Annotated in this window: 40 protein-coding genes (1 of these 40 cut by a window edge); 11 read left to right on the forward strand and 29 right to left on the reverse strand. The window is 54.8% G+C overall.

Annotated elements, in window-relative coordinates; translation table 11 throughout:
- Both ACTJJA_RS09705 and ACTJJA_RS09710 read right to left on the reverse strand, forming a co-directional pair.
- A protein-coding gene (locus ACTJJA_RS09705; protein WP_440667739.1) for a DNA cytosine methyltransferase crosses the window boundary here: on the reverse strand, positions 1-434 show its 5' portion. The gene continues 982 nt to the left of window position 1, outside the view; 434 of the gene's 1,416 nt are visible here — the first part of the coding sequence; its start codon is at positions 432-434; its stop codon lies off the left edge, out of view.
- 61 nt (positions 435-495) lie between these two features.
- A complete protein-coding gene (locus ACTJJA_RS09710; protein ID WP_440667626.1) occupies positions 496-1,197 on the reverse strand; it encodes a phosphohydrolase in 702 nt (233 codons plus the stop codon).
- A gap of 285 nt (positions 1,198-1,482) precedes the next feature.
- Here ACTJJA_RS09710 and ompC point away from each other — a divergent pair, with 285 nt between their 5' ends.
- On the forward strand, positions 1,483-2,589 hold the full coding sequence (gene ompC, locus ACTJJA_RS09715; RefSeq protein WP_440667628.1) for a porin OmpC: 1,107 nt from the start codon (positions 1,483-1,485) through the stop codon (positions 2,587-2,589).
- A gap of 57 nt (positions 2,590-2,646) precedes the next feature.
- Here the strand turns inward: ompC and ACTJJA_RS09720 are convergent, their stop codons facing one another.
- A complete protein-coding gene (locus ACTJJA_RS09720) occupies positions 2,647-3,510 on the reverse strand; it encodes an N-acetylmuramic acid 6-phosphate etherase (RefSeq protein WP_440667630.1) in 864 nt (287 codons plus the stop codon).
- A 163-nt stretch (positions 3,511-3,673) separates the two neighbouring features.
- Here ACTJJA_RS09720 and ACTJJA_RS09725 point away from each other — a divergent pair, with 163 nt between their 5' ends.
- Both ACTJJA_RS09725 and dcuR read left to right on the forward strand, forming a co-directional pair.
- Positions 3,674-5,290, forward strand: a complete 1,617-nt coding sequence (locus ACTJJA_RS09725) for a sensor histidine kinase (protein WP_010432306.1) — start codon at positions 3,674-3,676, stop codon at positions 5,288-5,290.
- Positions 5,287-6,006, forward strand: coding sequence for a two-component system response regulator DcuR (gene dcuR, locus ACTJJA_RS09730; protein ID WP_010432304.1), 720 nt, complete (start codon positions 5,287-5,289; stop codon positions 6,004-6,006). Before ACTJJA_RS09725 ends, dcuR begins: the two co-directional genes overlap by 4 nt.
- Here the strand turns inward: dcuR and ACTJJA_RS09735 are convergent.
- Together ACTJJA_RS09735 and ACTJJA_RS09740 are read right to left on the reverse strand one after the other, a co-directional pair.
- Positions 5,987-6,949, reverse strand: coding sequence for an FAD:protein FMN transferase (locus tag ACTJJA_RS09735; protein WP_440667633.1), 963 nt, complete (start codon positions 6,947-6,949; stop codon positions 5,987-5,989). The genes dcuR and ACTJJA_RS09735 overlap by 20 nt on opposite strands.
- A 94-nt stretch (positions 6,950-7,043) precedes the next feature.
- Positions 7,044-9,824, reverse strand: coding sequence for a flavocytochrome c (locus tag ACTJJA_RS09740; protein ID WP_440667635.1), 2,781 nt, complete (start codon positions 9,822-9,824; stop codon positions 7,044-7,046).
- 609 nt (positions 9,825-10,433) lie between these two features.
- On the opposite strand from ACTJJA_RS09740, the gene ACTJJA_RS09745 reads away from it, so the two are divergent.
- From ACTJJA_RS09745 to ACTJJA_RS09760, 4 genes are all read left to right on the forward strand, one after another.
- On the forward strand, positions 10,434-11,942 hold the full coding sequence (locus ACTJJA_RS09745; RefSeq protein WP_108417534.1) for an anion permease: 1,509 nt from the start codon (positions 10,434-10,436) through the stop codon (positions 11,940-11,942).
- Between the two features lie 55 nt (positions 11,943-11,997).
- Positions 11,998-13,647 (forward strand): class I fumarate hydratase FumA, encoded by a 1,650-nt coding sequence (fumA, locus tag ACTJJA_RS09750; RefSeq protein ID WP_440667637.1) that lies wholly within the window; start codon positions 11,998-12,000, stop codon positions 13,645-13,647.
- Positions 13,648-14,262: 615 nt separating this feature from the next.
- Positions 14,263-15,561 (forward strand): MFS transporter, encoded by a 1,299-nt coding sequence (locus tag ACTJJA_RS09755; RefSeq protein WP_440667639.1) that lies wholly within the window; start codon positions 14,263-14,265, stop codon positions 15,559-15,561.
- A 1-nt stretch (position 15,562) separates the two neighbouring features.
- The gene (locus ACTJJA_RS09760) at positions 15,563-16,354 is read left to right on the forward strand and encodes a substrate-binding domain-containing protein (RefSeq protein WP_440667641.1); all 792 of its coding nucleotides are present in this window, start codon (positions 15,563-15,565) and stop codon (positions 16,352-16,354) included.
- On the opposite strand, the gene ACTJJA_RS09765 is transcribed toward ACTJJA_RS09760, so the two are convergent.
- The 20 genes from ACTJJA_RS09765 to flgB all read right to left on the reverse strand — a co-directional run bounded on the left by ACTJJA_RS09765 (position 16,329) and on the right by flgB (position 35,271).
- A complete protein-coding gene (locus ACTJJA_RS09765; protein WP_440667643.1) occupies positions 16,329-17,228 on the reverse strand; it encodes a LysR family transcriptional regulator in 900 nt (299 codons plus the stop codon). The genes ACTJJA_RS09760 and ACTJJA_RS09765 overlap by 26 nt on opposite strands.
- 97 nt (positions 17,229-17,325) lie before the next feature.
- The gene (locus ACTJJA_RS09770; RefSeq protein ID WP_440667645.1) at positions 17,326-17,838 is read right to left on the reverse strand and encodes a chemotaxis protein CheW; all 513 of its coding nucleotides are present in this window, start codon (positions 17,836-17,838) and stop codon (positions 17,326-17,328) included.
- The gene (gene cheA / locus ACTJJA_RS09775; protein ID WP_440667647.1) at positions 17,835-19,772 is read right to left on the reverse strand and encodes a chemotaxis protein CheA; all 1,938 of its coding nucleotides are present in this window, start codon (positions 19,770-19,772) and stop codon (positions 17,835-17,837) included. The genes ACTJJA_RS09770 and cheA overlap by 4 nt, the downstream gene beginning before the upstream one ends.
- Positions 19,759-20,664: a flagellar motor protein MotB gene (motB, locus tag ACTJJA_RS09780; protein ID WP_440667649.1), complete on the reverse strand. Its 906-nt coding sequence runs from the start codon at positions 20,662-20,664 to the stop codon at positions 19,759-19,761. Before motB ends, cheA begins: the two co-directional genes overlap by 14 nt.
- Positions 20,661-21,557 (reverse strand): flagellar motor stator protein MotA, encoded by an 897-nt coding sequence (motA, locus tag ACTJJA_RS09785; protein WP_440667651.1) that lies wholly within the window; start codon positions 21,555-21,557, stop codon positions 20,661-20,663. The genes motB and motA overlap by 4 nt, the downstream gene beginning before the upstream one ends.
- An 83-nt stretch (positions 21,558-21,640) precedes the next feature.
- Positions 21,641-22,216 (reverse strand): flagellar transcriptional regulator FlhC, encoded by a 576-nt coding sequence (flhC, locus tag ACTJJA_RS09790; protein WP_440667653.1) that lies wholly within the window; start codon positions 22,214-22,216, stop codon positions 21,641-21,643.
- Positions 22,217-22,218: 2 nt separating this feature from the next.
- Positions 22,219-22,569 carry a flagellar transcriptional regulator FlhD gene (flhD, locus tag ACTJJA_RS09795; RefSeq protein ID WP_440667655.1) on the reverse strand — a complete coding sequence of 117 codons (351 nt, stop codon included), beginning with the start codon at positions 22,567-22,569 and terminating at the stop codon, positions 22,219-22,221.
- Positions 22,570-22,929: 360 nt separating this feature from the next.
- Positions 22,930-23,655, reverse strand: a complete 726-nt coding sequence (gene fliA, locus ACTJJA_RS09800) for an RNA polymerase sigma factor FliA (protein ID WP_440667657.1) — start codon at positions 23,653-23,655, stop codon at positions 22,930-22,932.
- A gap of 158 nt (positions 23,656-23,813) precedes the next feature.
- The gene (locus tag ACTJJA_RS09805; RefSeq protein WP_440667659.1) at positions 23,814-25,439 is read right to left on the reverse strand and encodes a methyl-accepting chemotaxis protein; all 1,626 of its coding nucleotides are present in this window, start codon (positions 25,437-25,439) and stop codon (positions 23,814-23,816) included.
- Positions 25,440-25,515: 76 nt separating this feature from the next.
- Positions 25,516-26,409: a flagellar hook-associated protein FlgL gene (flgL, locus tag ACTJJA_RS09810; protein WP_440667661.1), complete on the reverse strand. Its 894-nt coding sequence runs from the start codon at positions 26,407-26,409 to the stop codon at positions 25,516-25,518.
- A 10-nt stretch (positions 26,410-26,419) separates the two neighbouring features.
- Positions 26,420-28,060 (reverse strand): flagellar hook-associated protein FlgK, encoded by a 1,641-nt coding sequence (gene flgK, locus ACTJJA_RS09815; RefSeq protein WP_440667663.1) that lies wholly within the window; start codon positions 28,058-28,060, stop codon positions 26,420-26,422.
- A 105-nt stretch (positions 28,061-28,165) separates the two neighbouring features.
- Positions 28,166-29,092 (reverse strand): flagellar assembly peptidoglycan hydrolase FlgJ, encoded by a 927-nt coding sequence (gene flgJ, locus ACTJJA_RS09820; protein ID WP_440667665.1) that lies wholly within the window; start codon positions 29,090-29,092, stop codon positions 28,166-28,168.
- The gene (locus ACTJJA_RS09825) at positions 29,092-30,219 is read right to left on the reverse strand and encodes a flagellar basal body P-ring protein FlgI (protein WP_440667667.1); all 1,128 of its coding nucleotides are present in this window, start codon (positions 30,217-30,219) and stop codon (positions 29,092-29,094) included. Before ACTJJA_RS09825 ends, flgJ begins: the two co-directional genes overlap by 1 nt.
- A gap of 1 nt (position 30,220) precedes the next feature.
- The gene (locus ACTJJA_RS09830; RefSeq protein ID WP_440667741.1) at positions 30,221-30,907 is read right to left on the reverse strand and encodes a flagellar basal body L-ring protein FlgH; all 687 of its coding nucleotides are present in this window, start codon (positions 30,905-30,907) and stop codon (positions 30,221-30,223) included.
- Positions 30,908-30,967: 60 nt separating this feature from the next.
- Positions 30,968-31,750 carry a flagellar basal-body rod protein FlgG gene (gene flgG, locus ACTJJA_RS09835; protein ID WP_440667669.1) on the reverse strand — a complete coding sequence of 261 codons (783 nt, stop codon included), beginning with the start codon at positions 31,748-31,750 and terminating at the stop codon, positions 30,968-30,970.
- Between the two features lie 19 nt (positions 31,751-31,769).
- Positions 31,770-32,507 carry a flagellar basal body rod protein FlgF gene (locus ACTJJA_RS09840; RefSeq protein WP_440667671.1) on the reverse strand — a complete coding sequence of 246 codons (738 nt, stop codon included), beginning with the start codon at positions 32,505-32,507 and terminating at the stop codon, positions 31,770-31,772.
- A gap of 9 nt (positions 32,508-32,516) precedes the next feature.
- Positions 32,517-33,710: a flagellar hook protein FlgE gene (flgE, locus tag ACTJJA_RS09845; protein ID WP_440667673.1), complete on the reverse strand. Its 1,194-nt coding sequence runs from the start codon at positions 33,708-33,710 to the stop codon at positions 32,517-32,519.
- A 26-nt stretch (positions 33,711-33,736) separates the two neighbouring features.
- Complete coding sequence (locus ACTJJA_RS09850; RefSeq protein WP_440667675.1) at positions 33,737-34,441, reverse strand: flagellar hook assembly protein FlgD; 705 nt, start codon at positions 34,439-34,441, stop codon at positions 33,737-33,739.
- Between the two features lie 8 nt (positions 34,442-34,449).
- Entirely contained in the window at positions 34,450-34,854 is a 405-nt protein-coding gene (gene flgC, locus ACTJJA_RS09855; protein ID WP_440667677.1) for a flagellar basal body rod protein FlgC, read from the reverse strand.
- Positions 34,855-34,860: 6 nt separating this feature from the next.
- On the reverse strand, positions 34,861-35,271 hold the full coding sequence (flgB, locus tag ACTJJA_RS09860) for a flagellar basal body rod protein FlgB (protein WP_440667679.1): 411 nt from the start codon (positions 35,269-35,271) through the stop codon (positions 34,861-34,863).
- 236 nt (positions 35,272-35,507) lie between these two features.
- Between flgB and flgA the strand changes: the two genes are divergently transcribed.
- From flgA to ACTJJA_RS09875, 3 genes are all read left to right on the forward strand, one after another.
- On the forward strand, positions 35,508-36,206 hold the full coding sequence (flgA, locus tag ACTJJA_RS09865) for a flagellar basal body P-ring formation chaperone FlgA (protein WP_440667681.1): 699 nt from the start codon (positions 35,508-35,510) through the stop codon (positions 36,204-36,206).
- Between the two features lie 69 nt (positions 36,207-36,275).
- Positions 36,276-36,569, forward strand: a complete 294-nt coding sequence (flgM, locus tag ACTJJA_RS09870) for a flagellar biosynthesis anti-sigma factor FlgM (protein WP_440667683.1) — start codon at positions 36,276-36,278, stop codon at positions 36,567-36,569.
- Positions 36,570-36,586: 17 nt separating this feature from the next.
- Positions 36,587-37,030 (forward strand): flagella synthesis protein FlgN, encoded by a 444-nt coding sequence (locus ACTJJA_RS09875; protein WP_440667685.1) that lies wholly within the window; start codon positions 36,587-36,589, stop codon positions 37,028-37,030.
- 257 nt (positions 37,031-37,287) lie between these two features.
- Here the strand turns inward: ACTJJA_RS09875 and ACTJJA_RS09880 are convergent, their stop codons facing one another.
- The 3 genes from ACTJJA_RS09880 to fliD are packed head-to-tail and all read right to left on the reverse strand — an operon-like array spanning position 37,288 to position 39,545.
- Entirely contained in the window at positions 37,288-37,608 is a 321-nt protein-coding gene (locus ACTJJA_RS09880; protein WP_440667686.1) for a flagellar protein FliT, read from the reverse strand.
- The gene (fliS, locus tag ACTJJA_RS09885) at positions 37,601-38,008 is read right to left on the reverse strand and encodes a flagellar export chaperone FliS (protein WP_440667688.1); all 408 of its coding nucleotides are present in this window, start codon (positions 38,006-38,008) and stop codon (positions 37,601-37,603) included. Before fliS ends, ACTJJA_RS09880 begins: the two co-directional genes overlap by 8 nt.
- 52 nt (positions 38,009-38,060) lie before the next feature.
- Complete coding sequence (gene fliD, locus ACTJJA_RS09890; protein WP_440667690.1) at positions 38,061-39,545, reverse strand: flagellar filament capping protein FliD; 1,485 nt, start codon at positions 39,543-39,545, stop codon at positions 38,061-38,063.
- Positions 39,546-39,845: 300 nt separating this feature from the next.
- Between fliD and ACTJJA_RS09895 the strand changes: the two genes are divergently transcribed.
- Positions 39,846-41,321, forward strand: coding sequence for a flagellin N-terminal helical domain-containing protein (locus tag ACTJJA_RS09895; protein WP_440667692.1), 1,476 nt, complete (start codon positions 39,846-39,848; stop codon positions 41,319-41,321).
- A gap of 184 nt (positions 41,322-41,505) precedes the next feature.
- On the opposite strand, the gene ACTJJA_RS09900 is transcribed toward ACTJJA_RS09895, so the two are convergent.
- Positions 41,506-41,955, reverse strand: a complete 450-nt coding sequence (locus ACTJJA_RS09900) for a hypothetical protein (protein WP_440667694.1) — start codon at positions 41,953-41,955, stop codon at positions 41,506-41,508.
- Between the last annotated feature and the right edge of the window lie 589 nt (positions 41,956-42,544).

The raw sequence follows: 42,544 nt of genomic DNA on the forward strand, positions 1-42,544 counted from the left end.
AGGGTCACATCGCGGATGTCAGCGTTGAAATGGTGTTCATCAGGATCGCAATACCAGTTAGCCTTATAGGTACGCACCGCGTGTTTATTCCACTCGCTGGTAAAAACACACTGCCCGCCAATGGCTTCAAAACCGTGGCGGATGCCGCCAATACCGGCGAAAAGATCGATAAAGCGGAACGCATAGTCTGGATGCGCGGCGGGAGGACGCGGCAGCAGAGTTTGCAGATAACGGAACTCGCCGTCGCTCATGCGGTGCCCTGCCCTGTCGCTTATCAGCAGTCTTTTGAGTATTGCCGGGCTCCAGTGACTCTCGCCATGGGTCGCCAGCTGGTTGGCAAGGGTCTTAACATCATAGATATCCAGCAGCTGCCGCAGTAATGCCTGCACGGCTGCCGTTGATTTCTCAGCCTGCGCTGGCGCGGGCTCAATCACTGATCGTATTTCCTGCATTCTCTTAACCGGGCAATAAAGACTGGAGACAGATTACCACAGTTTACCGGCTCACACTCCGACGGAAGCGGCTCAATACCTTACCGTCCAGCCCCAGGCAGTCGCCCTGCAGTTCAGCGCTCAGTTTCGCCATAAACTGGATCAGAAAATCGGCGTTATGTCGGGCAAGCTCACGCCCCACTTCGGTTTGCATCGTCTCAGGCAGGCGCAGCAGCTTCGTCTGGAAGTGATCGAGGGCGAAGGCCTTGTCGTCTACATCACGGGAATCCGCAAACGGATCGCGCGCATCAAACAGTGCAACACCCAGCGCACCGGATACGGCAAAAACGCGCGCCAGACCAATAGCGCCTAAGGCTTCCAGCCGGTCGGCATCCTGGACTATTTTTGCCTCGGGACTTTGTGGCGCAATCCCGGCGCTGAAGCTGTGCGCTTCAATGGCGTGTTCAACCGCGGCATACCTCTCTGGCGGAAAATCCGGGAAATCGCGCTGCAAAATATCACGCGTTTTACGCGCCGCCAGCCGTGAGGAGTGGCTGCGTTCGGGATGATTTTTCGGCAGGCTGACAATGTCGTGAAAGTAACAGGCCGTCATGACCACCAGCGGGTCAGCGTGGTGATGAGGCATGATTTTCTGCGCCGTCATCCAGACGCGACGAAAGTGTGAAATATCGTGCGCAGCGTCGTCGGTAGCGTGATGTTGATCAAGCCAGGATTCGAAGCGCTGTTGCCACTGAGTGAGTTCCATCTTTCTTTCCTGTTACCAAAATTGAGAGTGAATTATAACATAGACAAATTTAATCAATTAAAAAATAGACACACGAAATACTTAATAATAATTACCCACTATATTTTCAATTAATTAATTCACATGAAAAATAAAGAGATTAATGGAAATATTTTGCAATGTTTTTACTAATTTAATTACATTTATTTTTGAACCAAATTATCTAACCATAGAATAGTATCAAGCACGTAATTACGGAGGGTGATTACATATATTCATATAAATTATCTTTAAAGGGAATATATAATGAAAAGAAAAGTTCTGGCAATTCTTGTACCCGCATTATTAATGGCTGGCGCAGCAAATGCAGCTGAGATGTACAACAAAGACGGCAACAAAGTCGACCTGTACGGTAAAGTCGATGGCCTGCACTATTTCTCTGACGACACGGGTTCTGATGGTGACATGAGCTACGTTCGTCTGGGCTTTAAAGGCGAAACGCAAATCAACGACCAACTCACTGGCTACGGTCAATGGGAATATAACATTCAGGCTAACAATACAGAGAAATCAAGCAATCAGTCCTGGACTCGTCTTGGTTTCGCTGGCCTGAAACTTGGTGAATACGGCTCATTCGACTACGGTCGTAACTACGGCGTGGTTTATGACGTTGAAAGCTGGACCGATATGCTGCCAGAGTTCGGCGGCGATACCTACACCAACACCGACAACTTTATGACTGGTCGTGCAAACGGTGTTGCTACCTACCGCAACAACGGTTTCTTCGGTATGGCAGATGGCCTGAATTTTGCTCTGCAATACCAGGGTAATAATGAAAGCGCGTCTAACGATCAGGAAGGTACCAACAACGGACGTGATATTCGCAAAGAAAACGGCGACGGCTGGGGCATTTCTACATCTTACGATTTCGGCATGGGCTTCAGCGCCGGAGCAGCGTACGCATCTTCTGACCGTACCAACGATCAGGTCACCAAAACAACTGCCGGTGGCGACAAGGCTGACGTCTGGACCGTGGGTCTGAAATATGATGCCAACAATATCTATCTGGCGACCATGTATGCTGAAACCCGCAATATGACGCCTTACGGTGACTTTGCTGTAGCAAACAAAACCCAGAACTTCGAAGTAACCGCGCAATATCAGTTTGATTTTGGCCTGCGCCCAGCGGTCTCTTTCCTGATGTCTAAAGGTAAGGACCTGCATTCCTTCTACGGAAACGATAAAGACCTGGTGAAATATGCGGACGTTGGTGCGACCTATTATTTCAACAAAAACATGTCCACCTATGTTGACTACAAAATCAACCTGCTGGATGAAGATGATAACTTCTACAAAGCAAATGGCATCAGCACCGATGACATCGTAGCGGTAGGTCTTGTTTACCAGTTCTAATCATCAAAAATATCAAAGGCCGCTATCGCGGCCTTTTTTATTTATTCAATTACGATACTACGGCGCTTCCTGCAGCGCCACGCGAATAAACCCGTTATTCTGCGCCAGCAGTTCATGCGCCTTCCAGGCATCCAGCCCCGTCAGCACCATCAGTACCGCCGTTTTACAATGGTGATTACAGCTTTCCAGCGCGGCTTTTGCCTCCGCCCGGGTGCATCCCCCCGCCTCCATCACTATCGCGATTTGTCGTTCAGACCATTTGGTGCTGGTTGCCTCCAGATCCACGCGCAGGTTGCTGTAGACGCGCCCGGACCTCACCGCCAGCCCTGTGGTCACCATATTGAGGATCATTTTTTGCGCGATCCCCGCTTTGGCATTGGCGTATCCCGCCACAACATCAGGCCCCAGTTCAGGCGCAATCACCATACTTGCTAACTGTGCCGCCTCGCTTTGCGCATCACCTGTCATCACCGCGACCGGTGAACCCAGCGACCATGCATGTCGCATGGCCCCCCATACCCACGGCGTTTTTCCGCTGACGGTCACCGCCAGCATCATGTCGTGCTCGCCAAACTTAAGCGCCTGCAGGTCGGCGACGCCGCGCTCGTAGCTTGCCGCTTCACCGTCCGTCGTAATGGCGATAACGGGATGTTTACCCGGCGCATACTCATCAGCCGCCTGCCTTGCTATACGTCCTGAAGGCCCCGCGCCGACAAGCACCAGACGCCCGCCATGACTGAGCGTCGCCGCAGCGTTATCCACCACGCGCGCAATCGTTGTTAAGAATGGGGTAATAGCAGAAGAGATTTGTGCATCATCCTGGTGAATGACGTTCAGCATATCCAGCGTGGACAATCTGTCGATATTCATCGTGCTGGCGTGCCGTCTTTCCTTGACCGAACCGGTAAGCATAATGCTCATAAACAGCCTCCTTATTATGAGTACCCCCACACTATAAAGTGTTTTATATGGGTCACATGAGAGGAGGGTCACGAAAAGAGGACCAAACACATGCTTTTACATGGCTTTAAGAAAAGCGCGTCATCAGCGATAATTACCTCTTTATAATCATCGCGGAGTGTTGATGAGCGATTTGCAGCCCTTCCCCCTGACGCGCAAGCGCCCTATGAAACTGAACACCCTCGTCACGTTGATGGTGTGCGCGATTATCGGTTCCGTGCTGCTGCTGGTCTTTGCGCTCTATTCTGTGCAAATCACCCGTGCGACCCGCGATGATGTCAAAGACACCGCGCTCGGCATTGCCCGCACCCTTGCGGACAGCCCTGAAGTCAAACGCGGCCTGATGCAGGCGCCCCAGGCGGATATTATTCAGCCTCTCGCCCAGGCGGTGACAAAGCGTAACGATCTGCTGTTTACGGTGGTCACTGACATGCGCGGGATCCGCTACTCTCACCCGAACGAAGCGCTGCTGGGGCTGCATTTTATCGGCGACGATTTAACACCCGCGCTGGAAGGTAAAGAGAATGTCTCCGTCAACCGGGGCGCGCTCGCCGAAGCGCTGCGCGTTTTTACGCCCGTCTATGACGCGCAGCAAGAGCAGATCGGCGTGGTGGTGGTAGGCATCTCCCTCAAAAAAGTTGAAGAGCAAATCACCCGCGGGCGGCTTAACGCCCTCTGGACCGTGTTATTCAGCATCTTAATGAGCTCTCTGGCGATCTGGGGCCTGGTCCGCGTGCTCAAACGCATCCTGTTTGGGCTGGAGCCGTACGAGATCTCCGCGCTGTTTGAACAACGTCAGGCGATGCTGCAGTCGCTCCGGGAAGGGGTTCTGGCGGTCGACATTCACGGCCGCGTGACGATGATTAACCACGCTGCCAGAGAGATTTTGCTTCTGCCGTCGGGCAAACAGACCGAAAACGCCAGCGAACCGCTGCTGGCAAGCCTGCGCGACGTGTCGAAAACCGGGGTGGCGCGTCAGGATCAGGAGATCAGCTGCAACGGACGGTTGCTGCTCTGTAATATGGTGCCCGTTAAAAGTCAGAATCGGGTGATCGGGGCGATCAGCACCTTCCGCGATAAAACGGAAATCAGCCAGCTGATGCAGCGCATCGATGGGATGGTCAACTATGTTGATGCCCTGCGCGCCCACACCCATGAATTTATGAATAAACTGCACGTGATCCTTGGCCTGCTGAATATTAAGCGCTATGACAAACTGGAGGAGTACATCCTCCAGACGGCGCATAATTACCAGACAGACATTGGCACCATCCAGAGCAAAGTCAAATCACCGGTTATCGCAGGCTTTTTGCTGGGTAAAATTCACCGTGCCAAAGAAGCGGGCATCACGCTCACTCTGGCAGATGAGTGCCAGATACCGGATACCGCCAATGAAGAGCAGGTTGCGGTGCTGGTCACCGTGCTCGGTAACTTAATTGAAAACGCACTGGACGCAATGGAAGGACAGCCGGAAGGCGAAATCACTCTGCTGTTACACTATCAAAATGGCTGGCTCAGCTGTGAAGTCAGCGACGATGGCCCCGGTATCGATCCGGTTCAGCTGGAGGCTATTTTTACGAAGGGCTTCTCAACAAAAGGTGAAAACCGGGGCGTTGGGCTGTTCCTTGCGCGTCAGCAAATCCAGAATCTGGGCGGCGATATCACCGTCGAATCTGAGCCTGGCGTATTTACCCAATTTTTTGTTCACATCCCCTGGGATAGCGAGAGGAATATCGCGTGATAAATGTATTAATTGTCGATGATGACGCCATGGTAGCCGACCTCAACCGTCTGTACGTTAACCGTGTTGAAGGCTTTAGCTGCTGCGGCGTCGCCTCCACGCTCAACCAGGCCGAGGCCATTATCAATAACCCGAACCAGCCCGTCGATCTGGTGCTGCTGGATGTCTACATGCAGCAGGATAACGGGCTCGATCTCCTGCCGATCATCCGTGCGTCAGGCCGTCCGATTGATGTGATTATGATCTCGTCAGCGTCCGATGCGACCACTATCCAGACCTCCATGCATTACGGGGTTGTGGATTACCTGATCAAACCGTTCCAGTTCCCGCGTTTTGAAGAGGCGCTGAACGGCTGGAAGGCAAAGCACAGCCTGATGGGATCCCACCAGTATTATGAGCAGGCAGACGTGGACAGACTGATCCACGGCGGGGCGCCGGAACTCGCCGACAGCAAGAAATTGCCGAAAGGGTTAACGCCGCAAACGCTGCGCACGATTTGCCAGTGGATCGACGCACACCCGGAGATGGAGTTTTCCACCGATGACCTGGCGAACGCGGTTAATATCTCGCGGGTGTCTTGCCGTAAGTATTTAATCTGGCTGGCGCAAATCAACATTCTGTTCACCAGCATTCACTACGGCGCGACCGGGCGTCCGGTGTATCGCTATCGGCTGCAGCCGGAGCAAACGGGGTTACTCAAACAGTATTGTCAGTAACGCGATAGCCGTTATCCAGCAGCGTGAAGCGGAAGTGGTGCATCGAGGAGATCACCACTTCTTTTGTTTTGGTCACAAAAATCGCTTCAATATCAGGACGAGCGCGCAGCGCAGCGCAGCCCTTTTCAACGCCCATGCCGTACATCAGCGTGGTCCAGATATCGCCGTCGATGGAATCTTTCGACACGATGGTGACGCTGTCCAGTTCGTTGTCCAGCGGATACCCGGTACGCGGGTCAAGAATATGGTGATAGCGCCTGCCGTTTTGTTCGAAGTAGCGCTCGTACGTTCCCGAGGTCACGACGGATCGGTTCTCTACCGCCATCGCGCCAATCAGCGCATCACCGGCGAACGGTTTTTTCAACCCGACGCTCCAGCCCCCTTCCGGTGAGCCTAACGTCTGGATGTTTCCGCCGAGGTTGATCAGCCCCAGCCCGGCGCCCTCTTTGTGCAGATAATCCCGCACCCTGTCGGCAATATAGCCTTTCGCAATGGCCCCCAGGTCGATCTCCATTCCCGCTTTCACCAGAAAGACGCTGCTGTTCGGTTCATTCAGCACCACATCCGCAGGATCGGTTATGCCCAGCAGTGCCGTAATTTCATCGGCAGGCGGAACGCTATCGCCCTGAAAGCCAATTTTCCAGCGTTTCACCAGCGGGCCGATGGCCAGGTTAAACGCGCTGTCTTTAAGCACGCTTGCCGCTTTCGCGCAGCGAATCAGCTCAAACACCGGACGGCTGACGGCAACCGGATGCTGACCGGCCGCATGGTTGATATCCATCACCTGCGAATGCGCACGGTTAACGGTAAGCAGGTCTTCGTACTGTTTGATCAGGCGAAATACGCGGGACGCGAGGGCTTCGTCATGGGAGAAGAGTTTGAGGAGGATGGGCGATCCCATCAGGACGGCGGAATAACTGTAAACGCGATGGTCATCAGGCATAGCATGAGTCCTCAGATGTAGCCCCGGCAAGCACCGCGCCGCCGGGGAAAATGCCGGATAACGCTGCGCGTATCCGGCATACAACACAGGGGTCTTACTGCTTTTTCGAACGCATAGCCGCCTGATGTCCTGCAAGCGTACCAAAAATAATGATATCTGCCACTGCGTTACCGCCGATACGGTTACTGCCGTGGATCCCGCCGACCACTTCACCGGCCGCAAACGCCCCTGGCAGCACGTTGTGGTTGCTGTCCAGCACGCAGGTTTCGGTGTTGATGGTCACGCCGCCCATGGTGTGGTGTACGCCCGGCGCAATCTGAATGGCATAGAACGGCCCTTCATTGATTGGCGCACGCAGCGCGGTGGTACGGCCAAAATCATCATCGTGCTGTTTTTCAACGAAACCGTTGTAACGTTCCAGGGTCGCCAGGAAAGCGTGGTGATCCATGCCCAGCGCTTCAGCCAGGGCTTTTGGCGAGCTGGCACTGGTCACGAAACCTTTCGCGATGTACTCATCCGCCGCTTTATTTTTCGTGCGGACATGCTCATCAAAGACAATGTAGGCATATTTCTCCGGCAGGGCGATGATTGACGCCGAGACTTTATCGCGGGTCGACATTTCGTTGTAGAAGCGCTCCCCTTTCTGGTTCACCAGAATCGCCCCACCGCCGCGGATAGATTCGGAAATCAGGTACGACGTTTTCTGCTCAACGGTTGGGTGGATCTGAATTTCGCCCATATCCACGGTGCCTGCACCGATACGTTCCAGCAACGCGATGCCGCCACCCGTTGCCCCTTTATGGTTGGTGGTGACGAACCCTTCCAGGTCCGGACGGTATTTGACCACCATCTGGCTGTTAGCGCTGAAGCCGCCCGTCGCCACAATCACGCTTTTGGTGGCTACGGTGAGCGTTTCGTTCTCTTCGGTCGTCAGGCGCACGCCGGTCACTTCACCGTTCTCGAAGATAATGTCGCTGACGGAGGTATCCAGCATCACCTCGATGTTGCGTTTGTTGACGTTACGCACCAGGCCGCTGATCAGGTAACCCCCGACCGCAGAGCCGTCTTTTGGACGGTGAGTACGGTCAATGCTCATCCCGCCGGTGGTGGTGATGTCGTTAAGCATAATGCCTCGCGTTGCTAGCCACTCAATGGCTTCTGGCGCATTTTCCACAAAGCGACGCAGCAGTTCCGGATTGTTCTTGTTACCGCCGCCTTTCAGGCTTTCCTGGTAGAACAGCTCTTTGCTGTCCTGAATGCCTTTCACGCGCTGGAAGCGGGTTTCGGCGGCGTTCATCCCGGCAGAGGCTTTGATGGTGTTCCCGCCGATGGTTGGCATTTTCTCGACGATCAGCACGCTTGCGCCTTCGTCGTGAGCCTGAATCGCTGCCGCCAGACCTGCGCCGCCGCTACCGATCACCACCACGTCCACACATTTGCTTTCGTTCGGGTCAACGCCCTCTTCTGCCGCCAGCGCTTTGCTGGATTTCAGCATCGCTTTGGATACGGCTTTCTTCACCGCTTCGCTCTGGCTGGTTGCGCCGGTGATGGCATCCACGTGCGGGGTGTTAGCGTCCAGAATGCGGGTACGGATCTCTTCAAAGCTGGTCACAAACTCAACGTCTTCACTCGGGCCAGACGCGAGCTCGATGTCTGCAATGCGGTCGGTTTCGAGGCTGACGTTAATCACCAGCTCGTTGGCGTCGTCCTGCACTTTCTCAGTGAAGGTGCCTGGTTTGAATTTAGATTCACCCATGCTCATGTCACGGATCATCGCCTCCACCAGCGAGAAGCGCCACAGCGGTTCAGGAATGCTCAGCTCTTCGCGTTTGGTGCTGTCCATAAACAGCTCAAGGCTTTCGCCCGCTGCGATGCGGTCGGTCCAGTCAGGATACGCAATGGTCGCACGACCAACGGCAATCAGATCGTAACCATGGTCCAGCGCTTCATTGACGTCAGCGGCATTCACCACGCCGCCCACGCCCATGACCGGAACCTGCGCCAGCGTGTCAGAACGCATCGCGCAGTATTTTTCGATAAGCGGCGTTGGGTCCTGGGTGTCGACAATGGAAGGACGCAGGGTCGCGCCGACGGAGAAGTGCAGATAGTCCACACCGCGCGCCGCCAGTTTTTCCAGCAGGTACATGGTGTCGTCAAAGCGAATGCCGGGGACTTCCATCTCTTCTGGCGAGAAACGATAGCCAATGATGAACGCATCATCGGCATACTGGCGCACCATTTTGTGGGTGATATCCAGAACCGCCAGCGGGAATTTCGCGCGGTTATCGCGGCTGCCGCCCCATTCGTCGTCACGCTGGTTTGAATTCGGTGAGTAGAACTGCTGAATCAGATAGGTGTTTGCCCCGTGGATCTCCACACCGTCGAAACCGGCCTGAATGGCGCGGCGCACGGCTTCACCAAACTTACCGATCATGCCTTCCACTTCTGCAGCGGTCAGGGCAACCGGCGTCGCGGCACCTTCACGCGGCGCGGCAACGGCGCTTGGGCCAACCGGCGTGCGGCCACCGATCAGTTTTGGGTCGACCATACGGCCGCCGTGGTAGATCTGCAGCAGGGCTTTAGAGCCTTTAGATTTAATCGCTTCCGCGATTTTCGCCAGCCCGGCGATTTTTTCGTCGTTATCGATGCCGATTGCGCCCGGGAAGGCAAGGCCGAGATCGTCAACAAAACAGCACTCGACAATAATGGTCCCGATGCTGCCAGAACGCGCCCGATAGTACTCCACCAGCTCGCTGGTGACCGTGCCATCATAGTAGCCCGTGCAGGTTGTCATGGGTGCCATTAACAAACGGTTTTTCAGTTCAGTGCCATTCGGTAATGTGAAGGGGCTTAGAATACGTTCGTTAGTGCTCATAATAAAAACTCCAAACTTTAAAAATTAAGAATTCGTTATCGGGCTCAGTTTTATTTCGCGTTTTTATGCCGATGTCATGATAGTAATATAATGATTTTTTTAGTTTCTAAAGTTATTACGTTAGTTAAAAAACTATTTAATCCCTTCAATAACATTAATAACACATTGGTGTTAGCAACAATAATTCACCCGTTCACAATAATTTAAAATTCGTTAAATTAATAATGGTCTTACCATGGAGCCAGTAACAACATAAAGCGAACAATATCAATAACTTAATTTAAAAAACACTTTTACCATGTTATCAGATTGATAAATTTAATCTTAAAAAAGCATAATACCCACATACGCCTGAGTGGTTATTAAAAAAAGAATAAAAATAAGACGGCAATTCTGTTTTTTTGATCGCGATCAATAGTTATGGCATCCAAAGGCGCAATATATAAACATCATATTTTTTAATTTAACGCACACCAATATGCGTTAAACCATTATTCCAGAAACGACAAAAACGCATCTTAAATAACTAAATAAAGCAAAAGAAACTAAAGAAAGCGAATTTGTTATTTCAGTATAAAAAGCATTCTTAACAACTTAAGACGTGAAACTATGAATACAAAAACTGCTGTAACGCCTCCTGTGGCGAATCAGGCATCAAATGGACAAGCAAAACGACTGCTTATGATGGCGCTGCCCATTGTTGTCGCCGTACTGCTGCTGTTTGTTCCCGTTCCTGAAGGGTTGCCGCCTTACGCATGGCACTACTTCGCCATCTTTGTCGGCGTGATCGTCGGCTTGATCTTCGAACCGCTGCCGGGTGCGGTGATCGGTCTGACCGGTGTGGTCGCCATTGCCCTCTGCAGCCAGTGGGTACTCTTCAGCCCGGAACAGCTGGCTGACCCGAAATTCAAGCTGGCAGGTGCCTCCTTTAAGTGGGCGGTGAGCGGTTTTGGTAACTCAACCGTCTGGCTGATCTTCGGTGCCTTCATGTTTGCCGCAGGCTATGACAAAACCCGCTTCGGCCGCCGTCTGGCGCTGATTCTGGTGAAGTACCTGGGCCGTCGCAGCCTGACGCTCGGTTACGCTATCACCTTCGCGGACCTGCTGCTGGCACCGTTTACCCCGTCCAACACCGCGCGCAGCGGCGGGACTATCTACCCAATCATCGCTAACCTGCCGCCGCTGTACGGTTCAAAACCTAATGACCCAAGCGCGCGTAAGATTGGTTCGTACCTGATGTGGGTGGCGATCACCGCGGCCTGTATCACCAGTTCGATGTTCCTTTCTGCTCTGGCTCCTAACCTGCTGGCGCTGGCGCTGGTGAAAAGCACTGTCGGGATCAACATCTCCTGGGGCACCTGGTTCATCGCCTTCCTGCCGCTGGGCGTGCTGCTGATTCTGACCATGCCGCTGCTGGCTTACTGGTTCTATCCACCTGAAGTAAAAGTGAACGACGAAGTACCGCTGTGGGCGACCCGTGAACTCGAAAAACTGGGCAAATTGTCCCGCAACGAAATCCTGCTGCTGGTGTTCGTATGCTGTGCGCTGCTGATGTGGATCTTCGCTGCCGCATGGATTGAACCGGCAATGGCTGCCCTGCTTATCGTAGGTCTGATGCTGTGGACCGGCGTACTGGAGTGGAACGATATCACCGGTAACAAAGCCGCATGGAACACCTTCGTCTGGTTCGCCACGCTGGTAGCGCTGGCAGATGGCCTCTCCTCCACCGGCTTTATTAGCTGGCTGGGTAAAGAAGGCGGTCTGTTAATGAGCGGTATCTCGCCGGGTGTAGCCACCATCGTCCTGCTGCTGGCGTTCTACCTGCTGCACTACCTGTTTGCCAGCACCACCGCGCACACTACCGCGCTGCTGCCAGCGATGCTGACCATCGCCTCCACCATCCCGGGCATGAATATGGAAGTGTTCGTTCTGCTGATGGTGACCTCGCTGGGCGTGATGGGGATCATCACCCCGTACGGTACTGGCCCAAGCCCGATTTACTACGGTAGCGGCTACCTGCCAACCAAAGACTACTGGCGCCTCGGCACCATCTTCGGTGCCATCTTCCTGGCGGCCCTGCTGCTGATTGGTTATCCGTGGATGTCCATGATGTTCTGATTCCTGACCGCCGGACTTCTCCTCCGGCGGTTTTATTTTTGTGGAGCAATACGCTATGTCAAACAAACCGTTTATCTACCAGAACCCCTTCCCTCTCGCGCACGATGACACCGAATACTATCTGCTGACCAAAGAGCACGTCTCCGTTGCCGAATTCGACGGTCAGGAAGTGCTGAAAGTGGAGCCAGAAGCCCTGACCCTGCTGGCGCAGCAGGCCTTCCACGATGCCGCGTTTATGCTGCGTCCTTCCCACCAGAAGCAGGTTGCCGCCATTCTCAACGACCCGGAAGCCAGCCAGAACGATAAATACGTTGCCCTGCAGTTCCTGCGTAACTCTGAAATTGCCGCAAAAGGCGTGCTGCCAACCTGTCAGGATACCGGCACCGCGATCATCATGGGCAAAAAAGGCCAGCGCGTCTGGACCGGCGGCGGTGACGAATCCGCGCTGAGCCAGGGCGTGTACAACACCTACATTGAAGACAACCTGCGCTACTCCCAGAATGCGGCGCTGGATATGTATAAAGAGGTGAACACCGGCACCAACCTGCCCGCGCAGATTGACCTCTACAGCGTCGACGGCGATGAGTACAAGTTCCTCTGCATGGCGAAAGGCGGCGGTTCTGCCAACAAAACCTATCTCTACCAGGAAACCAAAGCGCTGATCACCCCGGCGAAGCTAAAAAACTACCTGGTTGAGAAGATGCGCACCCTGGGCACTGCAGCCTGCCCGCCGTACCACATTGCCTTTGTTATCGGCGGAACCTCGGCGGAAGCTACGCTGAAAACAGTGAAGCTGGCTTCCACCCGCTACTACGATGCGCTGCCAACCGAAGGCAACGAACACGGTCAGGCGTTCCGCGATGTTCAGCTCGAACAGGAACTGCTCCAAGAAGCGCAGAACCTTGGTCTGGGCGCGCAGTTTGGCGGCAAATACTTTGCCCACGACATCCGCGTAATCCGCCTGCCGCGCCACGGTGCCTCCTGCCCAATCGGCATGGGCGTCTCCTGCTCCGCTGACCGTAATATCAAAGCGAAAATCAACCGCGACGGGATCTGGATTGAGAAGCTGGAACACAATCCGGGCCAGTATATTCCTGAGTCCCTGCGTCAACAGGGTGAAGGCGATGTGGTAAGCATCAACCTCGACAAGCCGATGAATGAGATCCTCGCCCAGCTTTCCGCGCACCCGGTCTCCACCCGCCTGTCGCTGAACGGCACCATCATCGTGGCGCGCGATATCGCCCACGCGAAGCTGAAAGAGCTGCTCGACAACGGGGAAGAACTGCCGCAGTACGTTAAAGATCACCCGATTTACTACGCAGGTCCGGCCAAAACGCCGGAAGGTTACGCGTCTGGCTCACTCGGCCCGACCACCGCGGGACGCATGGACTCCTATGTGGACTTACTGCAATCCCACGGCGCGAGCATGATCATGCTGGCGAAAGGCAACCGCAGCCAGCAAGTGACGGACGCCTGCCATAAACACGGCGGCTTCTACCTCGGCAGCATCGGCGGCCCGGCAGCGGTACTGGCGCAAAACAGCATCAAGAGCCTGGAGTGCATCGCGTATCCGGAGCTGGGTATGGAAGCCATCTGGAAAATTGAAGTAGAGAACTTCCCGGCGTTTATCCTCGTGGATGACAAAGGCAACGATTTCTTCCAGCAGATCCAGAACAAGCAGTGTAAAGGCTGTTCACAGCGCTGAGTGATAGTCACCATCGTCTGACTAGTCCCCTAGCTGCCCACTTCCGTGTGCAGCCTTTTTACAAGTAGGTCGGGTAAGCGTAGCGCCACCCGACAAAAAAGACGGCTAAGTTGTTGATAAACTGCACTCTGCGAGTTTCGCCCGGCGGCGCTACGCTTGCACGGGCCTACGGGTTTTGTAGGTCGGGTAAGCGCAGCGCCACCCGACAAGAAGGCGGCTAAGTTGTTGATAATATGCACTCTGCGCGTTTCGCCCGGCGGCGCTGCGCTTGCACGGGCCTACGGGTTTTGCAGGTCGGGTAAGCATAGCGCCACCCGACAAGAAAGACGGCTAAGGTGTTGATAACGGGTTCGCCATCCTTCTCAGCCAGGCCTGCCTGGCTTCCCTTCTGCGCGATGTCACAAAACAGCGATATCAGCCCCTTAGTGGAATATGGTGAATGAAAAATCAATGAATTGTTAAGTTATTGTTGGAACTGTAAATCCTGGTCAACGCCCTGTCATTGATGCACAGCACGCATCAGTTCATGCGCGATTTGCGCTTATTAAATTCCCTTTATTGAGCCAGTTTTCAGAAACAGACGAGCATAACGTCACGATAAAACTGGAGACAATCATGATTTCCTCGACCCCACCTGCAACCGTTCGTGCAAGAGCGGGCGCGATACTTCGCGTCACCTCGGGCAATTTCCTTGAGCAATTCGACTTCTTCCTGTTCGGGTTCTATGCCACCTACATCGCGCATACCTTCTTCCCGGCGAGCAGTGAATTTGCGTCGCTGATGATGACCTTCGCCGTCTTCGGCGCAGGCTTCTTAATGCGCCCCATTGGCGCGATTGTCCTTGGGGCTTACATCGACAAGGTCGGTCGTCGCAAAGGGTTGATCACCACCCTGTCGATTATGGCGGCCGGCACCTTCCTGATTGTGCTTATCCCCTCTTATGAAAGCATCGGCCTGTGGGCGCCGCTGCTGGTGCTAATGGGGCGATTGCTGCAGGGATTCTCCGCCGGTGCAGAACTGGGCGGCGTCTCCGTCTATCTGGCAGAAATTGCCACGCCGGGCCGCAAAGGCTTTTACACCAGCTGGCAGTCCGGCAGCCAGCAGGTGGCGATTATGGTGGCCGCTGCAATGGGCTTTGCCCTGAACGCGATGCTGGAAGAGAGCGCCATTCGTGAATGGGGCTGGCGGATCCCGTTCCTGTTCGGCTGTCTGATTGTGCCGTTTATCTTCTTCCTGCGCCGCAAGCTGGAAGAGACCGAAGAGTTTCGCGCGCGCCGCCACACGCTGGCGATGCGTCAGGTCTTTACTACCCTGCTGGCGAACTGGCCGGTTGTGGTTGCAGGCATGCTGATGGTGGCGATGACCACCACTGCGTTCTATCTGATCACCGTCTACGCACCGACCTTCGGCAAAAAGGTGTTGATGCTGAGCGCCTCCGACAGCCTGCTGGTCACGCTGCTGGTGGCGATCTCTAACTTTATCTGGCTGCCGGTAGGCGGTGCCCTGTCGGACCGCTTCGGTCGTAAACCGGTGCTGATTGCCATGACGCTGCTGGCGGTCGCCACCAGCTATCCGGCACTGACGCTGCTGGCGCAGGCCCCCAGCTTCTCGATGATGCTGAGCGTGCTGCTGTGGCTCTCTTTACTCTACGGCCTGTACAACGGCGCGATGATCCCGGCACTGACGGAGATCATGCCGGTTGAGGTGCGTGTGGCCGGTTTCTCACTGGCGTACAGCCTGGCTACCGCCGTCTTCGGCGGGTTTACGCCGGTCATTTCAACGGCCCTGATTGAGTACACCGGCGATAAAGCCTCTCCTGGCTACTGGATGAGCTTCGCGGCGATTTGCGCACTGCTGGCAACGCTTTATCTCTATCGCCGCAGCGCGATGAATCTGCAAGTACAGAGAGGATAACATGCACACATTTTTACGCTCAGGACTGGCCGGGCTGGTATTGATGGCGACCAGCGCAGGCGCGCTGGCCGAGAAGGTGACGGTCATGATTTCAGGCGGCTTCAAGGCCGCGCTGGAGAAGCTCGCCCCTCAGTATGAAGCCCAGACGGGCGATCGCATCGTGCTGATCCCGGGGCCGTCGATGGGAAAGACGCCGCAGGCGATCCCCAACCGACTGGCGCGCGGTGAAAAAGCGGACGTGGTGATTATGGTCGGCGATGCGCTGGCGCACCTGGAGAAGGACCAGATGGTCAAAGCGGGCTCGCGCGTTGAACTGGCGGACTCCCCCATCGGCGTGGTGGTGAAAGCCGGCTCGCCGGTACCGGATATCGCCACCGATAGCGCGCTAAAACAGACCCTGCTTCAGGCCAGCGCTATCGCCTACTCCGACAGCGCCAGCGGCCGGTATGTGCAAACAGAGCTGTTCAAAAAGTTGGGGATCGACGCGCAGGTAGAGGGAAAAGCGCATAAGGTGGAGCGGATCCCGGTCGCCTCTGAGGTGGCGAAAGGGAAATACGCCGTGGGTTTCCAGCAGGTCAGCGAGCTGTTGCCCGTGCCCGGCGTGACCTTTGTCGGCAAACTGCCGGATAATCTGCAGTACATCACCCGTTTTGCCGGGGCAGTGACCGCCCACGCGGCGCACCCTTCCGAGGGGAAAGCGCTGCTTGATTACCTCGCGTCAGCGAAAGCACGGGAAACCATCACCGCCACCGGGATGATCCCCGTCGCTACGCCGCGCGATAACGTGCAGTAATGAGGGTTTCCAGCTCAGCGGCAATCCACGACTGAATACGCCCGCTGCGCCGGATCAGCCCGACAGTGCGTTTCACTTCGGGTTCGGTCAGCGGGATATGCGTCAGAATGGAATGCTCAGCCCGCGGCATTGACATGGCGGGGACGGCAGCAATACCTATTCCCGCCTCGACCATTCCCAGCATCGTGGTGACGTGGCGCGTCTCGCAAATCCCGGGACGCTCCGGCTTAATGTGACCGAGCATCTGATCGAGCAAATTCCGGTTCCCCGACGTAATATCCAGGCTGATGTAATCCTGCTGATAAAACGCCTCCCAGGTCAGACTTTTGCGCCCCGCCAGCGGACTATCGCGACGACACGCGGCGACATACACATCCTCCACCAGCGGAATAAAGGTGATATCCGGCTGCAGGCTTCTCGCAAAACAGATGCCAAAATCCGCCTGCCCGCTGGCCACCGCCTCAATGACGTTGCCCGCGCTGCTGTCGATAAGCTTGATGCGCACGCGCGGATAGCGGCTGTGAAACTGGCGGATCACCTCCGGCATAAAATGACAGGCCGCCGAAGGCACGGTGGCGACGGTGATAAGCCCGGTGCGCTCCTCGCTTACCTTGTCGATATCCGCCAGCATCGACTCCACGTTTTCCAGAAGCTGCCCGCAGCGGTCAGCAAAAGTTTGCCCAAAAAGCGTCAGGGTGACGCGCCGGGTGGTTCTGTCGAACAGTTTCGCGCCGACTGCGGTTTCCAGCTTTTCAATGCGGCGGCTTAAGGCGGACTGGGAGATGCAGATAGATTCCGCGGCGATACGGAAGTTACCGTACTCTACCAGAGCTCTGAAGGCGTAAAGATCGTTGAGGTCGAAATTGACGGGCATATTTTCTGGCAATCCTTAGCGCTTTCTGGAAACTCGGACATTCATAATAGCGACTTATGAATCAGCGGCAACCTCTGCCGCTGATGTATGCCCTGCCTCAGTGGGAATCGCTATATGTCTCCGTCACCGCGTCCACCAGCGCCATCTCCTCGCGGCTCAGCAGCATCTCAATATTCACCAGAATAATCATTCGACTGTCGAGCACCCCCAGGCCAAGCAGGTAACGGCCAGAAAGTACCGAGGCCACGTCCGGGGTCGGCTTGATGTTATCCACGTCAATCGACAGCACGTCCGCCACGCCGTCAACCACAATACCCACCACGCGGTCGTTCAGATTGAGCACAATCACCACCGTTTTGTCGTCCTGCGACGGGTCGGGCAGGTCAAAGCGCACGCGCAGATCGACAATCGGCACAATCACGCCGCGCAGGTTGGTCACGCCGGTAATAAAATTCGGCGCGTTCGGAATACGCGTCAGGCGATCGCAGCCGCGGATCTCCTGCACTTTAAGAATATCGATGCCGTACTCTTCGTCGCCCAGGCGGAATACCAGGTACTCCTGCGCGATGGCGTCGGTTGCGGCGGGTTTACTGGCGGTTGCTACAGTCATGCGTTTACCCCCTCCCTCTGGGGTTGTGGTGCGTTGAGCGTTGAGAGCTCAACCACGTCAAGGATCAGCGCCACGCTGCCATCGCCGAGGATGGTGGCAGCAGAGACGCCAGGCACTTTGCGATAGTTATGTTCAAGGTTCTTCACCACCACCTGCTGCTGGCCGATAAGCTGATCGACCCACAGCGCATAGCGGCAGCCCGCGCTTTGCACGATAACCACAATACCGTCGTCAGCAGGGGCTTCACCCGCCACCGAAAGACGCTGGCGCAGCAGCACCAGCGGCAGATATTCGCCGCGTACCTGGAGCAGACGCTCTTCACCAACAAAGCGGCAAAGCATCTCGTCGGTCGGTCGCAGCGACTCCATCACCGCGCCCAGCGGCAGGACATAAATCTCCTCCCCCACTTTCACCAGCATGCCGTCGAGGATCGCCAGCGTCAGCGGCAGAATAATACGGATGGTCGTCCCGCCCCCCGGCGTCGAGAGCACGTCCACGTGGCCGCCCATCGCCAGGATGTTGCGTCGCACCACGTCCATGCCGACGCCACGCCCGGAGACGTCCGTTACGCTTTCGGCGGTGGAGAAACCGGCGGCGAAGATCAGCATCCACACATCGTCGTCACTCATGGTGTCGCTGATGGTCATGCCCTGAGAACGGGCTTTGGCGAGGATCTTCTCCCGGTTCAGCCCCGCCCCATCGTCGCTGACCTCAATCACGATATTGCCGCCGTGGTGTTCGGCCGAGAGCGTCAGGTTCCCGGTCACCGGTTTGCCTTTTGCGACGCGCACCTCTTTCTCTTCAATGCCGTGGTCAAGGCTATTACGTACCAGGTGGGTCAGCGGGTCGATAATGCGCTCGATCAGGCTCTTGTCCAGCTCGGCGGAACCGCCTTTCAGAGTCAGTTCGACCTCTTTATTCAGGCGCGCCCCCAGGTCATGCACCAGACGTGGGAAGCGGCTAAAGACGTAATCCATCGGCATCATACGAATGGACATCACCGACTCCTGCAGCTCGCGGGTGTTGCGCTCCATCTGCGCCACGCAGCCGGAGAGCAGATCATAACTGGCAGGATCGAGGGTACGCGACAGCTGGGAGAGCATTGCCTGGGTGATGATAAGCTCACCGACCTGGTTGATGATCTGGTCGACTTTACTCACCGCCACGCGAATGCTGCCCGACTCCTGATTCGCCGCACGCGGCGCAGTCGGCGCTTTTTTGACAACGGTCTCAGGCACCGCAACCGGCGTCTGTACCGGCGGTGTGGCTTGTGCAGGACGGACCTCGATCTGCTTGCTGTCGAGCACAAAGCAGAGCACGGCGGTGATATCGTCCGCCGTGACGGTCGTGCGCAGCGTGACGGTCATGCTGTCTGACGTCGCCTCAACGTCTGTTATCTCGCCCATGTTGGTCAGCTCGTCGCGCAGCATCGTCTGCTCGCGCGCCTCGACGTTACGCAGGGTCACCACCAGCGTGGCGTCCGTCTCCGGAGCCATGCTGGCAGGCTCTGGCGCGGGGGCCGGTGCCGCCGCTGGCGTCGTGGGCTGCTGACCTTCAAGGGCAATCTCTCTCAGGGCTTCACAGATATAGCGATAACGTGCTTCATCAGGCTCCTGCGAAGACTGATAGGCTTCCAGCTGCGCTTGCATAATGTCCTTACATTCCAGAAAAAGGTTGATGATTGAGCGACTGAGCGTTCTCTCCCCTGCCCGCGCCTGGTCGAGGAGGTTCTCCAGCAGGTGGGTCGTCTCCTGTAATGCGGTAAATCCAAAGGTGGCCGCGCCGCCTTTCAGCGAGTGTGCGGCACGAAAGATGGCGTTTAGCTGTTCCTGGTCCGGCGCTACCACGTCAAGCTGCAGCAGTTCCTGCTCCATTTCGGCCAGCAGCTCTTCCGCCTCGGTAAAAAAGATCTGCGAAAAATCATTCATGTCCATCGGTATAACCCTGCACGTTTTGCAGATTGATATCGCTCAGCACGCTGCCTGCACGTTGAGCCTGCGTATCTTCCAGACGGATCTCCTGCTCTTTCGAACGACTAAGGACCAGAATGCTGATGCGGCGGTTTACCGCGCTTTCCGGCGGCGTGTTCTCCAGCGGCATCCGGCTGGCGGTGCCGATCACGCGCAAGAAGCGCTCATCGTTAAGCCCGCCACGGACTAGCACCCGGCGAGCGGCATTCGCGCGCCCGGCAGAAAGCTCCCAGTTGCTGTAGCCGCCGTCGCCACCGGCATACGGCAGCGAATCGGTGTGTCCCGTCAGGCTCAGCGCGTTTGGCAGTTCCTGCAGCAGCGGCACCAGCGCCTGCAGAATGCCGTTCATGTAAGATTCCGGCAGCTCGCTGCCGACGCGGAACATGGGTCTGTCCTGCGAGTCGGTGATCTGGATCAGCAGACCGTCGTTGGTGAGGTTCAGCAGGATGTTGGATTTAAAGTTGTTCAGCCGCGGATCGGTTTCGATCATCTTCTGCAGCTTCTCTTTTGCCTGCTTCAGGCTTTCGGCCCGCTTAAGCTTATCAATACGGCTGAACTGCCCTTTAAACACCTCGCCGTCCTGCTTGATCACATCGTCCCCGCCGCCGGGGATGACGCTGTCGCTCAGGCTGGTCTTATTGCCGTTAGCCATGGAGGGTTTCAGCGGCATGCGGAAGTAATCGGCAATCAGCTCCCTTTCCATGTCGGTGGACTGCGACAGCAGCCACATCACCAGAAAGAAGGCCATCATTGCCGTCATAAAATCGGCGTAGGCAATTTTCCAGGTACCGCCATGATGGGCATGTTTCTTCTTTTTACGCTTACGCGAGATGATGACCGGCGCGATGTTTTTCATGCTACGTTGTCCGCCGATTTGGTTTTCAGCGTGGCATTAGACTTCACTTCGCGAACATGCTCTTCCAGCTCGGCAAACGACGGACGTTCGCTGGTAAAGATGGTTTTACGACCGAACTCCACGGCGATCTGCGGCGCATAGCCGTTGAGGCTGGAGAGCAGCGTCACTTTGATGCACTGCATAATTTTGACCTGGTCAGAACTCTTCTGGCGCAGCAACGTCGCCAGCGGTAACACGAAACCATACGCGATCAGGATCCCGAGGAAGGTGCCCACCAGCGCGTGACCAATCAGCATCCCCAGCTCCGCCGCCGGGCGATCCGCCGACCCCAGGGCATTCACGACGCCCATCACCGCGGCCACAATACCGAACGCCGGAAACGCGTCGCCCACCGTGTTCAGGCTGTGAGCAGGCACTTCCAGCTCCTCTTCGCAGGTTTCGATCTCTTCGTCCATCAGGGCTTCGATTTCATGGGAATTCATGCTGCCGCCGATCATCAGGCGGAAGTAGTCGAGGATGAAGTTGGCGAGCATCGGGTCGCTCATCAGGCGAGGATAAGCGCTAAAAATATCGCTGTTCTGCGGGTCTTCAATGTCCTTTTCCAGCGACATCAACCCGTGAACGCGGCTCTGGGAGAGCAGCAGGAACATCAGGGCCATGAGATCCATATAGACCTCTTTGTTGTAACGCTTGCCGGCAAAGACCTTAACCAGCGCCTTCCCCGTTGCCTTCAGGGATTTGACGTTGTTGCCGACGATAAAGGCCCCGACCCCGGCACCGCCGATAATCAGCAGCTCCAGTGGCTGAAACAGCGCCATTAGATTACCACCAGACAAAATAAAACCACCAAAAACGGTCAGTATGACAACAAGATAGCCAACAATAACTAACACACTCTCTCCTTTAACTTTTTTGACCGATGCCGGTTCTCCCGGCATCAGGTAAACGCCATCTTGCGCACTGCCGTCCATCTGGGTTAAGCCGTCAGAATTTCCGGCGCGGCGAATTTACCCAGGAGTCCGGTATTGCTCACCTGGGATTTTTTCAGCGCGCGCGACGGCGGACTGCACAAGCTGCAGGTAAATGGGTTTTTAATAAATTCCGTGGTGACGACAAAACCGCCGCCACAGACGCTGCAGGCTTTACGCGAAATAATGCCGCAGTCGATAAAACGTAATAATGTCCAGGCACGCGTCAGACCCAGCACCGGCTTCTCATCCGCACATGAGCTGCACTGCTCCAGATAAAGGCGATAGGTCTTCATCAGCATTTCAATGGAACGCCCCTGCTCGGTCTTTTTCAAATACAGGTAGATGTTGTAGAACATGGAAGAGTGAATATTCTGCTCCCACGACATAAACCAGTCTTCTGAAAACGGCAGCATGCCTTTTGGCGGCGGACAGCCGCGTAACTCTTTATATAAACGAAGCAGGCGACGGCGGCTGAGCGATGTTTCCGATTCCAGCACCTGCATTCTCGCGCCCAGAGAAATTAATCCCATGGCGATATTCACTTCATCAATTTCCTGCAGCAGACTTTTTTCACCACACATTATTATGCCTCCTCTGCCGCGACGGTTTCTTCTTCGCTTAAGGCGTTAAGAAGGTTGGTCGACAAAATAATGCCGGTGTGAATTTGCTGCAGCGCTTCAATACGTGAATCTTTAGTCAGATTTTCAATCACCACTTCATCGTCAACGCGCAAACGACAAATCAATTGATTGGTGGTCGCCAACTTCATTAACTGCGGCAATGAAAGATCTTTCAGGTTATTAATCGTTCCTTCGGATAAGCCAAGGCGAAAACCAGCGGCAAATTTATCCTGACGGATCAGCTGTTGAGCCAACAGCAAATAAGACAGGTTGATATCATGAATATTTTGCAGGTACTCGTCGAAATTAGACACAGGCGAAAACTCCCAATTTTAATCAGCCAGAAATGGCATTTCATGTAAGTGCATTACAATGACCACACTGATGCAGAGAGTCTTTTGGCATTGATATTCACCAGGCACGATCTAATGGCTTCGGTAAATGATTGACAACTGTTCAATGCCAAAGGATGGACGCATCAAGAAACTGACGAAATCATATTCATTAAAAATTTCCCGAACAACCCGCAAAAGTTTCCGCAAATCCACGAATTGCTGTTAACTACATGATTTAAAAAACTTAATTAAGTTATTAAACGTTCTTAAACCTGAGATTAAACGCCATAACCCATTGTTAATGCTGTTATTAACATTGTTAATGTTAACCTGACGTTATCATTTTGCTTTCACATCCATTCGGCTGCGCAATCTTTTTACTGCCAGACTGTGCAACTGACTGACCCGTGTTTCCGTAATCCCCAGAACCAGTCCAATCTCTTTCATATTCAGATCCTGAAGATAATAGAGCTGCAGCAAAACCTGCTCCCGCTCGGGAATAAAGGCAATATGCTCGGTAATCTTCTCGATCAGGTTCTGCTTAACGGCATCATTCAGAGGATTAAGCAGCGCGTTCTCTTCATCATTCATTTCCCAGCTGTCGGCATAATTTTCCTGCAACTCATCAACCGAGTACATTTGGCTGGAGTTATTATCCGCCAGCATCTGCTGAAATTCCTGCAATGAGACACCCATGCGCTCTGCAATTTCAGCTTCGGTAGCTTCTCCGCCTTTTTCCTGCTCGATTTGCTGAATAAGGGCGACAATCTCCCGCGTATGGGTTCGTACCCGACGCGGAACCCAGTCATTTTCTCTCAGCTCATCTAATAATGCCCATTTCACCCGCTGGGTAATCCACGCTGTGAGCGCCACCCCTTTTTTCGGGTCAAAGCTTTCGACTGCACTTAAAAAACCGATTGAACCCGCCTGAATTAAATCATCCAGCTCGACGCTGGCAGGAAGTCGCTTATGTAAACGTAATGCTTCCTGCCGCACCAGATAATGATACTTAGACCAGACTACCGATTTATCTTCCAGCCCTTCGGCCGTATAAATACCATCCACGATTGCATTCCACCTGCTATTCTCTTTAAGAATTATCCGGTGAAATGGTGCATTCAAATAGTGCAATAAGCCTGTATAAAAATGCGCTTTCTGTTACTTCGCTTTTATTAATAATCGCTGCTGAAATATAGCGATATTAATGCAGCTAATTAACGGGATTAAAAGGTTTCCCACTGGGCCAGGTCCGGCTCTTTCTGACGCTTAACGTTATTCGGTTCTGCGGCAGTTTTCACCCTCACGCTTTCCTGATTAAGCTGGAATTGCGCGACCAGTTTTTCCAGGGCGTCAGACTGTGCTTCCAGTTCGCTCGCCGCCAGCGCCGCCTCTTCCACCATCGCCGCATTCTGCTGGGTCACCAGATCCATTTCATTGACGGCCTGTGAAATCTGGTTGATGCCCGCGCTCTGCTCATCCGATGCCGAGGTGATTTCGCCCATGATCTGCGTCACCTGCGAAACCGAGGTCACAATCTCCTGCATCACCGTGCTGGCCTGCCCGACCTGACGTGAACCGATATCAATATTGTTCACGCTGGTGTTGATCAGCTGGTTGATCTCTTTCGCCGCATCGGCGCTGCGTTTCGCCAGGTTACGCACTTCTTCAGCAACGACCGCAAAGCCACGTCCCTGCTCACCGGCACGCGCTGCTTCAACTGCCGCGTTCAGGGCCAGGATGTTGGTCTGATTGGCAATGCTGTCGATCACGCCGTTGATATCGGCAATCTGGCGCGAGCTGGTGGTGATCTGGGCCATGATTTGCTCCAGGCTCTGCATCACTTCCCCGCCGTTATGGGCATTGTTGCTGGCACTTTCCGCCAGTTCACGCGCCGCATGGGCGTTGTCAGCATTCTGACGTACGGTGGTTTTGATTTGTTCCATGCTGGCCGCCGTCTCCTGCAGCGCGGTCGCCTGCTCTTCCGTCCGGGAGGAGAGATCGTTATTGCCGTGGGCAATTTCCTGGGCGTTGGTGTGGATGCGTAACACGCTCTCACGAATCCCGGACACGGTTTCCGCCAGGGAAGTACGCATCTTTTCCATCTCGTTAAGCATGTTGCCGATTTCATTCTCGCTGCCAGCTTCAATCGCTTTACTGAGGTCACCGCCGGAAATACGCTTCAATACGCCAACCGTCATTGCCATACGCTGAACCAGAGTCTGGCGCAGCCAGAAGCGGATCACGAACAGCAGGCCAATGGCCAGCAACACGACCGCAAGCCCCACGCCGACCATAATCTTGTAGCCGCGCTCTGAGGCATGAATAAAGCCTTCGCTGACGCGGGCGCTGGCGTCTGTATATTGCTCGACCTTATTACGCAGGGTGGTACGCAGCTCCATATCCTGTTCCAGAGAACCGGTATAGCCCGTCGGATTATGCAGATAACCCAGCTTTACTTCCGCGACTTTATACACGGCGTTAAACGCCGCGTTCACCTCGGCGGCCAGACGCTCCTCTTCCGGGGTATTAAACGGCGAGGCCATAAAGTCATCCATGTTGCGGCGTGCCATTTTCACCACGTTCTGAGTGTGCTTTGCCACCGTTTCCGATACCGGGTTACCCAGCGCCGCCTGCAGCATCAGGCCGTTCGTATTCGCCATGACTGCGCTGATGTTATAGGCGGCATCGCGCATCTGATCGTTATTTTCAGCGGCGACAACAATACTTTTAAAATTGCTGTTATTCGCGACGGCGTTATAAACCGAATAGGCCGTGACGCCGAACAGCATGACGGCAAACAGTCCGATAATAAGCGTGACTGTGCTGTAAATTTTAAGTTTCTTTAACATAGTTTCTCACCTGCCGCGTACGAATTAACCGTACGCGGTAGCGTCTGAAGGATCATTATTTAAGCGGTAATTCGCTTCACATATTAAACAGGTTCATCTTCTGCATATTTTTGTAGACGAACATCGAGGCATTAAAGGCTAGCTCTGACATCTGCGATTCGGCCACCATGGAGACCAGCATGCCGGTATCAGACCCAATCGCATCCTGAACTTTAATAATGGTGTCGTTAATCATCACAGCGCCGGTTGTATCCAGGGCGGCAATCTGCTGCAGGTTGGTCCCCAGTTCGGCCTGGACTTTCCCCAGACTATCAATTCCTGCCTCAACCGCCTCATTGGCAGCCTTGAGCGCGTCATCCAGTGTGTCTTTATCGATAGGATCCATGGATAATGCCGCTACTGCATCATTCAACACCATGAAAATATTTCCGAAGATCTCACTCCCCAGATGGCTGGTTTGCATTTCAGCACCATCCGCAACGGTCTGCTTACGGACGTCGTTCCCACCCCGGTAGTTACCTGCCTCATCAAATGCCGGAGTATCGGTTTTATAGCCGGAGAAAATATAGCGGCCACTGCTGTCACGGCTGTTCGCTAAATCCAGCAGATTTTCGCGGATCCCTTTAATTTCTTCGCCAAGGGCCCGGCGGTCTTCATCCGAGTAGGCATCACTATTCGCAGCAACGAGTTTCTCTTTCAGCGTGGTGGTTAACAGGTCGCCAGCACCGCTCAAAATATGGTCCTGATATTCCAGTGAATTACGTGCGCGAGTACGCACACCGCTATAAAGCTCCAGCTTTGCCAGCGCATCCTGATGTTTTACCGCATCGGTTGCCGCGGCAGGGTCATCAGAGGCCTTTAATAAGGTTTTCCCGGCAGACATCCGCATATAAGCATCATTGCTCTGGCTCATGCGCTTTGCCATCGACTCAGCGCTTTGCTTGTACATATAAAGTGTACTTAATCGCATCTTCCGTTCCTTATCTGATCGACAACAGCGCATCAAACATTGAGTTTGCGGTTTGTAAGAGTTGCGCATTGGCGTTGTAATACTGCTTAAACATATCGAGATTGATGTACTCCTCGTCCATCGTCACGCCCGAGATGCCTTGCTTTATTTCATATTTGCTTCTTAAATCGGTTTCCGCACTGGCCGCGTCAGATTTCGCCACTCGTGCGCGATCGCCGATGGTACCGACCAGGCTGGCATAGGCTTCGCTAAGGGTGTTTTTGCCGATCAGCGCTTCATTCTGAATCTCCAACATCTTTTGAAGGTTGTCGTTATCGCCTGGCTCTTGATCATCTTTACCCGCAGCGGCAAACCCTTCCGCACTGGTAATCTTACGGGCCAGGCCTTCTGCGGCACCCGCCATGGGGTTCAGGGTGAACGTGTCTCCGTCAGCGGCCTTAGATGGAATCGGCAGCACAATTTCAATGCCGTCAAACTTAAGTTTACCCAGTTCGCTGGTGTCCACCGTGATCGTACGCCCATCAGCCCCGGTCACTTCCCAGTCAGGAGCCTTATAGGTGAGGGTGTAATCTTCGGATTTCACCTTTTTATAGTCGGCTACCGTTATCTGCTCTAAGCGATCGCTACCCTGATTTTTCGCATTCGCAATGGCTTTGATATCCGACAGTGAGAAGAGATCTTCACCCGGCGTTCCATCCTGCTTAAAACCCGCGCAGTTCTGCTCATTCATACGATGCGCCATCATAAAGGCCATCTGATCCAGCTCCTGGCGCGCTACCGTCAGGTCTTCATTACGGAATTTAAACAGCCCGCCCAGACGCCCTTTGGTTATGCTGCTTTCATCAAGCGGCGTGGCGTTACCGCTGGCATCCACGTAGGAGACGATAATTTTATTGGGATCGGCATCGGACGGAGAGGTTTGTAATTTATAGGCAGTCGTGCCAGAAACCAGAGGACGTCCGTCCGCCAGCGTCACATCGACACGCCCGGAGTTTGGGTCTTCGTTAACGCTAATCCCCATTTGCGCACTCAGGTCTTCCAGCAGCATGTCGCGCTGATCGAGAAGATCGGCAGGCGGCGCACCGTTGCCCAGGGCACGCTCCAGCTGCCTGTTGATCTCAGCGAGCTGCTGGGTCGCAGTGTTAATGTCCTTTGCACTGCGTTCAATCTGTGTGTTGGTGCTCTTTTCCAGCCCGGTCAGACGCTTGGCGCTGGCGTTATAACGATTGCTCAGCGTGCCGAGCGAGTTATACACCGCCGCACGGGCGGGACCGTCAGACGGGTCACCGCTGAGTGTCGCCATGGCTTTAAACATGTCGTTTATGGATACCGACACGTTATCGGATTCATCAGCAAGCATGTTGTCGATATCCGACAACTGCTCCATGCGTCCCTTCAACGCGGACCAGCTCGACAGCGAGCCGCGCAGCTGGTTATTGGCGAAAGCATCGTACGCACGCTCCACGCCGACAGCTTTCGCCCCGTAACCGAAAAAGCCCTGCCCTGTCGACATGCCGCCACTCTCACCAATGATCAAATTACGGCGGCTGTAGCCAGCGGACATCCCGTTGGTCAGGTTGTCACCCGTCACCCGTAATGCGGCCTGCGCGACGCTCAGGCCGTTTCTCGCTAAGTTATAAAGATTATTCATAAGATAGACATTCCTGATTGCAGGCCCGGTCTCTCTTTCCGGGCCAGAAAGTTCATGGCTCTGGTTATTTCATCGGTGATTCAAAAATTCTCTAAAACTTCTTTGTCAGAAAAGTGTGTCGATATCGTTTTTATAGGCGTTCACGCCCTGCTGAATATCGCCTTTCACCTTCTGAATAATGGTGATGAGCTTTTTGGCGTAGGCCGGATCGGTGGCATAGCCGCCCGCCTGCAGCGCCTTCGCCCCCTGCTCTGGTGAACCGGACTGCACCACCCCACGATAGCGCGGATTTTTGGTCAGCAGCTTCGCGTAATCCGCCAGCGCGTGTTCGTACGATTCGTACACGCGAAAAGCGGCTTTCACCTTCTGCTTCACGCCGTTGATGTATTCCGTGGTGGTGATCTCTGTGGTTTTGCCGCGCCAGTCGCCCGTCGCTTTGATGCCGAACAGGTTGTGGCTCGGGCGGCCGTCCGCCGCCGGGATTTCGCGCTTGCCCCAGCCGGACTCCAGCGCCGCCTGCGCCAGAATCAAATGCGGATGCAACCCGCTCTGCTGCGCGGCCGCCTGGGCCGGACGCAGCAGACGGGCGATAAACGGATGCGCCCCTTCCGCCGGTTTAGCGAACGACACCGGCGCAGGCAGGCGCAGCGGGCCGGTGGCGGGAGCCGAAGAGAGCCCCGGTCGTATAAAGTCGCGTCCCGGCGTGCTCACGGTTGTGGCAGGCGGCTCACTCTCACCACCCAACTGGCGGACGATAAGATCGGCAAAGCCGAGCTGACCACTCCCGGCAATATTCTGTGCAACCTGCTGATCGTGCATCGCGGTGTACATCTCAGACGACTGGCTGCTCAGCAGATCGTCCTTGAAGGTGGCATCGCGCATGCTCTTCATCATCATCTGCACGAAGATGCCTTCCATCTGCTTCGCCGCCGCTTTCAGTGCGCCGGGCGTTTGCCGCCCGGCCTCCCGTTTCAGCGTATCCAGCGAGCGGACGTCAAAGGCGGGTTGATCGAGCTTGTCGAAGGCATTCATCAGTTCACCTCCAGCTTCGCCCGCAGACAGCCGGCGTTCTTCATCGCCTGCAGGACCGACATCAGCTCGTTTGGCGTGGCGCCCAGGCTGTTGAGGGCGCGGATCACCGCGTTCAGATCGGTACTGCTGCGCACGTGCTGCAGCGAGCCGCCGCTGTCGCGCACCGAGATATCGGTCTGCGGCACCACCACCGTTTCGCCGCCCGCGAACGGGGTATCGGGCTGGCTGATGATGTTGTTCTGCATTACTTCTACCGTCAGAGAACCGTGCGCCACGGCGCAGGAGTCGAGCGAGACGTGGCGGTTCATCACCACCGAGCCGGTACGCGAGTTCACAATTACCTTCGCGTCCTGCACGTTTACCTTCACCGGGATATCCTGAATGTTGGCGAGGAAGCGTACGCGGGACGGACCGTCCGGCGGCGCGAAAAGGCGCACGGTGCGGGCATCTTCCGGCAACGCCGCCCCGCCGCTGTAGCGCTGGTTAATGGCGTCGCTGATCTGCTGCGCCAGCGAGAAATCGGTCTCGTTCAACTGCAGGCGCACAATGCTCTGGGTGCTGAAATCGTTCGGTACTTCCCGTTCTACTGTCGCCCCGCCGCTGATGCGCCCGCCGTTAAGCTGGTTGACCTGCACGCGGCTACCACCCGATTGCGCCCCTGCGCCGGAGATCAGGATGTTGCCCTGGGCAATGGCGTAGATCTGGTTATCCGCCCCTTTCAGCGGGGTCATCAGCAGCGTGCCGCCGCGCAGGCTTTTGGCGTTACCCACCGAGGAGACCACAATGTCCAGCTTGTCGCCCGGACGGGCAAACGGCGGCAGCTCGGCGGTGACCATCACCGCCGCGATGTTTTTCAGCTGCATATTGGTGCCCGCCGGAACGGTGATCCCCAGTTGCGAGAGCATGTTGTTCAGGCTCTGGCCGGTGAACGGCGCCTGCATGGTCTGGTCACCGGTACCGTCAAGACCGACAATCAGGCCGTAGCCCATCAGGGAGTTGGAACGCACGCCCTGCACCGTCGCCAGATCGCGGATACGTTCCGCGTGTACCACTTTGGGTACCGCCAGCGTCATGCCGTAGAGCAGGATGCTGAGAAAAAACAGGATAGATTCTTTTTTCATGGTCATATCAGAAAGGAGAAAGGTTCAGGAACAGGCGTTGCAGCCAGCCCATGTTCTGCGCTTCGTTGATGTAGCCGTTGCCGACGTACTCAATACGCGCGTCCGCCACCTGGGTGGACGGCACGGTGTTACCGCCGCTGATAAAGCGCGGGTTCACTACGCCGGAGAAGCGGATGAATTCGGTGCCCTGGTTAATGGCGATCTGCTTTTCGCCCACCACCCGCAGGTTGCCGTTGGGCAACAGCTCGTTCACGGTCACGGTGATGGTCCCGGTAAAGGTATTGCGCGCCGCCGCGCCGCCCTTGCCCGCGAAATCGTTTTTGCCTTCGGCTTTAAAATCCGCTTTCCCGTCACCGAGCCAGCTCCCGGCCCCGGTCGGGACGGCCAGCAGCTCCATACCGGCCGATCCATTACGGTTGGCACTGGCGGAGGAACTTTTGCTGGCGCTCACGTTCTCCTGCAGCAGGATGGTCAGCGTGTCGCCCACGTTACGCGGACGGCGGTCTTCAAACATCGGCTGATAGCCGTAGTTCATCCCCTGCCCTGCCTGATACAGTGAGCCGCCGGTCGCTGCCGGTGCCATCGGTAATGGTGTTGCCGTTGTCGGACCTTCAACAAGGGGCTTTTGCATGATGTGCGCGCAGCCGCCGAGCAGCAGCGTGCTTGCCAGCAGCGCGGCCGCCGGAATGTGCATAGAAAGTATTTTCATGTCAGTGTCGATAAAATGTCTGGCCGCGCGAGCGGCCAGAGAGGATTACAGCTGGGAAAGACGTTGCAGCATCTGGTCAGATGCCGACACCGCCTTACTGTTGATTTCGTAAGCGCGCTGCACCTGAATCATGGTCACCAGCTCTTCCGCCACGTTGACATTGGAGCCTTCCACATACTTCTGTTTCAGCGTACCCGCACTTTCCATGCCCGGATTCAGCTCATTCGGTGCACCAGAGGACTGCGTCTCTTTGTAGAGGTTGCCGCCGATGCTCTCCAGCCCGGAGTTGTTCACAAAGGTGGTGACCGTAAGCTGACCAATTTGCTGCTCTTGCGCCTGGCCTGGCACCTTGACGCTGACAATGCCATCGCTGCCAATGGTCAGGCTCGTGGCGTCATCAGGGATAACGATCCCCGGCTGAATGGGGTAACCTTCCGCAGTGACCAGCTGTCCGTCAGCATTTTTGCCTAACTTACCGTCACGGGTATACGCCGTGCTGCCGTCCGGCATCTGCACCTGGAAAAAGCCTTCCCCTTCTATGGCTACGTCGTATTCATCACCGGTTGGGTTCGGCACACCCTGAGTATGAATGCGCTGGGTAGAGACCGGGCGCACACCGGTACCCAGCTGCAGACCGCTCGGCAGGGTGTTCTGCTCGGTCGACTGCGCGCCGGGCTGGCGCATGTTCTGATAGAGCAGGTCCTGAAACACGGCGCGCTGACGCTTAAAGCCGTTGGTGTTGACGTTCGCCAGGTTGTTGGAGATGACGTCCATATTGAGCTGCTGTGCTTCCAGCCCGGTTTTTGCGATCCATAAAGAACGAATCATAGTGACTCCTTGCGCGGGCTTAGCTCACGCTTAATAGCTGGTTGGCCTTCTGGGCATTTTCGTCGGCGGTGCGGATCACCTTCATGTTCATGTCGAAGCCGCGGGAGTTGGCGATCATCTGGGTCATCATCTGCACCGGACTGACGTTACTGCCTTCGATGGCCTCCGGCGTCAGGCGCAGGGTTTCGTCCTGCGCCAGCATCTCGCCGCCTGCGGTGCGAAACAGTCCGTCGTCGCCGTGAACCATGCTGTTCATCTCCGCGTTGACCAGCTTGAGGCGGCCCACCGGCACCAGCGCCGTTGGGTCATCACCCATACCGAGCGCCGAAACGGTGCCGTCGCTGCCGATGGTGACCTGCGACTGCGGCGGGACTTCCAGCGGTCCGCCGTCGCCCATCAGCGGACGGCCGTTGACGCTAAGCGCCCCGTCCTGATCCACATCAATGGCGCCGTTGCGGGTATAGCCTTCGCTGCCGTCGTCCATCGCCACCGCCAGCCAGCCGTTCTGCGGCAGCGCCACGTCCAGGCTGCGGCCGGTATGGGTAATCGGCCCCATGGTGGTGTCGTGAAACGGGGTGGTCTCCGCCACCAGCGCACGGGTACGCAGGCTTTCCCCTTCGATGGGTACCGAGCGGAAGGCCGCCAGCTGGGCGCGAAAGCCCGCGGTGGAGCTGTTCGCCAGATTGTTTGAGGTGACCGCCTGGCGGTTGAGCGCCGCGTTGGCGGCACTCATGGCGGTATAGATAGCGCGATCCATGACTCAGCCTTAACGCAGGTTAACCAGCGTCTGCAGAACTTCAGACTGGGTTTTGATGGTTTGTGAGTTGGACTGATAATTGCGCTGATAGACGATCATGTTGACCATCTCTTCGCCGAGGTCGACGTTGGAGGTCTCCAGCATACCGCCTTTCATGCTACCGAAGCTGCCAGAACCCGAGGTGCCGAAAAACGGCTGGCCGGACTGCACAGTCTCTGCCCACAGGTTGTTTCCCTGCTGCGCCAGGCCGCCCACGTTGGCAAAGTCAGCCAGAACTACCTGCGCCACGGTTTGACGCTTGCCGTTGCTGTAGATAGCGATGACTTCACCGGTGTCGCTGACCTGGTAGCTGTTGAATTTGCCCGGTGCCTGGCCGTCAATTTCACCCAGCATCACCTGGGTATCGCCGGCGTTTTGGGTGAGCGCGCTGAGATCGATATCCACTGCAAGCGGGTCAGAACCGTTGTACCCCGCGCCGTCAACGGTCAATGTTGTCGGCGTTTTCATCGAGCCATCGGCTTTGAACTCAATTGTCACATTCTTGCGTCCGCCTGGCGAGGTGGAGTCTTCCGCATACACTTCCCACTTACCTGGTTCAGTATGCACGTAGTACATCTTAATCGTGTGCTTATTGCCCAGGCTGTCGGTGGCGGTCACTTCACTGATATGGTTATAGGTTTCTTTATTGGTAGGGTCAAAAACAGTCCCCGCAGGAATGATCTTATCATCCGACTTCAGGTTGCCATTCACCGACCCTTTGGTCGAGGCCGCTGGCGGCATATCGTCCTTCGGAATACGGATCGGCCCCACCTGGGAACCCGGGTTAATGACCCCGTTGGTGGCCTGATAGCCGGTTAAAAACATGCCATTCACTTGATTAATAATGGCGCCGTTTTCGTTCTCGGCGAACTCGCCATTACGCCCGTAGAAAACGCTGCCGGCCTCATCCGTCATGCGGAAAAAGCCCCGGCCATTGATCATCATATCCAGGGCAGAACCGCCCATCCCAGGACCACCCTGAGAAAAGTTCTGGCTCACGCCACCTACCTGCACCCCCATCCCCACCGAACCGGCAAAGATATCGGAGAAGGAGACGGAGCCAGCTTTAAAACCAATCGTCTGCGAGTTGGCGATATTGTTACCCACCACATCGAGTGCTTTTGCCGCGGCGCTGAGACCGCTAAGACCTTGTGAAAAACCCATAATTTATTTCCAGAAGTAAGTAATGACTATTTTTGAACAACAAACACCTGACTCAGGTCAATCGGATCGTGATTGAGCAGATGCAGGATCGGCCCGTTTTCGCTCATGGTGACCCCCTGGACCTGCTCCTGAACCAGCCCGAAGATTTGTGGCTTCTCACCTTCCGGGTTGCTGGCGTCAAAGGAGAGGGTGTATTCGCGATCGCGCGGCGGGCCCGGCTCCGGCTTGAAGTTTTCCAGATCGTCGAGATTGAATTTGTTCATCCCCGACTTCACGTTCTTAATCTCTGCGGTGTACGCATTGCCTTCAGCATCTTCCAGCGTCACGGTGACGGTTGCGGCATCGCCTACCAGCGCGAACTGGAAGTCGTCCGAGACCTCAGGCTCTACACCGACCTGATGGATACCGATGTCAGAATTACCGAAGGAGACTTTCGGATCCCCCTCAATCAGCACGCTGCGCCCTATCCAGGAGGAGGCGCTCATGCTGCTGAGATTGATCATCATCGCCTGCACGCCCGCGACCGATTTGTTGAGGTTTTCGACTCCTGCCGCCATGTTGAACTGCGCCAGCTGCGTGGTGAGCTGGTTGTTGTCCATCGGGTTGGTGGGATCCTGGTTTTTCATCTGCGCCACCAGCATTGTCATAAACTGGTTCGACAAATCCGCCGCGCTGTTGCCCGTACCGGTACCGCCCGTGCCGCTGTTGTTGTTAATTGAAGAGACCGCCATATGCGTCCTTACTGCCCAAGGGTTAATGTTTTCAGCATCAGGCTTTTGGCGGAGTTCATCACTTCCACGTTGGCCTGGTAGCTGCGGGAGGCCGAAATGGTATTCACCATCTCGTTCATCACGTTGACGTTGGGCATGCGCACGTAGCCCTGTTCATCCGCCATAGGATTACCTGGCTCATAGACCAGACGATCCGGCGCGCTGCTCTCCACCACCTCGCTGACCTGTACGCCGCCAATATCCTGGCCAACAGAACTGTCGACCTGGAAAACAACCTGACGCGCGCGGTACGGCTGCCCATCCGGCCCCGCCACGCTGTCGGCGTTGGCCATATTGCTGGCGCTGACGTTAAGGCGGCGGGATTGAGCCGCCATCGCCGAACCTGAAATATCAAATACGCTAAAGAGCGACATCGTTGATTACCCCTGACTGAGCACAGTCATCATTTTCTTAATATCCGCGCCCAGGAACGTCAGTCCCGACTGATATTTCACGGCGTTATCCGCAAAATTGACGCGCTCACGATCCATATCCACGGTATTGCCATCCGCACTCGGCTGATCCGGTATGCGATACAGCAACTGACCGTCATCAAACGGCAGCGCTTTACCTTCAATGTGCTTATTTGACGTTAAAGCCAGTGATACGGGTGATTTCGCCATGGTGTTATTTTCCATGGCGTTTTTTAACTGCTGAGTAAAATCTATATCTCGCGCCTGGTAGCCAGGCGTGTCGGCATTCGCAATATTCGATGCCAGAATATCCTGACGGCGCGAAAGCAAACCTAGCGCTTGCTGTTGAAAGCGAAAGGCGTCATCGAGTTTATTCATGACAACAGGACTCCTGTCTCGCGTTATTTAAACTGCGATAGTGTAGTCAGCGCTGTTGAAATATCACACTGCGAAGACCCGACAGAAATAAGCCTATTTAGGGAAATAGAAATAATGAGGGGAGCGTTAAAAAAACGAAGAATATAAATAGCGACAAAAGCGTCATTATTTGTGGCAATAAAAACCCTGCCTCCACGTATATAATTTAGCCACGTTTTATATATTAAGGCAATAAGATGAAACTCCGATTATTCAGTGCGGCGGTGGCCGCACTGCTGTGCTCTGCATCTGCCGCAGCGAGCGTACCGTCTGACCAGACGGCGAAGCAGCGCCTGATGCTCAAGCTGGATGCGCTGATCAAACAGCCGGAGAGCGGCAGCGACATTGTGCGCACCGCGACCCTGCTCGCCACGCCTGCCCAGCTGGCCGCCGTGTGCGAAAACCCCGAACTGAGCCTGGTGGGGCGCGACAGCCGCCTGACCGGCAAGCGCACGGTGCTGGCCCAGTGCGGCGCACGGCGTCATTTCCTGCCGGTGCGCATCAGTGCCGAAGGGACCTGGTGGGTTGCCAGCCAGAGTCTGCCCGGCGGGGCCATTGTGCAGCGCAGCGACATCGAACCGGTGACCGGCGCGCTCGACCATCAGCCTTCAGGGTTAATCTTCAACGCCGACGAGATTATTGGCCAGCGCCTGACCCGCGCCATCGACGCCGGGAAACCGCTGCTGGAGAACCAGCTGCGACAGCAGTGGCGGCTGCGCGCCGGGCAGACGGTGGATCTGGTCACCGCCGGTTCCGGCTTTCGCATTCGCAGCCAGGGCAAGGCGCTGAACAATGCGGCGGTGGATGACGTGCTGAAGGTGAAAACCACGGGCGGGCGCACCGTCAGCGGCAAAGTGGGGGCTGACGGACAGGTGATGATTATTTCCCAACAATAAATTTTAGGTTTTCTGTGAATCACCGATGAAAGAAGTATTGAGTACATAAATTGATTTGCGAGGACACCCATGAGCATCAACAGCAGCCAGAACACCGCGCCGATTGCGAAAATCGCCCCGACTCAGGATCTGCGCGCCCGCACGCAGCCTCAGGAACACGACGCTACGGCAAAACGTTCAGATAAGAGTGATAAGACCAACGTCACCCTGAGCGAGCTGACGAAAAAGATCCAGACCGATGACAGCCGCGACGTGGACTACGCGCGGGTCAACGAGCTTCGCGCCGCGCTGTCGGCCGGTACCCTGCGCATCGAGCCTGAGAAAATTGCTCAGGCCATGGTGCAGGATATGTTTCAGTTTTAACCGAGAGCAGGACCGTTATGGACAAGCTTTACCCGATACTTGCGCAGATGAAAACGTCTCTGGATGAGCTGGAGGCGATCATGATTGAAGAGGTCAATCAGCTCAACCGCGCGCAGATCAACCCGGTGTCGCTGCAGGTGCTGGCGGATAACAAAAACCAGCTGCTGTCGACCCTTCAGTATTACGACGACATGCGCCGCCAGCAGGAGCAGACCTCCGGCACCGAAGCCCCCTATCCGGGGCTCGGCAAGCTCTTCGCGAGCTGGCAGCTGGTGAATGAGAAAGTGCGCAGCACCAAAGAATTGAATCAGAAAGTGGAGTCGCTGCTGCAAAGCCATATGAAGAAAAATCAGCACATCCAGAAAGCTATCGAGAACGTAGGTCACGCCAACGCGCTTTACGGTCCGGCGGGAGAATCCAGCGTGATGCCCACTGGCCGCAAATACAACATCAGCATCTGATCGTTCCTGTCTGCGTTGTCCTCTTTTGCTCGCCTCTGGTGGGCTTTTTTTTTGGAATAAAGACACCCCTCACCCTGACCCTCTCCCCAAAGGGGAGAGGGAAAAAGGCAGACCTGAGCCAGAGATAAAAACCGCACTGAACAGTCCCCTCTTCCCTTTAGGGAGTGGGAAAAAGGCAGACCTGCGCCAGAGATAAAGACCGCACTGAACAGTCCCCTCGCCCCTTTGGGGAGAGGGTTAGGGTGAGGGGAAAGGAATTAAACCGCCGTGTAGGCTTTTTTCATCGTATTGGATTTGCGCATACCGGAGAGTTCGCTGCGAATGGTGGCCATTCGCCTCTGGATGAGGCCTGTCAGGATGGCATCGTTCTCCAGCAGGGTGGTCAGTTGGGCGCTGACCTGCGGTTTATTGTGCTGCGCCAGTTGGGTCAAATCAATTTCCCCCAGCGTTCTCCTTCCCATGCTATAAGCCTCAGCTTCGTCAAGAAACGCATCCCATTCATCGGCCTCGGCCAACTGCTGCAGTTTGGTGTTGCTGAGAAGCAGCTCTTCAATCAACGCAATGACGTTGTTATCCATGTTTCATCTGCCTGTTCTGTGGGGCAATCGCCTGCCAGGTTTCTGACATCTCGGTCATCAACGCGATCAGATGCGGCAGCTTTTCGCCCGATTTGGTTAAATTCGCCTCCAGCAGCGTGCGCGAAATATACTCGTACAGGCTCTCCAGCTCGGCGGCAATTTTTCCGCCTTTTTCGTGGTTAAGCCCGGCGCGAAGGCCATTGTCGATAATATTAATGGCGCGGGAGAGCATCTCGCCCCGGCGGGCGATATTCCCGGACTGAAAATAAATTTCCGCCCGCTTCATGGCGTTAATCGCCCCGTCATACAGCAGCACAATCAGCTGGTGCGGGGTGGCGCCGTTAATCTGGCTGTCGAGAGAGACAGCGGTGTAGGCACTGTTGCCTGTTTTGGTGTACATCATGCGATCCTGCCGGGCAGCCCTGCCGCCCGGGAAAATAGTGTTAAAGGGTTTACATACTCGCGGCAAGCTCATTCAGCGACGATACCAGCCGGTTCTCAATCTGTTTCATGTCGCTCAGGTACTTATCGATGCGCTGATACTCTTTTTCCCGGCGTAGCATGGTCTCTTCGATACGTTTTTCGACCGCCGTAATCTGCTTTTTAATTCGGGTTTCCTGTTCACGCAGAGACTCAAGCGCGGTTTCAATAACCCCTTCCGTTTTCTTAATGCTGTCTTTATCGCCGAGGTAAGTATCGAAAATCCCTTCCATGCGATCTTTAATACCCTCTTTCCCCCCTTTACCGAGAAACAGCGCCTCAACTTCTTTTGGGTTATCTTTCAAGGCAGCATCTAACTTTTTGTTGTCAATAGATAACGTCCCTAGTGCGCCGCTGCGTTCATCACCGATCTTGCCGTCAAACTTCACGGTAATTCCGATACTGCCCAGTGTCTGAATCACATCGTTCACTTCCGGATAATTACCACCGACAGTGGACTTGAGCTGGCTGGTAAGGCGACGCAGCTTGCCGTCAGTAAACAATGCGCCATTGGAAGGGTCAGGCTGAGGCAGTGCTTCAGAATTACTGTTGTTCTCAGGCGGCGTATATTTTGTTGCGCTGGCCACGGTACTGAGGTAACTGTTGTAATTATTGACGAACTCCTCAATTAACGTTTTCACCTTAGACTTATCTTCGGTAATAGTGAGAGATTCTTCTTTGAACGGGTGAGGAGCGGTTGGATCGGCATTTGGGTCTTTTTCCGATACTTCACGCAGTTCAAGCGTGACACCAGAAATCAAATCACTAATGGTGTTCGAAGAGCGCTCAATCCTTTCTCCATTAAACCAGACGGCAGCATTTTTAGGTTTTGTTACTTCAGCTGCCCCCTCCAGCGCACTTTTAACATTTGCATCACCGTTAACTGAAATCTTCATCTCACCGGCATCGCCGGTTTTTTTTGAGGTCAACACCAGCTTGTGCTCGTTGTCTTTCAAAGTGACCACTTCAGCAACCACGTCACCATTTTGCGCATTAATCTTCTTGGCTATTTGATCGAGCGAGGTTTCCGCTCTCTCTGTGAGTTCCACTTTTAACGGTTTTTCAGCACCGTTCATGGTGATAGTTATCGTTGCACCAGCGTTGCCGATCGGTTTGTCACGCGTGTCCTTTGTAACCCCTAGCTGGTGCGCTTTCGCCAGTTGTTCAATCGCCATAGAATAGCTATTGGGTATCGCGCCTTTACCAGCTGTCGCCTTGAATGTTTTGTTTTCACTCACGCTTACGCCGTTAAATCCTTCGTCTTCCAGCTTACTGAGGTTATCTTTCAGCGTGCTCAGCGAACTGGAGATGGATCCCCAGGCTGAGATTTGCCCTTTATAACTGCTTTGCTTTTGCAGATAAGGGTTGAGCTGCATAGACAGCCCCTTACGCTCGTCCGCCAGCCACTGATCGAACGGCATCCCGGAACCGATACCTAAGAAATTGGTTGAAGCCATAATATTGTTCCTCCTGTAATGAGATAGCTAACACTATTTTCATCGGGTAATAGAGAAGGAAGTTTAATTTTTCATAGCCACAACAACAATGCGATATAAAAGCAAAACCAGTTTTAACCGTTTATTACGACATTAACTCATGCGATTACCCTAATTGGCGACATTGTTGTTGCCAATTCCCATCATCAATAAAAAACTCAAAAAAATAATTCAGTCTTTTTTATTCCCCCCGATGAAAGAAGTATGCGCAACAACGAACGCATATCTCATACCACCGTTATCAACTAGAAGGATAAAATAATGGCACAGGTCATTAATACCAACGCACTGAGCTTAATGGCTCAAAATAACCTGAACAAATCCCAGACCGATCTCGGCACCGCCATTCAGCGTCTCTCTTCCGGTAAGCGTATTAACAGCGCAAAAGATGATGCAGCGGGTCTGGCCATCTCTAACCGCTTCACCTCCTCTATTCGCGGTATGACCCAGGCGGCGCGTAACGCCAACGACGGTATCTCCCTGGCGCAGACCACCGAAGGTGCGCTGGAAGAAGTGACCGAAAACATGCAGCGTATCCGTGAGCTGACCGTACAGGCGAAAAACGGCACTAACTCCGAAGATGACCGTAAATCAATCATGAAAGAGATTGGATCACGTCTGGAAGAGATCCAGCGAGTAGCTGAAGTGACCAATTTCAACGGTGTAAAAGTTTTCGACGGCTCAAAAGATAAAATCACTATTCAAATTGGCGATAAAGATGGCGATACCATTGATATCGACCTGAACGAACTGAATCTAAAAGAACTGGGTCTTGATAAATTCGGCGACGACTTTGCCAAAATTAAGGCAACTATTGAAGATCCTACCGTTGAAAAGGGGACAGTGGTTACTGCAGGTCAGAATATTAATATTGGTCATGCCAGTGGTAAGACCTGGGAAGCAAATGCTGCTGAATTAACTAAAATTGCCAAAGCAATTGATACTACGCAGACTGATGAAAGTAAGCTGACCGTCTATACAACGGGTACTGGTGCTGATACCAAAATATATGGAGTACTGAATGCAGGTGCCGAGAAAGATAAGATCTTTGAAATCGACCCAGGCACAATTGATTCAACAGGCGCTAATCTGACATTAAGCCCAACAAAGGGAGATCAACTGAGCGATCTGGATGCTGATGTTCTGATTAATGGTCTGAGTACATATACTCCTGTCGTTGTTAAACTGGGTGAAAATCTCAAGGGTAGCGGTGGTGCAAATGATGTTCCACTTGATGATGCCAAGCTGGAAGAGATTTCTCAGGCAGCATTTACTGACACAGCAGAAAATACCGGAATCCAAATCTTCTCTGGTGGTGCCGCTAACACGTATTATGCGGTGAGTGAGTCAGGTGTGGTTAAATCCTTCCAGTTGAATGCAACCACTGGTGTTGTTGAAAACGTTAACGATCCAGACGCACGTGATGCTTATGTTTTCGCTAAGGCGCACTCAGGGGCGGCTGCTGATAATCTTATCGATCAGTTAGACAAAGCCATAACTAAAGTCGCCGACTTCCGTGCCGACCTGGGTGCCGTTCAGAACCGCTTCAGCTCCATCATTGCGAACCTGAACACCAACATCATCAACACCACCGAAGCGCGCTCCCGTATTCAGGACGCTGACTTCTCGGTTGAAGTGTCCGCCATGAGCCGTGCGAACATCCTGCAGCAGGCTGGTGTGTCGGTACTGGCCCAGGCCAACCAGGTTCCGCAGAACGTGCTGTCTCTGCTGCGTTAATCCGGACAAAACCACCTTACATTGTGATTACGCGCGTGCCTCACGCGCGGTTGCCCTCCTCCCCGGAGGGCTTTTTTGTTTTGTGCGCAGTGAACATTGCCCGGCGGCGCTGCGCTTGCACGGGCCTACAATGGTCACTGCAAACGTCGGCCGTGTCAGGCGAAGCCGCCACCCGGCAAGGGTTTTAAGACGGCAGGTAAGGTTCCTTCACATAATCCGCCAGCAGGTACACCAGGTCATGCAATAACCCCGTCAACGCGATGTTCACGCTCTGCGGCAGGGTATTTCCCAGTATCGCCTGTGCCAGCGCCTGCGCATAGTGAACCGACGTAATCGTCTCCTGCCAGCAGTCCGGCATGCATGACGGCGCGGCGTCACCGGCAATGAGTTGCTCAATAAGGTGCGCAGGAAGATCGCCCTCACAACGGCGTTCCAGTTCACCAAGGGCATGCAGCAAGCGCCCGCAAAGTGCGTTGCGCTCGCTCACTTCATCAGTTTCCACCAGCGCGCTGGCAAACGCGGCGCAGAGATCCGCCACGTCAAACAGATCGGCAGAGGCGGGAAGCGGTAACGCGATGAGTTGCTGGAGAAAATTGTCGTGAGAGAAAGAAGAGAGAGTGGACAGAATCGGCATATGAAAGCCTCCGGAGAGATGAGAATCTAAGTACAAGTGAGCAACCCCCTCAAAGGGTTGCTCCGGTATCGCCTTGTATTTTCAGGTTCTCACGCCCGGTTGCGGTGATTGCCGCAACGCGGGCACTTTACGATGGGTTAAAAACAAAAAACAGGGTGATCCCTGAATTACATCGGGTTACTTGTGTGATTGCGAGGCGTCTTCCAGATTTGCGCCGGGTGGTGGCTACTGTGCCGCTCTGCTACGCTCACGGCCGTCTGTTCCCCCTCACCCCGCCCTCTCCCTCAAGGGAGAGGGAGAACACCCAGCCTGTAGGCCCGGTAAGCGAAGCGCCACCGGGCGATCAGGCTGCACGGCGGCCTGATACCCTCACCCCAGCCCTCTCCCACAGGGAGAGGGAGGACACCCAGCCCGTAGGCCTGGTAAGCGAAGCGCCACCGGGCGATTAGGCTGCACGGCGGCCTGATGCCCTCACCCCAGCCCTCTCCCACTGTACGGTCCGGGGACATAGTGAACACTTGTTCGGGGACATGGTAGACACTTACAACTAAGGCATAAGAACCCGTTTATGGAGTCGCTTATGCCCTGG

The sequence above is a fragment of the Enterobacter sp. 22452 genome (assembly GCF_052045065.1).
GTDB classification, from domain to species: Bacteria; Pseudomonadota; Gammaproteobacteria; order Enterobacterales; family Enterobacteriaceae; genus Enterobacter; species Enterobacter mori.

Bases quoted from the DNA above. Each gene is read 5' to 3' on its own strand.
- ACTJJA_RS09710 (WP_440667626.1), bottom strand. From the start codon at position 1,197: ATGGAACTCACTCAGTGGCAACAGCGCTTCGAATCCTGGCTTGATCAA.
- ompC (WP_440667628.1), top strand. From the start codon at position 1,483: ATGAAAAGAAAAGTTCTGGCAATTCTTGTACCCGCATTATTAATGGCT.
- ACTJJA_RS09720 (WP_440667630.1), bottom strand. From the start codon at position 3,510: ATGAGCATTATGCTTACCGGTTCGGTCAAGGAAAGACGGCACGCCAGC.
- ACTJJA_RS09725 (WP_010432306.1), top strand. From the start codon at position 3,674: ATGAGCGATTTGCAGCCCTTCCCCCTGACGCGCAAGCGCCCTATGAAA.
- ACTJJA_RS09735 (WP_440667633.1), bottom strand. From the start codon at position 6,949: ATGCCTGATGACCATCGCGTTTACAGTTATTCCGCCGTCCTGATGGGA.
- ACTJJA_RS09740 (WP_440667635.1), bottom strand. From the start codon at position 9,824: ATGAGCACTAACGAACGTATTCTAAGCCCCTTCACATTACCGAATGGC.
- ACTJJA_RS09745 (WP_108417534.1), top strand. From the start codon at position 10,434: ATGAATACAAAAACTGCTGTAACGCCTCCTGTGGCGAATCAGGCATCA.
- fumA (WP_440667637.1), top strand. From the start codon at position 11,998: ATGTCAAACAAACCGTTTATCTACCAGAACCCCTTCCCTCTCGCGCAC.
- ACTJJA_RS09755 (WP_440667639.1), top strand. From the start codon at position 14,263: ATGATTTCCTCGACCCCACCTGCAACCGTTCGTGCAAGAGCGGGCGCG.
- ACTJJA_RS09760 (WP_440667641.1), top strand. From the start codon at position 15,563: ATGCACACATTTTTACGCTCAGGACTGGCCGGGCTGGTATTGATGGCG.
- ACTJJA_RS09765 (WP_440667643.1), bottom strand. From the start codon at position 17,228: ATGCCCGTCAATTTCGACCTCAACGATCTTTACGCCTTCAGAGCTCTG.
- ACTJJA_RS09770 (WP_440667645.1), bottom strand. From the start codon at position 17,838: ATGACTGTAGCAACCGCCAGTAAACCCGCCGCAACCGACGCCATCGCG.
- cheA (WP_440667647.1), bottom strand. From the start codon at position 19,772: ATGGACATGAATGATTTTTCGCAGATCTTTTTTACCGAGGCGGAAGAG.
- motB (WP_440667649.1), bottom strand. From the start codon at position 20,664: ATGAAAAACATCGCGCCGGTCATCATCTCGCGTAAGCGTAAAAAGAAG.
- flhC (WP_440667653.1), bottom strand. From the start codon at position 22,216: ATGTGTGGTGAAAAAAGTCTGCTGCAGGAAATTGATGAAGTGAATATC.
- ACTJJA_RS09805 (WP_440667659.1), bottom strand. From the start codon at position 25,439: ATGTTAAAGAAACTTAAAATTTACAGCACAGTCACGCTTATTATCGGA.
- flgL (WP_440667661.1), bottom strand. From the start codon at position 26,409: ATGCGATTAAGTACACTTTATATGTACAAGCAAAGCGCTGAGTCGATG.
- flgK (WP_440667663.1), bottom strand. From the start codon at position 28,060: ATGAATAATCTTTATAACTTAGCGAGAAACGGCCTGAGCGTCGCGCAG.
- flgJ (WP_440667665.1), bottom strand. From the start codon at position 29,092: ATGAATGCCTTCGACAAGCTCGATCAACCCGCCTTTGACGTCCGCTCG.
- ACTJJA_RS09825 (WP_440667667.1), bottom strand. From the start codon at position 30,219: ATGACCATGAAAAAAGAATCTATCCTGTTTTTTCTCAGCATCCTGCTC.
- ACTJJA_RS09830 (WP_440667741.1), bottom strand. From the start codon at position 30,907: ATGCACATTCCGGCGGCCGCGCTGCTGGCAAGCACGCTGCTGCTCGGC.
- flgG (WP_440667669.1), bottom strand. From the start codon at position 31,750: ATGATTCGTTCTTTATGGATCGCAAAAACCGGGCTGGAAGCACAGCAG.
- ACTJJA_RS09840 (WP_440667671.1), bottom strand. From the start codon at position 32,507: ATGGATCGCGCTATCTATACCGCCATGAGTGCCGCCAACGCGGCGCTC.
- flgE (WP_440667673.1), bottom strand. From the start codon at position 33,710: ATGGGTTTTTCACAAGGTCTTAGCGGTCTCAGCGCCGCGGCAAAAGCA.
- ACTJJA_RS09850 (WP_440667675.1), bottom strand. From the start codon at position 34,441: ATGGCGGTCTCTTCAATTAACAACAACAGCGGCACGGGCGGTACCGGT.
- flgC (WP_440667677.1), bottom strand. From the start codon at position 34,854: ATGTCGCTCTTTAGCGTATTTGATATTTCAGGTTCGGCGATGGCGGCT.
- flgB (WP_440667679.1), bottom strand. From the start codon at position 35,271: ATGAATAAACTCGATGACGCCTTTCGCTTTCAACAGCAAGCGCTAGGT.
- flgA (WP_440667681.1), top strand. From the start codon at position 35,508: ATGAAACTCCGATTATTCAGTGCGGCGGTGGCCGCACTGCTGTGCTCT.
- flgM (WP_440667683.1), top strand. From the start codon at position 36,276: ATGAGCATCAACAGCAGCCAGAACACCGCGCCGATTGCGAAAATCGCC.
- ACTJJA_RS09875 (WP_440667685.1), top strand. From the start codon at position 36,587: ATGGACAAGCTTTACCCGATACTTGCGCAGATGAAAACGTCTCTGGAT.
- ACTJJA_RS09880 (WP_440667686.1), bottom strand. From the start codon at position 37,608: ATGGATAACAACGTCATTGCGTTGATTGAAGAGCTGCTTCTCAGCAAC.
- fliS (WP_440667688.1), bottom strand. From the start codon at position 38,008: ATGTACACCAAAACAGGCAACAGTGCCTACACCGCTGTCTCTCTCGAC.
- fliD (WP_440667690.1), bottom strand. From the start codon at position 39,545: ATGGCTTCAACCAATTTCTTAGGTATCGGTTCCGGGATGCCGTTCGAT.
- ACTJJA_RS09895 (WP_440667692.1), top strand. From the start codon at position 39,846: ATGGCACAGGTCATTAATACCAACGCACTGAGCTTAATGGCTCAAAAT.
- ACTJJA_RS09900 (WP_440667694.1), bottom strand. From the start codon at position 41,955: ATGCCGATTCTGTCCACTCTCTCTTCTTTCTCTCACGACAATTTTCTC.